Source organism: Chromobacterium sp. (assembly GCF_041912965.1).
Classification (GTDB): domain Bacteria; phylum Pseudomonadota; class Gammaproteobacteria; order Burkholderiales; family Chromobacteriaceae; genus Chromobacterium; species Chromobacterium aquaticum.
The window spans coordinates 57,672-113,015 of sequence record NZ_JAYSGF010000012.1 but is presented as its reverse complement, the minus strand read 5'-3'; the positions used below and the strand labels follow the sequence as shown (position 1 = coordinate 113,015).

The 55,344-nt window shown below is 65.1% G+C and carries 54 protein-coding genes and 2 tRNA genes (2 of these 56 running past the window's edge); 26 read left to right on the top strand and 30 right to left on the bottom strand.

The genetic code is table 11. From position 1 onward, the window contains the following. Both aspA and ACE3QM_RS08955 read right to left on the bottom strand, forming a co-directional pair. On the bottom strand, window positions 1-416 hold the start of the coding sequence (aspA, locus tag ACE3QM_RS08960; protein WP_231462520.1) for an aspartate ammonia-lyase. It extends 988 nt beyond the left edge of the window; only the first 416 of its 1,404 coding nucleotides appear in the window; its start codon is at window positions 414-416; its stop codon lies beyond the left edge, outside the window. A 186-nt stretch (window positions 417-602) separates the two neighbouring features. Next, window positions 603-1,514 (bottom strand): LysR family transcriptional regulator, encoded by a 912-nt coding sequence (locus tag ACE3QM_RS08955; RefSeq protein ID WP_231462521.1) that lies wholly within the window; start codon window positions 1,512-1,514, stop codon window positions 603-605. Between the two features lie 134 nt (window positions 1,515-1,648). On the opposite strand from ACE3QM_RS08955, the gene ACE3QM_RS08950 reads away from it, so the two are divergent. Then, window positions 1,649-2,800, top strand: a complete 1,152-nt coding sequence (locus ACE3QM_RS08950; protein WP_048408709.1) for a diguanylate cyclase — start codon at window positions 1,649-1,651, stop codon at window positions 2,798-2,800. A gap of 45 nt (window positions 2,801-2,845) precedes the next feature. Then, a complete protein-coding gene (locus ACE3QM_RS08945) occupies window positions 2,846-3,409 on the top strand; it encodes a hypothetical protein (protein WP_374421448.1) in 564 nt (187 codons plus the stop codon). Window positions 3,410-3,416: 7 nt separating this feature from the next. Here the strand turns inward: ACE3QM_RS08945 and ACE3QM_RS08940 are convergent, their stop codons facing one another. The 20 genes from ACE3QM_RS08940 to ACE3QM_RS08845 form a co-directional block, all read right to left on the bottom strand. After that, window positions 3,417-5,300: a polysaccharide biosynthesis protein gene (locus ACE3QM_RS08940; protein WP_374421447.1), complete on the bottom strand. Its 1,884-nt coding sequence runs from the start codon at window positions 5,298-5,300 to the stop codon at window positions 3,417-3,419. Window positions 5,301-5,302: 2 nt separating this feature from the next. Next, complete coding sequence (locus tag ACE3QM_RS08935; RefSeq protein WP_374421446.1) at window positions 5,303-5,770, bottom strand: N-acetyltransferase family protein; 468 nt, start codon at window positions 5,768-5,770, stop codon at window positions 5,303-5,305. Continuing rightward, window positions 5,767-6,435 (bottom strand): sugar transferase, encoded by a 669-nt coding sequence (locus ACE3QM_RS08930; protein ID WP_374421445.1) that lies wholly within the window; start codon window positions 6,433-6,435, stop codon window positions 5,767-5,769. Before ACE3QM_RS08930 ends, ACE3QM_RS08935 begins: the two co-directional genes overlap by 4 nt. Then, complete coding sequence (locus ACE3QM_RS08925) at window positions 6,432-7,595, bottom strand: DegT/DnrJ/EryC1/StrS family aminotransferase (protein ID WP_374421444.1); 1,164 nt, start codon at window positions 7,593-7,595, stop codon at window positions 6,432-6,434. The genes ACE3QM_RS08930 and ACE3QM_RS08925 overlap by 4 nt, the downstream gene beginning before the upstream one ends. 76 nt (window positions 7,596-7,671) lie before the next feature. Beyond that, the gene (locus tag ACE3QM_RS08920; RefSeq protein ID WP_374421443.1) at window positions 7,672-8,481 is read right to left on the bottom strand and encodes a lysozyme inhibitor LprI family protein; all 810 of its coding nucleotides are present in this window, start codon (window positions 8,479-8,481) and stop codon (window positions 7,672-7,674) included. Between the two features lie 70 nt (window positions 8,482-8,551). Next, window positions 8,552-9,781: a glycosyltransferase family 4 protein gene (locus ACE3QM_RS08915; protein ID WP_374421442.1), complete on the bottom strand. Its 1,230-nt coding sequence runs from the start codon at window positions 9,779-9,781 to the stop codon at window positions 8,552-8,554. A gap of 3 nt (window positions 9,782-9,784) precedes the next feature. After that, window positions 9,785-10,879 (bottom strand): glycosyltransferase family 4 protein, encoded by a 1,095-nt coding sequence (locus tag ACE3QM_RS08910; RefSeq protein WP_374421441.1) that lies wholly within the window; start codon window positions 10,877-10,879, stop codon window positions 9,785-9,787. A gap of 77 nt (window positions 10,880-10,956) precedes the next feature. After that, window positions 10,957-12,051 carry a glycosyltransferase family 4 protein gene (locus tag ACE3QM_RS08905; protein WP_374421440.1) on the bottom strand — a complete coding sequence of 365 codons (1,095 nt, stop codon included), beginning with the start codon at window positions 12,049-12,051 and terminating at the stop codon, window positions 10,957-10,959. Next, complete coding sequence (locus ACE3QM_RS08900) at window positions 12,044-12,625, bottom strand: acyltransferase (RefSeq protein WP_374421439.1); 582 nt, start codon at window positions 12,623-12,625, stop codon at window positions 12,044-12,046. Before ACE3QM_RS08900 ends, ACE3QM_RS08905 begins: the two co-directional genes overlap by 8 nt. After that, the gene (locus tag ACE3QM_RS08895; RefSeq protein WP_374421438.1) at window positions 12,622-13,890 is read right to left on the bottom strand and encodes a lipopolysaccharide biosynthesis protein; all 1,269 of its coding nucleotides are present in this window, start codon (window positions 13,888-13,890) and stop codon (window positions 12,622-12,624) included. Before ACE3QM_RS08895 ends, ACE3QM_RS08900 begins: the two co-directional genes overlap by 4 nt. A 4-nt stretch (window positions 13,891-13,894) precedes the next feature. Further along, window positions 13,895-14,992 carry a DegT/DnrJ/EryC1/StrS family aminotransferase gene (locus ACE3QM_RS08890; RefSeq protein WP_374421437.1) on the bottom strand — a complete coding sequence of 366 codons (1,098 nt, stop codon included), beginning with the start codon at window positions 14,990-14,992 and terminating at the stop codon, window positions 13,895-13,897. A 118-nt stretch (window positions 14,993-15,110) separates the two neighbouring features. Further along, on the bottom strand, window positions 15,111-15,689 hold the full coding sequence (locus tag ACE3QM_RS08885; RefSeq protein WP_048408659.1) for an acyltransferase: 579 nt from the start codon (window positions 15,687-15,689) through the stop codon (window positions 15,111-15,113). Further along, window positions 15,686-15,949, bottom strand: a complete 264-nt coding sequence (locus tag ACE3QM_RS08880) for a hypothetical protein (protein WP_374421436.1) — start codon at window positions 15,947-15,949, stop codon at window positions 15,686-15,688. Before ACE3QM_RS08880 ends, ACE3QM_RS08885 begins: the two co-directional genes overlap by 4 nt. Window positions 15,950-15,961: 12 nt before the next feature. Beyond that, a complete protein-coding gene (locus ACE3QM_RS08875; RefSeq protein WP_048408657.1) occupies window positions 15,962-17,020 on the bottom strand; it encodes a Gfo/Idh/MocA family protein in 1,059 nt (352 codons plus the stop codon). Beyond that, on the bottom strand, window positions 17,017-17,601 hold the full coding sequence (locus ACE3QM_RS08870; protein WP_231464250.1) for a YdcF family protein: 585 nt from the start codon (window positions 17,599-17,601) through the stop codon (window positions 17,017-17,019). Before ACE3QM_RS08870 ends, ACE3QM_RS08875 begins: the two co-directional genes overlap by 4 nt. 3 nt (window positions 17,602-17,604) lie before the next feature. Further along, window positions 17,605-18,909 carry a nucleotide sugar dehydrogenase gene (locus ACE3QM_RS08865; RefSeq protein WP_048408705.1) on the bottom strand — a complete coding sequence of 435 codons (1,305 nt, stop codon included), beginning with the start codon at window positions 18,907-18,909 and terminating at the stop codon, window positions 17,605-17,607. A 312-nt stretch (window positions 18,910-19,221) separates the two neighbouring features. Then, on the bottom strand, window positions 19,222-19,965 hold the full coding sequence (locus tag ACE3QM_RS08860) for a polyamine aminopropyltransferase (RefSeq protein ID WP_048408704.1): 744 nt from the start codon (window positions 19,963-19,965) through the stop codon (window positions 19,222-19,224). A 46-nt stretch (window positions 19,966-20,011) separates the two neighbouring features. Continuing rightward, the gene (gene ttcA, locus ACE3QM_RS08855; RefSeq protein ID WP_048408655.1) at window positions 20,012-20,989 is read right to left on the bottom strand and encodes a tRNA 2-thiocytidine(32) synthetase TtcA; all 978 of its coding nucleotides are present in this window, start codon (window positions 20,987-20,989) and stop codon (window positions 20,012-20,014) included. A gap of 101 nt (window positions 20,990-21,090) precedes the next feature. Next, the gene (locus tag ACE3QM_RS08850) at window positions 21,091-21,849 is read right to left on the bottom strand and encodes a pteridine reductase (protein WP_374421435.1); all 759 of its coding nucleotides are present in this window, start codon (window positions 21,847-21,849) and stop codon (window positions 21,091-21,093) included. An 81-nt stretch (window positions 21,850-21,930) separates the two neighbouring features. Next, window positions 21,931-22,482 carry a hypothetical protein gene (locus ACE3QM_RS08845; protein WP_374421434.1) on the bottom strand — a complete coding sequence of 184 codons (552 nt, stop codon included), beginning with the start codon at window positions 22,480-22,482 and terminating at the stop codon, window positions 21,931-21,933. Window positions 22,483-22,543: 61 nt separating this feature from the next. Between ACE3QM_RS08845 and ACE3QM_RS08840 the strand changes: the two genes are divergently transcribed. The 6 genes from ACE3QM_RS08840 to ACE3QM_RS08815 all read left to right on the top strand — a co-directional run bounded on the left by ACE3QM_RS08840 (window position 22,544) and on the right by ACE3QM_RS08815 (window position 26,072). Then, window positions 22,544-23,695, top strand: coding sequence for a class I SAM-dependent methyltransferase (locus tag ACE3QM_RS08840; protein WP_374421433.1), 1,152 nt, complete (start codon window positions 22,544-22,546; stop codon window positions 23,693-23,695). Between the two features lie 85 nt (window positions 23,696-23,780). Next, window positions 23,781-23,857, top strand: a tRNA-Met gene (locus ACE3QM_RS08835). 35 nt (window positions 23,858-23,892) lie between these two features. Then, window positions 23,893-23,969 (top strand) — tRNA-Met (locus tag ACE3QM_RS08830). Window positions 23,970-24,101: 132 nt separating this feature from the next. Further along, complete coding sequence (locus tag ACE3QM_RS08825; protein ID WP_048408651.1) at window positions 24,102-24,743, top strand: hypothetical protein; 642 nt, start codon at window positions 24,102-24,104, stop codon at window positions 24,741-24,743. A 60-nt stretch (window positions 24,744-24,803) separates the two neighbouring features. Continuing rightward, window positions 24,804-25,619 (top strand): substrate-binding periplasmic protein, encoded by an 816-nt coding sequence (locus ACE3QM_RS08820; RefSeq protein ID WP_374421432.1) that lies wholly within the window; start codon window positions 24,804-24,806, stop codon window positions 25,617-25,619. A gap of 108 nt (window positions 25,620-25,727) precedes the next feature. Continuing rightward, complete coding sequence (locus tag ACE3QM_RS08815; protein WP_374421431.1) at window positions 25,728-26,072, top strand: hypothetical protein; 345 nt, start codon at window positions 25,728-25,730, stop codon at window positions 26,070-26,072. Here ACE3QM_RS08815 and recC read toward each other — a convergent pair. Then, window positions 26,069-29,275: an exodeoxyribonuclease V subunit gamma gene (gene recC, locus ACE3QM_RS08810; protein WP_374421430.1), complete on the bottom strand. Its 3,207-nt coding sequence runs from the start codon at window positions 29,273-29,275 to the stop codon at window positions 26,069-26,071. The two genes, ACE3QM_RS08815 and recC, sit on opposite strands and share 4 nt — an antisense overlap. A gap of 212 nt (window positions 29,276-29,487) precedes the next feature. Here recC and ACE3QM_RS08805 point away from each other — a divergent pair, with 212 nt between their 5' ends. From ACE3QM_RS08805 to ACE3QM_RS08760, 10 genes are all read left to right on the top strand, one after another. Then, window positions 29,488-29,919 (top strand): type IV pilin protein, encoded by a 432-nt coding sequence (locus ACE3QM_RS08805; RefSeq protein WP_374421429.1) that lies wholly within the window; start codon window positions 29,488-29,490, stop codon window positions 29,917-29,919. After that, the gene (locus ACE3QM_RS08800) at window positions 29,901-30,416 is read left to right on the top strand and encodes a hypothetical protein (protein WP_156183745.1); all 516 of its coding nucleotides are present in this window, start codon (window positions 29,901-29,903) and stop codon (window positions 30,414-30,416) included. The genes ACE3QM_RS08805 and ACE3QM_RS08800 overlap by 19 nt, the downstream gene beginning before the upstream one ends. Further along, window positions 30,406-30,795 (top strand): hypothetical protein, encoded by a 390-nt coding sequence (locus ACE3QM_RS08795; RefSeq protein ID WP_374421428.1) that lies wholly within the window; start codon window positions 30,406-30,408, stop codon window positions 30,793-30,795. Before ACE3QM_RS08800 ends, ACE3QM_RS08795 begins: the two co-directional genes overlap by 11 nt. Continuing rightward, window positions 30,788-31,480, top strand: a complete 693-nt coding sequence (locus ACE3QM_RS08790) for a prepilin-type N-terminal cleavage/methylation domain-containing protein (protein ID WP_374421427.1) — start codon at window positions 30,788-30,790, stop codon at window positions 31,478-31,480. The genes ACE3QM_RS08795 and ACE3QM_RS08790 overlap by 8 nt, the downstream gene beginning before the upstream one ends. Further along, window positions 31,477-33,474, top strand: coding sequence for a hypothetical protein (locus tag ACE3QM_RS08785; RefSeq protein WP_374421426.1), 1,998 nt, complete (start codon window positions 31,477-31,479; stop codon window positions 33,472-33,474). Before ACE3QM_RS08790 ends, ACE3QM_RS08785 begins: the two co-directional genes overlap by 4 nt. 31 nt (window positions 33,475-33,505) lie before the next feature. Beyond that, window positions 33,506-33,892, top strand: a complete 387-nt coding sequence (locus ACE3QM_RS08780; protein WP_048408644.1) for a SirB2 family protein — start codon at window positions 33,506-33,508, stop codon at window positions 33,890-33,892. A gap of 149 nt (window positions 33,893-34,041) precedes the next feature. Then, window positions 34,042-35,058: a peptidase U32 family protein gene (locus tag ACE3QM_RS08775; protein ID WP_048408643.1), complete on the top strand. Its 1,017-nt coding sequence runs from the start codon at window positions 34,042-34,044 to the stop codon at window positions 35,056-35,058. A gap of 25 nt (window positions 35,059-35,083) precedes the next feature. Beyond that, window positions 35,084-36,013 (top strand): U32 family peptidase, encoded by a 930-nt coding sequence (locus tag ACE3QM_RS08770; RefSeq protein ID WP_374421425.1) that lies wholly within the window; start codon window positions 35,084-35,086, stop codon window positions 36,011-36,013. Next, window positions 36,000-36,434, top strand: a complete 435-nt coding sequence (locus tag ACE3QM_RS08765; protein ID WP_374421424.1) for an SCP2 domain-containing protein — start codon at window positions 36,000-36,002, stop codon at window positions 36,432-36,434. Before ACE3QM_RS08770 ends, ACE3QM_RS08765 begins: the two co-directional genes overlap by 14 nt. Before the next feature lie 117 nt (window positions 36,435-36,551). Then, a complete protein-coding gene (locus tag ACE3QM_RS08760; RefSeq protein WP_053074235.1) occupies window positions 36,552-37,310 on the top strand; it encodes a GGDEF domain-containing protein in 759 nt (252 codons plus the stop codon). Between the two features lies 1 nt (window position 37,311). Here ACE3QM_RS08760 and ACE3QM_RS08755 read toward each other — a convergent pair whose 3' ends face one another. Beyond that, a complete protein-coding gene (locus ACE3QM_RS08755; RefSeq protein ID WP_231461728.1) occupies window positions 37,312-38,604 on the bottom strand; it encodes an FAD-binding oxidoreductase in 1,293 nt (430 codons plus the stop codon). Between the two features lie 216 nt (window positions 38,605-38,820). Further along, a complete protein-coding gene (locus ACE3QM_RS08750) occupies window positions 38,821-39,786 on the bottom strand; it encodes a LysR family transcriptional regulator (protein WP_048408640.1) in 966 nt (321 codons plus the stop codon). A gap of 631 nt (window positions 39,787-40,417) precedes the next feature. Between ACE3QM_RS08750 and ACE3QM_RS08745 the strand changes: the two genes are divergently transcribed. The 4 genes from ACE3QM_RS08745 (at window position 40,418) to ACE3QM_RS08730 (ending at window position 44,096) form a co-directional block, all read left to right on the top strand. After that, window positions 40,418-42,130 (top strand): ribonucleoside triphosphate reductase, encoded by a 1,713-nt coding sequence (locus ACE3QM_RS08745; protein WP_374421423.1) that lies wholly within the window; start codon window positions 40,418-40,420, stop codon window positions 42,128-42,130. A 19-nt stretch (window positions 42,131-42,149) separates the two neighbouring features. Next, window positions 42,150-42,329, top strand: a complete 180-nt coding sequence (gene nrdD, locus ACE3QM_RS08740; protein WP_048408638.1) for an anaerobic ribonucleoside-triphosphate reductase — start codon at window positions 42,150-42,152, stop codon at window positions 42,327-42,329. After that, entirely contained in the window at window positions 42,310-43,017 is a 708-nt protein-coding gene (locus tag ACE3QM_RS08735; RefSeq protein ID WP_374421422.1) for an anaerobic ribonucleoside-triphosphate reductase activating protein, read from the top strand. Before nrdD ends, ACE3QM_RS08735 begins: the two co-directional genes overlap by 20 nt. A gap of 278 nt (window positions 43,018-43,295) precedes the next feature. Next, window positions 43,296-44,096: a LuxR family transcriptional regulator gene (locus tag ACE3QM_RS08730; RefSeq protein ID WP_082150892.1), complete on the top strand. Its 801-nt coding sequence runs from the start codon at window positions 43,296-43,298 to the stop codon at window positions 44,094-44,096. 157 nt (window positions 44,097-44,253) lie between these two features. Here the strand turns inward: ACE3QM_RS08730 and ACE3QM_RS08725 are convergent, their stop codons facing one another. After that, window positions 44,254-44,925 carry an acyl-homoserine-lactone synthase gene (locus ACE3QM_RS08725; protein ID WP_048408635.1) on the bottom strand — a complete coding sequence of 224 codons (672 nt, stop codon included), beginning with the start codon at window positions 44,923-44,925 and terminating at the stop codon, window positions 44,254-44,256. A gap of 412 nt (window positions 44,926-45,337) precedes the next feature. Between ACE3QM_RS08725 and ACE3QM_RS08720 the strand changes: the two genes are divergently transcribed. Then, window positions 45,338-46,519 (top strand): NAD(P)H-dependent flavin oxidoreductase, encoded by a 1,182-nt coding sequence (locus ACE3QM_RS08720; protein ID WP_374421421.1) that lies wholly within the window; start codon window positions 45,338-45,340, stop codon window positions 46,517-46,519. Between the two features lie 92 nt (window positions 46,520-46,611). On the opposite strand, the gene ACE3QM_RS08715 is transcribed toward ACE3QM_RS08720, so the two are convergent. From ACE3QM_RS08715 to ACE3QM_RS08705, 3 genes are all read right to left on the bottom strand, one after another. Beyond that, a complete protein-coding gene (locus tag ACE3QM_RS08715; RefSeq protein WP_231461734.1) occupies window positions 46,612-47,406 on the bottom strand; it encodes a MetQ/NlpA family ABC transporter substrate-binding protein in 795 nt (264 codons plus the stop codon). A gap of 232 nt (window positions 47,407-47,638) precedes the next feature. Next, window positions 47,639-48,316, bottom strand: a complete 678-nt coding sequence (locus ACE3QM_RS08710; protein ID WP_374421420.1) for a methionine ABC transporter permease — start codon at window positions 48,314-48,316, stop codon at window positions 47,639-47,641. Further along, window positions 48,316-49,326, bottom strand: coding sequence for a methionine ABC transporter ATP-binding protein (locus ACE3QM_RS08705; RefSeq protein ID WP_231461736.1), 1,011 nt, complete (start codon window positions 49,324-49,326; stop codon window positions 48,316-48,318). The genes ACE3QM_RS08710 and ACE3QM_RS08705 overlap by 1 nt, the downstream gene beginning before the upstream one ends. A gap of 217 nt (window positions 49,327-49,543) precedes the next feature. Between ACE3QM_RS08705 and ACE3QM_RS08700 the strand changes: the two genes are divergently transcribed. Both ACE3QM_RS08700 and ACE3QM_RS08695 read left to right on the top strand, forming a co-directional pair. Then, a complete protein-coding gene (locus ACE3QM_RS08700; RefSeq protein WP_374421419.1) occupies window positions 49,544-50,899 on the top strand; it encodes an aldehyde dehydrogenase family protein in 1,356 nt (451 codons plus the stop codon). Window positions 50,900-50,961: 62 nt separating this feature from the next. After that, window positions 50,962-51,840, top strand: coding sequence for a helix-turn-helix domain-containing protein (locus ACE3QM_RS08695; RefSeq protein WP_374421418.1), 879 nt, complete (start codon window positions 50,962-50,964; stop codon window positions 51,838-51,840). Between the two features lie 141 nt (window positions 51,841-51,981). Here ACE3QM_RS08695 and ACE3QM_RS08690 read toward each other — a convergent pair whose 3' ends face one another. Then, complete coding sequence (locus ACE3QM_RS08690; protein ID WP_374421417.1) at window positions 51,982-54,303, bottom strand: N-6 DNA methylase; 2,322 nt, start codon at window positions 54,301-54,303, stop codon at window positions 51,982-51,984. 180 nt (window positions 54,304-54,483) lie between these two features. On the opposite strand from ACE3QM_RS08690, the gene ACE3QM_RS08685 reads away from it, so the two are divergent. Continuing rightward, window positions 54,484-55,344 carry the 5' portion of a methyl-accepting chemotaxis protein gene (locus ACE3QM_RS08685; protein ID WP_374421416.1) on the top strand. The gene runs 780 nt beyond the window's last position, so 861 of the gene's 1,641 nt are visible here — the first part of the coding sequence; it begins with the start codon at window positions 54,484-54,486; its stop codon lies beyond the right edge, outside the window.

The window sequence follows — 55,344 nt, the reverse complement described above, 5'->3', positions numbered from 1 at the left end:
TGGCACAGATTGACATGTTCATTAGGGTGCAGGTACTGGTACTCGCCCTTGGCGTGCCCCATCAGTTCCAGCGCGCGGTTGGCGATGACCTCGTTGGCGTTCATATTGGTGGAGGTACCGGCTCCGCCCTGGATCGCATCCACCACGAACTGCTCATGCCAGCGCCCGGCGCGGATTTCCTCGCAGGCGGCGATGATGGCCTGGGCGATGGGCGCAGGCAGCAAGCCTAGGTCGCGGTTGGCCTGAGCCGCGGCCTGCTTGATACAGGCCAGCGCGCGGATCAAGTCGCCGTAGGCGGAGATGCGCTGGCCGGTGATGGGGAAGTTCTCGACTGCGCGCAAAGTGTGCACGCCCCAGTAAACGTCGGCGGGCACTTCACGATCGCCTAACAGATCATGTTCGATGCGGGTCGTCATGGATACGTCTCCTGATGCGGATGGCGCCACGCCGCGCGTGGCTTGAGGAGCGCACTCTATGCCAGCCCGCCGTGGCTGGCCAATTCGAAATGCCGATGGGGTCATGCAGGAAATGCATAACCTTGGCGCCCACGCGACTCAGGCCCCTCCCTGCCGCGCTCCAACACGCGGCAAGCCTGGAGCAGGCTAGCCCACGCGCGGATACTGCCGCGCCAGATAGTCCCAGAACGCCTTCAGCGCCGGCCGCCTGCGCTTCTGGTCCAGATAGAGGCGGATTTCCATTTCCACCTGCCAGCCCTCGTCGCCGGCGGCGGCCAGCAGCCCTTCGAGCAGTTCGCGCCGTACCGAGCTTTCCGGCAGAAACGCCAGGCCATGCCCTTCCAGCACCATATGCTTGAGGCCTTCGGCCATGTCGGTTTCGTAATTGAGCGCCAGCCTGGCCGGCTGCGGCGCCTGCTCCAGGATCACATCGCTCATCAGCCGGAAATAGGCATTGCTGGCATAGCCGAGGAAGGGCAGCGGCCGTTCCATGCTGCCGGGCAGTTGGTGACGCGGCCGGCCATTCTCCGCGATCGAAAACGGCCGCAAGCGTTCCACTCCCAGCCGCAGGCCCAGATAGCGCGGATCGGTCAACTCCACCGGCTGCTTGGGATGGTGGTAACACATCAATAGATCACTGCCACCCTCGACGAAGGCCAACAAGGCGTCGTGCACATTGCTGGCCTGCAGGCGGCAAGGCAGCGCGCCGTAGCCCTGCTGAACCTGGGACAGCCACTTGGGGAAGAAGGAGAAGGACAGCGTGTGCGGCACCGCGAACTCCAGCGTGCCCGCGGCCAAGGGCTGCAAGCCGCGCAGCAAGGCGCGGGTGGTGTTGAGCTGGGACAGCATGCCCACCGCCTGCTCGCGGAACAGAACGCCGGCCTCGGTCAGCCGGGTGGGATAGGTGGTACGGTCGATCAAGTCCGCGCCCAACCAGCTTTCCAACGATTTGATCCGTCGCGAGAACGCCGGCTGGGTCAGATGGCGCAATTCCGCCGCGCGGGTGAAGCTGCCGGTTTCCGCCAGCACCAGAAAGTCCTCAAGCCACCGCGTTTCCATCGCGCCGCTCCGCCAGGAAGATTCAAGAGCTGCGATAGTACCGCAAGCGCGGCCAAAGCCGTCGACCTTTGACCTGCTTCAAGCCCAAAGTCATAAACCGGGTTAGAATGAAGCAACTATCCGGCTCCACCTGCATGCATATCACACACTTTATCTGGCAGAGGCTGCTGGGCATGGCGCCCGGCGAAATTCAGAGCGGAGACACCCTCTGGCTGCTGAGCCCGCGCCAGCACATGCCGCTGCTGGCGCAGCGGCGCGCGCTGATGCTGCTCAATCGCTGCCGGCTGTTCGCCATCCTGTTTTCGGTGCTGACTCCGGCCTGGGCGGTGATAGACCTGCTGACCCTGCCCTACCCGCTGTCCTTGCAACTGACCGCGCTGCGCCTGCTGGTCACCGCCGCCTTCATCGCGCTGGCACTGTGGCAGCCGATGGATGGCCGCCTGCGCTCGGCCTATCGCGGCATCGCGCTATTGTTCGCCACGCCCACGCTGTTCTACATCGCCTCCCACCTGCTGCTGCGCCGCTACCATCTGGAGGGGCTGTCCGCCGCCATCGGCGCCGGCTACGCCTTCCTGCCCTTCGTGCTGCTGGCCGGGCTGGCCATCTTTCCGTTGACGCTGCTGGAGAGCCTGGCCTTTGCCAGCCCGGTGCTGCTGGGCTTCATCCTGGCCGGCCTGCTGGACCTGAGCGGCGCCAACCTGCCCAGCTTCGGCGGCGAGTTCTGGCTGCTGTCGCTGCTGGCCGGCGTGTCCGCCATCGCCGGCATCAGCCAGTTGGCCTTCATCATCGTGCTGGTTCACCAGGCGATACGCGACCCGCTGACCGGGGTATTCTCGCGCCGCAGCGGCGAGGAAATGCTGGGCTTGCTGCAGATGCAGGCCCAGCGCGCGCGGCAGCCGCTGAGCCTGGCCTTCATCGATCTGGATCATTTCAAGGCGATCAACGATCGCTACGGCCACTTGGCCGGCGACCAGGTTCTGCGCCATTTCGCCGCGCTGATGCTGGCGCGGCTGCGCCGCAGCGACATCCTGGTGCGCTGGGGCGGCGAGGAGTTCGTGCTCTTGATGCCCGGCGCCACCCGGGAGCAGGCGGCCCAGGTCATCGCCCGCTTGCGCGAACAAGGCCTGGGCGAGCGGCCGGACGGCAGCGGCCTGAGCGCCAGCGTCGGCGTGGCGGAACTATGGCGCGATGACTGCGCTGACTGGTGCGCGCTGGTGGACCGCGCCGATGCTCGCATGTACCAGGCCAAGCAAGCCGGCCGTGACCGGGTGGTGTCGACCGGCTGACGCCGGCTTTACCCCGCGGCCGAGTTTGCTTATCGTTGAGCCCTGATGATCCATTCCCTCCCCCTGCCCGCCGCTGGCCGCCGCCCGCTGGCCGTCGCCATCGCGCTCAGCCTGCTCGCCCATACCGCGTTGTTGCTGAGCCGTCCCGAAGCCGGATCCCCGCCACAGCCCGCGGACTCCGCGCTGCGCGTGCAATTGCGTGCCGCCGAGTCCGCTCCGCCGGCCCGGCAACAAGCCGCGCCGCGCCCAACGGAAGCCAAGCCGGCAAGCGCGCGTCCCGCCATCCAAGCGGCGCCCGCCACGCGCGCGCCTCGGGTCCAGCCGCAAACCGCGCCATCCGGCGCGCCCCTTGTACCTCCGCCAGCGGACGACACGACAAGGCCGGTGCTGACGCTGGACGGCCTGCGCCGGCAGGTGCGGGAACAAGCCGCCGCCGCGCCGGAACAAAAGGCCGCGCCGCTGCCGGCCGATCCCGCCAAAACGAAAATGGCCCGCTCGATTGAGCGGGCCGAAAAGCCTGACTGCAAAACCCGCTATGCCGGGCTCGGCCTGTTGGCGATCCCGGTGCTGGCGGTGCAAAGCGCGCGCGAGGACGGCTGCAACTGGTGAGCCGGCCTCAGTTCTGCAGCACCACCCAGTCCTGAGTGGCGTCGGCGGCGCGAAACTCGCGCACCGCCTGTTGCAGCAAGGCAAACGCCGCCGGCGCGTCCAACCGCCGGCAAGCCTCGTCCATGTTTGCCAGCAGATCACGCATCTCCGCCTCCGACAGGCAGTACTCCTGGGCGCGCATGATGCGTTCGTGATCGGTGGCCAACACGTTGTCGCCGATCAGCAACTCCTCGTACAGCTTTTCCCCCGGCCGCAGACCGGTGATGCGGATCTCGATGTCGCCGCCGGGCCGGGCCGCGTCCTTCAACTCCAGTCCGGACAAATGCACCATGCGCCGCGCCAGGTCGATGATGCGCACCGGCTGGCCCATGTCCAGCACGAACACATCGCCACCATCGCCCATCGCGCCGGCCTGGATCACCAGCTGCGCCGCTTCGGGGATGGTCATGAAGTAGCGGGTGATATCGGCATGGGTCAGCGTGATCGGCCCACCCGCCTTGATCTGCGCGCGGAACAGCGGCACCACCGAGCCGGAGCTGCCCAGCACATTGCCGAAGCGGACCATCACGAAACGGGTGGCGCTGCCGCGCGCGTGGCGGGTCTGCAGCGTCAGTTCCGCCATGCGCTTGGTGGCGCCCATCACATTGGTGGGGCGCACCGCCTTGTCGGTGGAGATCAGCACGAAGGTATCCACGCCGCAATCCTCGGCCGCGCGCGCGGTGGTGTCGGTGCCGAACACATTGTTGACGATGCCGGACACCGGATTGTGCTCCACCATGGGCACATGCTTGTAGGCGGCGGCGTGGTAGACGGTGTCCACCTTGAACGCGCGCATCACCTGAAGCAGCCGCTGGTAGTCGGTGACCGAGCCCAGTATCGGCGTGCGCGGCAGCCCGGCGGCGGCGCCGCGGGCCAGCTCCTGATCTATCGCGTACAAGGCGTATTCCGACTGCTCGAACAACACGATGCGCGCCGGCTGGTTCTTGGCGATCTGGCGCACCAGTTCCGAACCTATGGAACCGCCGGCGCCGGTCACCATCACCACCTTGCCACGGATATTGCGCGCCAGCAGCTCGGGCTTGGGCGGCACCGGGTCACGGCCCAGCAGGTCCTCGATTTCGACCTCTTTCAGTTCCTCCACCCGCGCCTCGCCGGACACCAGATCCGCCATGCCGGGCAGCCGCTTGATCGGCACCCGCAGCAGTTCCAGCGCTTCCAATATCTCGCGCTGGCGGCTGCGACTGACCGAAGGCATGGCCAGCAAAATGCTCTTGGCCTCCAGGTCCTTGACCAACTGCGGCAGCTCGCGCGGCGGATGCACCGCCACGCCGCGGTAGGTGCGGCGGTGCAGCTCGGGATTGTCGTCGATGAAGGCCATCGGCCGGTATTCGCGGCCGGCTTGCAGCGCCAACATCAATTGCACGCCGGCGCGGCCGGCGCCGTAGATGATCACGTGCTCGCGCGGCGCGTCCACCGCGTCGATGCGCCGCACCAGGCCGCGCAACAGGAAGCGGCTGCCGCCGATATAGGCCATGGCGAACACCCAAAAGATGATCACCGAGGTGCGCGGCATCGCCCAGATGTGCGCCATCTGTATCACCGCCTGCAACACCAGCACCGACAAGGTCACGCCGGAAAACACCGTCACGATGATCTTGTCGTCCAGGTATTTGAGCACCGCGCGGTACAGGCCCAGCTTGATGAAGATGGGAATCGCCCACAACGGTGGCACGATGAAGATCCACAGATGCGGATTGAGCTTGGGATCCCAGTAGCCGCCGAGGCGCAGGAAAACCGCGCTCCACAGGGCCAGCGGCAGCAGCAGCGCGTCCATCAGCGCCAGCATCGCCATCTTGTTGTGGCGGGAGAAGGCCAGCAATTTTTCAAACATGGTCATTCTTTCGCGTCCGGCGGCCGTTGATACAGCGCATCCGGACAACATTCCTCATTGTCTTGGCCATCGCCCAGGCTCAGCAGCGCAAAGCCGTGCGCCTCGTAGAAACGGCGCGCGCGCTGATTGGCCTGGAACACGAATAGCCGGCAGGCCGGCGCCGGCGGCGCCAGCACTTGCTCCAGCAAGGCCCGGCCGACTCCAGCGCCGCGATGCCCGACGCCGACATAAAGCTGGTCCAGCCATAACGCGTCGTCTTGCAGCGACGTGGCGGCGAAGCCGGCAATCTCGCCGTTCCGCTCCGCCAGCCATGCGCGGCCGGACGGCAGCAGCGCGCCGGCGAACCAGGCATGCACCTCAGCATCGGCATGCGCCAGCGGCGCGTAGCTCATCTCGCGGCGGCAGGCCAGATAAATGTCCGCCAGAGCGCCAGCGTCGGCGGCTCCGGCCAAGCGGATGGAAATCGTCATCGGTTGACGATCCGCGCCAGCGTGGCGACGATGATGCGCACATCCTCGAACAGGCTGTGGCTTTCGGCGTAGCGCACGTAGTACGCCAGCTTTGCCGGCAGCACCTGCTCGATGTAGGCGCGCTCCGGATCCTCGGCCCGGCCCAGGATTTCGTTCTCGTCTATCATCTTGATCGACGCCCAGTCGGTGATGCCGGGGCGCACCGACAATACGATGTCGCGGACTTCGTCCGGGTAGTGGGCGACATACTTGGGCACCTCGGGCCGCGGGCCGACCAGGCTCATATCGCCGCACAACACATCGATCAGCTGCGGCAGCTCGTCCAGCTTGGTCTTGCGCAGCAGGCGGCCGGCGCCGGTGACGCGGCTATCCGCGCCCACGGTCAACTGACCGTGGCGCTCGGTGTCCACTTGCATGGTGCGGAATTTGTGGATGCGGAACAGCGTGCCATTGCGCCCCACCCGCACCTGGCGGAAAAACACCGGGCCAGGGGAATCCAGCTTCACCCACAGCGCCACCGCCAATAACGGCAAGGCCAGCACCGCCAGGCCGAGGCCGGCGGCGGCGATGTCGAAGCCGCGCTTCAGCAGCCGCGAGCCGTGGCGGCTAGGCCGGCAGCAGGGTGGCAGCAGCTCGCCACCCTTTTTTTCCAACCGCTCGCTCATGCGCCCAGAATCTCGCGCACCGCGGCGATCACGCGGCTCTGGTCCGCGTCCGTCATCCGGGTATACAGCGGCAGCGTCACCTCGGCTTCAAACGCCGCATCGGCCACCGGGAATTGCTTGCGCGTCAGTTGGTAGCCGTCGCGCCACACCGGCTGGCGATGCAGCGGAATGAAGTGCACCGAGCAACCGATGCCTTTTTCCGCCATCCGGGCGATGAAGTCGTCGCGGCTGATGCCGGCCTCGGGCTTGATGCGCACCGGGTACAGATGCCAGGCGTGATTGCTGCCCGCATCCTTGGGACGCGCCGGCAGAATCAGCGGCAGATCAGCCAGTTCGCGGTCAAAACGCTGCGCCATCGTCTCGCGCAGTTCCTGGAAGCGGCGGATCTTCTTCAATTGGTGAATGCCCATCGCCGCGGCGGTGTCCGGCATATTGTATTTGAAGCCCGGAGCAACGACTTCGTAGAACCAGGCCGGGGTCTTGGACACATAGCGGTCGAAGGCGTCGCGGCTGATGCCGTGCAGACGCATCACCTTGCAGCGCGCAATGATGTCCTTGTTCTTGGACACCACCATGCCACCCTCGCCGGTGGTCATGGTCTTGTTGGCGTAGAAGCTGAACACGGTGACATCGGAGTCCAGCGTGCCCACCAGCTTGCCCTTGTAATAAGTGGGCAGAGAGTGGGCGGCGTCTTCGACGACCTTCAAGCCGTGCTCGCGGGCGATGGCGATGATCTCGTCCATCTCGCAGGCTAGGCCGGCGAAATGCACCGGCATGATCGCCTTGGTCTTGGCAGTGATCGCCGCGCGGATCGCGTCCGGGCGGATATTGAAGGTGGCCGCGTCCACATCCACGCACACCGGATCCGCGCCCAGGTAGCGCACCACTTCGGCAGTGGCGGTGAAGGTGTAGCTGGGCACGATGACCTCGTCGCCGGGGCCGATGCCTATCGCTTCCAGCGCCAGGTGCAGGCCGGCCGTCGCCGAGTTGACCGCGATCGCCTCGACGCCGTCGCCGATGAATTGCGCGAAGTCGGATTCGAACTGCTTGGTCTTGGGGCCGGTGGTGACCCAGCCGGAGCGCAGCGCGTCGACCACTTCGTTGATTTCGTCCTCGCCGATGTCCGGCAGGGCGAAGGGCAGGAATTTTGTTTCGCTCATATCATTCTTTCCGCTATCGTAAGCACGGCCGGCCTCGCCTGCCGTCATATGAAATCTTTTAGCCCCGCCCGGCACCTTAGCGTCGGCAATCTCCAGAATCGCCGTCATACGGCAACACTCGCGGAGCCCCCAAGCGCACGACTTTCAACAAGCGCGCCGTGTCGTTCACGTCGCTAGGCGTCAAGTCGGCGATATAACGATCCACCTGCACCGTCGCTTTGCCCTTCAGTTCGCAGGTCTGTTTCTGCTTCAGCAAGGGCAAGATATTGAACATGCGCTTTGCCTGGGCGGTATTCTCAAAACAGAACCAACGACTTCTATCATCGCCTCGCTCTCGCGGAATCCGCCTCGCGGACAATTTTGTCGGCGTGAAACAGAATTGATCACCCACCACGTCCATATCGCTTGCGCCACGGGCGTAAACATATTCCCCCTCCAGCAATACCGAGCCAGAATAGAAATATTGGCTACCTTCCACTTTCTGTTTCACCAAACCATCGGCGCAAGCCTGAGTCACGCATGCGGCTACCAGCAAGCCTAGATCCTTTTCCACTTTGCCAAAGTACTGCAGCCGCTTCTTGTAGGCATCGCGCACGCACAAGGCATCCTCGCACTTGTTGCGCACTTCCTTCAGCCAGCGCGCTTGCTCCTTGCCGTAGGGATCAAGCCGTTTGCCAGTATCACCGTCTATGCCTTTAGTCTCATCCTGAATCGCGGTGAAACGCTTGGCCAGCTCCGAATCCAGCGACGACAGCTCTGCGTCGGCACAGATCATTTTTTCCACCTCCAGCTTGGCGTAAGCGCAGTTGAAGCCGGCGGACTGGGCTGGCAGCGTAACCAAGCCTATGCAGACGGTCACCCCCGCCATCCAGACTTTCTTCATCATATTGTTCTCTTTCTTCTTATCGCCACATCAAGCAGAACGCCCGAAAACAGGCCTCCTACCTACAATTCGGTTACAGCGTCACCGCCGCCAGGAAACGCCGCGCCAGCACCGCGTAATCATGGTGCTCCAACACATAGGCCTGACCCGCCGCGCCCATGCGCGCGCGCTCCACGGCCGACGTCGCCGCCATTCGTCGCGCCGCCTCCGCGATGGCCTCCGGGTCCTCGGCGCCGATGCTGATGCCGGCGCCGGCGTCGTGCACCATATCGTTGCCGGCCTCCACCGAATGAATCACCGGCTTGGCAGCCATCAGGTAGTCGAACAGTTTATTGGGGTTGATGCCAAAGCGATAGATCGGCAGCTTGCGCCAGCCTATGTACAACGCGTCGCACTCGGCCAGGAAGGCCGGCACGCTGCGTTTGGCGATGGATGGCAGGAACATCACATTGTCCAGCCCCAGCTCGGCCGCGCGCGCCGCCAAGGCCTCCTTGTCCGGGCCGTCGCCGACCAGGACGAAAGTCACCGCCGCGTCCCGCATCAGCGCCGCCGCCTCCAGCAGGTAATCCAGCGCATTGGCCAGGCCGTGGCCGCCGGCGTAGCCGATCAGGAAACGCCCCTGCGCTTTCAGCTCCGCCAACCGCATCCGGTGTTCGGCCGGCAGGGCCTCGGCCTCGCCGCGCCATTCTGCGACATCGACGCCGTTGGGGATCACCGCGTACTTGGCCGGATCCATGCCGTGCGCCACCATATAGTCCTTGGCGCAGGGCAGCATGGACACCACGGTGTCGGCCTTGCGGTAGCCGAAATCCTCGGCCCATTGCAGCAGGCGGATGAAGGGATGCTTGGGCGACATGCCTCCCACCTCCACCGGGGTCAGCGGCCACAGATCATGCACCTCGTACACCAGCCGCGCGCCGGTCTTGGCGGCAATCCACGCCGCCGGCACCGTGTCCAGCGGATAGGTGGAGGAGGCGATCACCAGGTCCGGCTTCCACTGCCTCAGGTAGCGGCCGGACAGCCCCATCACCCGGGCCAGGAAACTGAAGATATTGAGCACGCGGCCAAGCCCGTTGCCCTCGTAAGGGCGGGTCTTGCACCAGGTGTAACGGATGCCGTCTATGTCTTCGTCGCGGTATTTGCCATCCACTTGCGGATGGGTCTGGCGCAGATGGGAGACATCGGCGGCCAGCATATTGACTTCGTGGCCGGCCTGCGCCCATTCCCGCGCCAGGTAATAGGGACGGAATTCCATGCCGTGCCGGGGGCTGCCGGCATAGTGGTTGATGTAGAGAATTTTCATGATTTACAAGGTCGCGTACAGCTTGACCAACTTGTCGGCCTCGGCCGCCCAACTGTATTTGTTCAATACCGCCTGCTTGCCGGACTCGCCCAGCGCACGCATGCGCGGCTCGTCGGCCATCAATTCGTTGACGGCGGCGGTGATGGCGGCCGGGTCCTGCGGGTCCACCAGCAGGCCGCAGCCGGCGTCGTCCACGATCTCGCGCCACACCGGAAAATCCGACGCGATCACCGGCATGCCGGCGGCCATGTATTCGAACAACTTGATCGGCAAGGCGTCGACGTAGTTCGGCGTCGGAAACAAGGTCACCAGGCCTATCTTGCTCTTGGACAACACCTCGGCCACGCCCTTGCGGTCCAGCACGCCCAGATCGTTGACTCGCGCCCAGCCCGGCCGCGCCGACACGCGGGCCTTCAGATCGCTCTCGCTCCACGGCCCGGCCAGGTTCAGCCGCGTCGCGGTGTCCGGCAAGGCCTCGACGATGGGTTCGATGCCGCGTATGCGCGAGATGCCGCCGATATAGCACAGCTCGTTGCGGCGCTGCTCCCACGGCGTGTCGCGCACCAGCTCTTCCAGGATGGGGAAATTGCACACGTCCAAGGCACGCGCGCCCAGCTTCTCGAAACGCTTGCGGATGTGCGGCGTCGAGGTCACCACCGCGTCGAAGCGGCGCGCCGCCCAGTCTTCCAGCGTCTCGAAGCCGCTGGACACCAGAGGGCGCACCGCGCCAGGTATCCAGTGCTTGGCCAGGATCTGGCGCGGCACATCCTCGTGCACGTCGTACACCACCTTGATGCCGGCCTGCTTCAAGCGCAGCGCGGCGGGGATCAGTTCCGGGTCGTGGAAGTGGACCACGTCCGGGCGCAGCTTCAGCGCCGCCTGGTACACGCGCTTGACGGTGCCGGTCATCCGCGCCAGCCGGCCGCCGGTTTTCGGGCCGACGTCGTGGAAGCGCACGCCGCGGTTAATCTCTTCGCCCTGGCCGTCGGCCACGATCAGCGTCACCTCATGCCCGGCGGCGGCCAGGCTCGCGCACTCCTTGACGAATATGCGGATGTCGTGGCGCGGATGAGCGGAAGTGAGATGGGCAATTTTCATATTTGAAGCTCTGTTTAACCGCCGCCGGCTCCGCGCGACGACATCGTTCAAGCGTCGCGGGTCCGCGGCAAAGTGTCCTAATGATCCGGGTTTAGCAATTCCCGGTACAACTGGGCGAAGCCGGCCATATTCACCTGGTGCAGGCCCTTGTCCGCCACCAGCCGGCGATTGAGCGCGGCGACCTCATCCAGCCGCGTGTTGTCGCCAGCCAGTTCCATCGCGCGCAGCAGTTCCTCGCCCAAGCGCCCGACATCCTCGGCGATCACGCCGTTGAGACCATCTATCACCCATTCGCCGTTGGCCGGCAGATTGGACAATAAGGGCAGGCAGCCATGGCCCATCGCCTCCAGCAGGCTGATGCTGGTGGCGTCCGAACGCGGCACGCTGACGAAGACCCGGGATTCGGCGTACATCCGCCCCAGGGTCGCGCTGTCGACAAAGCCGGCGAAATCCACGCGGCTCAATCCCAGCTCGGCGGCCAGGCGTTTCAGCGCCTCGGTTTCGCTGCCGCTGGCGGCCACGCTCAAACGCCAATCGCCAAAACGGCCGCTGCGCTCCACTCGCTGCCAGGCGCGCAGAATGGCGTCGATGCGGTAGAGCGGCTTGTGCAGCCGGCAGGACAACACCGTGCGGCCCTTGCCGGCGCTGGCCGCGGACGCCGGCAACGCGTCTATGCCGTAATTGAGCAGGCGGATGCGGCAGCCCTCGCCGGCCAGCTCGCGGATTTTCGCCGCCATGTGCAGCGAATCCGAGGTGATCGCGTCGGCGGCGAGTAGATTGGCGCGCACCATCGCCCGCATCAGCCGGTTGCGCTCCGGCAGCAGCAGCACGTCGGAGCCCCAGGCGGTCAGCACCGTGGGCAGGTCCAGGCTGGCCGCGGCGCGGCTGCCATGCCAGGCCACGCTATTGGCCTGGTGGATATGCAGCAGCCGCGGCCGCGTTTCGCGCAGCCAGGCGCGCAGCCGCGCCACCGTGCCCAGCGCCGCCAAGCGGAAATCCACGCGCAGGCTGCCGGCCAGCAGCGCGGCCACATCGGCCGGCGCTTCGCCGTTGCAGGCCAGGTACACTTTCTCCACATGCGGCGCGATGCCTCGCAGGAAGCGCCAGGTATGCACCGAGGCCGAGCCTATCACCGCGATGCTGGCGATCTTGTCTCTCTGCGGCTCAGTCATGCGCCCAGGCCTCGTACAAGGGCAGCAGCTCCGGATGCTCGTCCAGCCACTTGGCGTCCAGTTCGCGGGTATCGCCCACCACCCGCGCCGGGTTGCCGGACAGGATGGCGAAATCGGGATAGCTGCCGGCCGGCACATAGCTGTAAGCCGACACCATGCTGCCCTTGCCCAGCTCCACGCCCGGCATCAGCACCGAGTGTGGACCGACGAAGCTGTAGCGGCCCAGCTTGGTGGGCTTTTTCAGATAGCCGACGTGATTGTTGCTTTCCAGGTAGCGGTCGCCGTACAGGCGGATGGCCACATGGCTGGAGTGGGTCAACAGAGAAACGTAATTGGTGATCTGACAGCCTTCGCCGATATACAGGCCGCCGGAGGCGTCGATCAGATTGAAATGACCGATGTAGACGTTGTCGTCCACCATCAGCTTGTTCACATGTTCGATGCGGGTCATGTTGGACACCCGGGTGCGTTTGAGGAACACCCCGTCGCCGCGGGTGAATCCATACACCATTCTGGGCTGCACCCACGCCGACAGGCGGAAGCGGATGCGGCTGAATAGAGCGTGCCAATTCATCGGGCTGCCTTGTAAAGCCAAGAGAAATAAGCCAGGAAGTAAGCGGCCATCACCACCGACACCAGTTGGAAGGTGGCCACCGCGTCGTTCCATAGCGCGAAACCGGCCCACATCGTACCCAGAAACAGCATGGCTTGCAGCAAGGACCACAGGAAAGCCTGCCGCTGGCGGTTGATCACCGGCGGCACCATGCCCAGCGGCGAGGCGACGAAGTGGAACAGGATGTAGAGCGACATCGCCTCCGCGTAGCGGCCGGCGGTGGCCCAGTTATGGCCGAACACCAGCGAGAACAGCGGCTCGCCGGCCAGCTGTATCACCAGGAAGGGCAGCAAGGCCATGCCGCCCAGGGTCAGCATCATCTTGCGCAGAATCGGACGCAGCGGCAGCCGCTGATTGCGGGCGTCGGCCAGCTCGCGGTAGGCCACTTGCGCCACCGCCTGGCCGATCAAGGCCGCCGGCAGCTTCAACACCCGCATCATCAGGCCGTAAAAGCCCACCGAGGCGGTGCCGGCCAGCATGGTCAACGCCACCAGCGTCGCCGAATCCAGCAAGGCGGTGCTCAAGGCGTGCGGCGCGTTGATCTTGGGAAACTCGATATAGGCGCGCGCCACCTCGCGCATGCCGGCGCGGCTGAGTTCGTGACGCCAGGCGAAGCGGGCCTTGAGATCCTGCCAGGTCTGCGCCAGCAAAGAGCCGAACTGGCCGGCGAGCTGGCCCAGGATCAGACCGGCGGCGCCGGCGCCGGCCCAGCCCAAGCCGACCTGGGTGGTGGCCATGCTCAGCGACTGCAGCATGCGGCCGTTGGCATTGGCCTGGTAGCGACGGTGGCGGTTGTTCCAGTTGGTCCAGGCCTGCATCAGCCCGGCCAGGGCGATGGACAAGGGCAGCAACAGCAGCCACGGCTCCAGTTCCGGCGCGCCCAGATGGCGGGCGATATGCACATGGCCGTCGAAGGCCACCACCACGCCCACCAGCAAGGACAAGAGCAGCGCGCAGGCGATGGACAGGCCCATCAGATTGCTGGCCCGCTTCTCCTCAGCCGGCAGCACGATGGCCATCTCGTAACGGGCGGTGGCCAGCACCGCCAGCGCCGACATCCAGGAGACGTAGACCGCCTGCACTCCCACCTCGTGCGGGTTGTACAGGCGGGTGATCAAGGGCGACACCAGCAGCGGAATCACCTGCGCCACCGCCGCCCCGGTGATCAGGGTGATGATGTGGCGGATGAAGCCGCTCTTGGGCTGACGGGACAACAACACGCTCATGCGCTCAGGCCAGCGCCTGCTTGACCGCGGCGACGATGGCGTCTTGCGTCGCCTCGTCCAGGAAGGGATGCATCGGCAGGCTCATCACGCGGCGGCCGGCGGCCTCGGACAGCGGGAAGCTGCCCTCGGGCAGGTTCAGGTGGGCGAAGGCCGGCTGCAGATGCAGCGGAATCGGGTAATGCACCGCGGTGGGCACGCCCAGTTCCTTCAGCTTGGCCTGTACCGCCTCGCGATCGTCCACCTCGATGGTGTACTGCGCGTAGACATGGCTATTGCCCTCGGCGATCACCGGCACCCGCGCCACCTCGCGCAGCAGCGCGCTGTAGCGCGCGCCTATGCGCTCGCGCGCCGCCACTTCGTCGGCGAAGCTCGGCAGTTTGGCCAGCAGCACAGCGGCCTGTATGGTATCCAAGCGGCCGTTGAGGCCGATGATGGGGTGGTGATAGCGGCGGTCCTGGCCATGCACGCGGATCTCGCGCATTTTCTTGGCCAGCGCGTCGTCATTGGTGAAGCAGGCACCGCCGTCGCCGTAGCAGCCCAGGGGCTTGCTCGGGAAGAAGCTGGTGCAGCCTATGGTGGACAGATTGCCGGACTTCTTGCCGCGCTGGCCGGCGCCAAAGCTCTGCGCGCCGTCCTCGATCACCGCGATGCCGTGCTTGGCGGCGATGGCGTTGATGGCGTCGAAGTCGGCGCACTGGCCGTACAGGCTCACCGGCATGATGGCGTGGGTGCGCGGCGTGATCGCCGCTTCCAGCAGCGCCGGATCCAGGTTGTAGCTGATGGGATCGATGTCGACGAACACCGGCTTGGCGCCCAGCAAGGCGATCATCTCGCCGGTGGCGATGAAGGTGAACGGGGTGGTGATCACCTCGTCGCCGGGGCCGATGTCCAGAGCCATCATCGCGATCAACAACGCCTTGGTGCCGTCGCAGACGCCGATGGCGTGCTTGGCGCCGGTGTATTCCGCCAGCCCCTGCTCCACCTCCTTCACTTCCGGCCCCATGATGTACTGGCCGTGGTCCAGCACCGCGTGGATGCGGGCGTCGATATCGGCTTTCAGATGCTGGTATTGCGCTTTCAGATCAATGAACTGGATGGACATAAGAGGATCAACCCCAAATCAATTTTTGAAAGATATCGCCTATAGGGCGACACGCAGAACGACTGAGAAGCGCCCTGAGGCAAGGCCCGTCGGCGCAAGGCCGCATCAGGGATGCTTGTCAGTCGTGCTTGAGCGGCGAGCAATGATTGCCGCCCACCTCGTAATGCTTGGCGCAGGCCGGACAGCTATGGGTGCCGATGTCGTTGGCCAGCCGTTCGCCGCAGGAACACATCCAGCCGATGCGCTTGGCCGGCGTGCCCACCATCAGCGCATAAGCCGGCACATCGCGGGTCACCACCGCGCCGGCGCCGATAAACGCGTACTCGCCTATGGTGTGGCCGCACACCACGGTGGCATTGGCGCCGATGGACGCGCCCTGCTTCACCAGGGTGCGGCGGTACTCATTCTTGCGCGCGACATGACTGCGCGGATTGTTGACATTGGTGAACACCATGGACGGGCCGCAGAACACATCGTCCTCCAGCGTCACCGCGTCGTAGATGGACACATTGTTCTGCACCTTGACGTTGTCGCCGATCAGCACGTCGTTGCCGACGAACACGTTCTGGCCGAAGGAACAGCCGGCGCCGATCTGCGCGCCGCCGCAAATATGGACCCAGTGCCAGACGCGGGTGTTCTCGCCGATCTCTGCGCCTTCGTCGACGATGGCGCTGGGGTGGATGTGAACCTGGCTCATTTTTGCCGCTCCCATTTATCCAAAATTTTATCCAGGCGGCTTAGTTGTTGCTCGGAGCGCGCCATGGACCGCTCCTGGCGAGCCAATAATTTCTCGCTGCGCGACCATTGATCTTCCACGCGGCCGGATTGAGCCGCGCGGGCGTCGGACTCGCGCTCCACCTGCCGATGGCTGTTGAAAGCCGAAAACATCAGCATCAAGCCGCCACCGACCAGCCAGAACCCCAAGCCCCACAACGCGCCATCCAGAACCTTCCGCATCATGCCTTGGCCTCAATAATCCAAAGGCAGGCTGACACGGCGGCCATCGCGCGCGGACAGATACATCGCGATCAGCAGCTCCAGCGACTTCAGCCCTTCGCGACCATCGGTCTCCGGCGTGGCTTCGCCGCGCATGGTCTTGATCACATTGTCGTAGTACAAGGGATGGCCGAAGCCGTAAACGCTGGTGGTCGCGTAGCTGGCTTGCTTGATGTCTTCGTCCATCGCGTGCGGCTCGGAAAATTCCCAGTGCTGGATCTCGTTGACCGCCATGCCTCCCACGCGCACCGAGCCCTTCTCGCCCAGGATGGTGATGCTGCCTTCCAGGTTCTTCGGGTAGGTCAGCATGGTCACGTTCATGCTGCCCAGCGCGCCGCTGCGCCATTTGACGCTGACCGTGCCGGTGTCTTCCACCTCGATATTGCGGGCCAAGGTGGCGGTGTAGGCTTGCACGCTTTCCACCGGGCCGATCAGCCAGTCCAGCAGATCGACATAGTGGCTGGCCTGGTTCATGAAGGCGCCGCCGTCGAACTCCCAGGTGCCGCGCCAGCCGGCCGCGTCGTAATACTCCTGCGGCCGGGTCCAGAACACATTGACGTTGACCATGTAGACGCGACCGAAGCGCTTCTCCTGCATCGCCCGCTTCAAGAGCTGCAAGGTGGCGTTGCGACGGTTTTGCTTGACCACGAACAGATGCTTGTTGGCGCGGTCGGCGGCCTTCACCATCTCCAGGCCGTCTTCCCAGCGCGTGGCCATCGGTTTTTCCGTCATCACATGGAAACCCGCTTCCGAGCAGGCGATGCTCTGACTCGGGTGCAGGCCGGAAGGCGTGGTCAAAATCACGATATCGGCGTCGGTCTGCGCCAGCAGCTCGCCCAGGCTGGCATGGCCACGCGCGCCGGTGCGCTCCACCGCGGCTTGCAAGGCGGCCGGGTCGATGTCGCAGACGTCCACCAGTTCAGCGCGCTCGGCATGCTGCTCCAGCGCGCCGAAATGATTGTTGGCGATGCGGCCGCAGCCCACCAGCGCAAAGCGGATCTTGCGATCGGTAATCGGAGGGGTAACTATCATTTGAAAGTCCAGTAACGCACTGAATACACCAGTGTCTTCACATATTCGGACAGCACCGCGCCGGCTTCGTTGACGGCCAGCGTATGGTACAGATCATTGCCGGGATAGACGAAATGCATGCCCCAGTCCACTTCCGGCCACACCTGGCGGAAAGTGGTCAAGGCGCGCGCGGAATGGTACCAGGAGGTCACCAGCAGCGCCCGCTTGGGTTGGAACGCCTGCAGCGAGACCCGGGTCTGCTCGGCGTTCTGGAAGGTATTGCGCGACACGCATTCATAAGCGATGCGCGGCGCCGGCACGCCGGCCATCACCAGCCGGTTGACGATCAGCTTGCAATCGCCCTCGCCGCTGACGAAGACCCGCGGCGCCACGCCGCGATGATACAGTTCGGCGGCGCCGATCACGCGCTGGCCGCTCTCGCCGCCCAGCACCACGATCCAGTCCGCCTTGGCCAGCGGCGCGTCCACCGGCAGCCAGTTCTTGGAATAGCGCAGCAACGGCAACGCGACGACGCCGGCCAGCAGCGCGGCCAGCCCCAGCCAGGCCAGGGCCGCGCCCAAACGCGGATAGCGTCGCCACATGGATCAGGCCTTGACGATGTTGGCGGCCGGTTCCAGATACTTGCCGCGGCTGTCCACCACCAGCTGCGCATGCGCCTTGATCTGCGCATAGTCGAACTTGTCGTGGTCGGTGGCCAGCAACACGCAGTCGTAGCCGGCGATGGCTTCATTGCTCAGCGCCACGCTGGACAGCTCGAAACGATGCTCGCGCATCTTGGGGAACACCGGCACGTGCGGATCGCTGTAAGCCACTTCCGCGCCCAGATCGCGCAGCTTCTCCATCAGGAACACCGACGGGCTTTCGCGCATATCGTCCACGTTCTTCTTGTAAGCGATGCCCAGCACCAGCACGCGGCTGCCGTTGATCGCCTTCTTGCGCTGGTTCAACGCGGCCGCCACTTTGGACACCACGTAGTCCGGCATATTGCTGTTCACTTCGCCGGCCAGTTCGATGAAACGGGTGTTGACGCCGTATTCACGCGCTTTCCAGGTCAGGTAGAACGGGTCGATCGGAATGCAGTGGCCGCCCAGGCCCGGGCCCGGATAGTAGGGCACGAAGCCGAAAGGCTTGGTCGCCGCGGCGCGGATCACTTCATGGATGTCGATGCCCATCTTGTCGGCGACGATCTTCATCTCGTTGACCAGGCCGATATTCACCGCGCGGTGGATGTTTTCCAAAAGCTTGGTCATTTCCGCGGCGCGGGTGGAGGACACCGGCACCACCTTGTCGATCACCGCGCTATACAGCGCCACGCCGATTTCCTGGCAGGCCGGGGTCACGCCGCCGCAGACCTTGGGAATGGTGCGAGTGGTGAAGTTCGGATTACCCGGGTCCTCGCGCTCCGGCGAGAACACCAGGAAGGCATTGTCGCCCACCTTCAGGCCGCGCGATTCCATGCGCGGCAGCAGTTCTTCGTCGGTGGTGCCCGGATAGGTGGTGGACTCCAGCGACACCAGCTGGCCTTCGCGCAGATAGGGCACCAGGCTGTCCATGGTGTCCAGCACGAAGGACAGGTCCGGCTCGCGGTATTTGTTCAGCGGCGTCGGCACGCACAGGATCAGGGTATCGGCTTCCGGCACGCGGCTGAAGTCGGTGGTGGCCTCGAAGCCGCGCTCCAGCGCGGTGGCGATGCTGTCGGCGGAGATATGCTCGATATAGCTTTGACCGGCCATCAAGGCATCCACCTTGGACTGGTCGATATCGAAGCCCAGTACTTTGTAACCGACTTCGGCGAAGCGCAGCATCAGTGGCAGGCCCACATAGCCTAGGCCAACGATGCCGATGACGGCGGATTTATCTGCAATCCGATTGAGCAATTGCTGCTTGATCACGGTGTAAGTCCCAACAGTATGTAAATACGATAGCGGCGGACCCGACATTGACGACAAGCGGCGCGGAAGCGAAACCGCCCGCGCCGCGCCTGTCCTAAACTGTCCGGTCCACCGCCATAAAGTTCATGCAACGGCAAGCCAGCTTGCCGCCTTCCGTTTCTGTCCGTACTGATCTGCCTCAGAATCCGCTTATCCGGACTCGTTTCGCGCAGCGCGCCATCCGCCTCAAGCCGGCATGGCCACAATGCCGGCATTATACGCCTCTTCCCGCGCGTCATTGGGTAAGCAAATGTACGTTGACGCGCCGCTTCAGACCAGTAAATGCCCCGCAGTGTGCTGGTTGGTCATTTTCAAACGGCTGACGAAATCGACGAATTCCAGGCCAAAGCGGCCCTCCAGCTCATCGGCGCGTTTCTTCAAGGCCTCCCACTGCGTCAGCGTCGGGCTCTGACGGAAAGCCATCACCGCCACATTGCCGTGACTGGCCGCCGGCAGTTCCAGCACCCGGCCCTCGAACACGTTCAACAAACGCTCGATGAAGGACTGATAGCGTTTGTCCCCGCTCCACCAGTTGGTGACGAACACCCCCTTGGGGCTGAGCGCGCGCTTGCAGTCCTCGAAGAAATCCTCGGTGGTCAGCGCGTCGACGATCTGCAGGCCGTCGAAACCATCCACCAGGATGGCGTCGGTGGAGCCACGGAAAATCTTCACGTAATCGGCGCCGTCGGCTTCGACGATCTCGAAGAAATCGCCCTCCTCCGGCAGCTGGAAAAAGGCGCGCGCCACCGCGATCACCTGCGGATTGATGTCCACCGCGACGCTGACCGCGTCCGGCAGGTATTCATCGATGAAACGGGCGAAGGAGCCGCCGCCCAGGCCGATCTGCAGGATGTGCTGCGGCGCGTCGTTCCACAGCAGAAAGCCCATCATCGCCCGACTATAGCTGAGCACCAGATCGGCCGGCTCATCCAGGTCCATCGAGCTCTGTATCGTTTCCGAGCCCAGATGCAGCGAACGGATATTGCCCTCTTCCGAGATCTCCACCTCCGGCATTTCCTCCACCGCGGCACGCACGCGGCGGCGGAACGGATGCAAGGCCCTACGCGCCACAGCCCGAACCCTCGTCCGCCGGCTTGCGCGAATCCAGAATGCTGATGGTGCGCTTCTTCGGCGCGGCCTCGGTCTCGTCGTCCTGCGGCGGCGGCGGATCGCGGAATTCTTCCTTGTCGAAAGCGGTGTCGCCGCCCTCGAACGGCGCGTCGCCGGTCTTCAGACCGGCGAAATCGAACAGCCCGGTATCGGCCAGGTGGGACGGCACCACGTTCTGCAAGGCGCGGAACATGCTCTCCAGCCGGCCGGGGAAGCGGCGGTCCCAGTCGTTGACCATTTCCTTGACCACCTGACGCTGCAGATTGGGCTGCGAGCCGCACAGATTGCACGGGATGATGGGGAATTCGCGCAGCGCGGCGTAGCGTTCGATGTCCTTCTCGCGGCAATAGGCCAGCGGGCGGATCACCATGTGACGGCCGTCGTCGGACACCAGCTTGGGCGGCATCGATTTCAGCTTGCCGCCGTAGAACATATTCAGGAACAGGGTGTGCAGGATATCGTCGCGGTGGTGGCCCAGCGCGATCTTGGTCGCGCCCAGCTCATCGGCCACGCGATAAAGAATGCCGCGACGCAGCCGCGAACACAGACTGCAAGTGGTCTTGCCTTCCGGCACCAGCCGCTTGACGATGGAATAGGTGTCTTCCTCGACGATGCGGTACTCCACGCCGATGGAATCCAGGTATTCCGGCAACACATGCTCGGGAAAGCCCGGCTGCTTCTGGTCCAGATTGACCGCCACGATGGAGAAATCGATAGGCGCGGACTTCTGCAGGCCGCGCAGGATGTCCAGCAAGGTATAGCTGTCCTTGCCGCCGGACAGGCAGACCATCACGCGGTCGCCCTCTTCTATCATATTGAAGTCATTGATGGCGTCACCCACATGGTGGCGCAGGCGCTTGGCCAGTTTATTGCCTTCAAACACGGCCTTTTTGGCCTTGTCGTCGAGGACGCTGCTTGCTTCGGACATGGAGTACGGCTAAGAAATTGAAAAACAGGCGATTTTACTTTTTTTCCGCGACGAAATCCACGCCGGCGAACAAGAGCCGCGCGCAGCCGCCCCTTCCGTGTCTACAGCACCACGCTGCGGCCGCCGTCCACCGCCAGAATCTGGCCGGTCACATAGCCGGCGTCCAGCAGCAGGAAAGCCACCGCCTGGGCGATGTCCTCCGGCACCCCGGCGCGGCGCAAGGGAATGCTGGCCTCTATCGCCTGACGCGCCGCGGCGTCGAAGGAGAGTTCGTCTTCCGGCCACAGGTTCACGCCCGGCGCCACGCCGTTGACGCGCACCGCCGGTGCCAGCTCTATCGCCAGGCTGCGGATCAGCTGCGCGTGGCCGGCCTTGGCCAGGTTGTACACCACATGGCGCGCCATCGGCCTATCCACGTGGATGTCGGAAATGCCGACGATGGCGCCGCGCCGCCGGCTCAGCTCCGGCGCCAACGCCTGCGCCAGGAATAGCGGCGCCTTCAGATTGCTGCCCATCAAGTCATGCCAGGCCGCCTCGTCTATGCTGCCCAGCTCGGTGGGAAAGAAGCTGGACGCGTTGTTGACCAGGCCGTCCAGCCGGCCGAAAGCCGCCACCGCCTGCGCCGCCAGCGCCGGCAAGGCCGCCGTGTCCAGCAAATCCGCCTGCACCAGCCGCGCCGAATCCGGCCGCGCCGCGTTCAACTCCGCCGCCAAGGCCTCCGCCGCCGCGCGCGAACCGCGATAATGCAGCACCAGCCGGACCCCGCGCGCGTGCAAATGGCGAGCGATGCCCGCGCCTACCCGCCGCGCCGCGCCGCTGATCAATACCACTCGCTGCTCGCCGCTTATCTCCCGCTCCACCATTTCCGCTCCTCTGACTCTCCGCCCGCCGCCGCAGGCTCCCACACACGCGTTGCGTCGCGATGACGCCAGCCGCAATCTCTATTTCTTGCCCATGCACGGCTGGGCCACCGCCAAGGCCGCCTGGTTGGACGGCGGCAAGGCGAAACGCGCCACCAGCTTGCCGTGCTTGCGGCTGGCGCCGTCTATCGTCACCAGCAGTTCCTTGTGCGTGGCGGACTGCCAGGCGAAGAATTCGCCCCGCGACGACCACTCGAACACGAAGCGGCCGCTCGCCTCGTACCAGCCGGCGAAATGGCTGTCCACGCCGCGGCGCAAGCCCGTCATGTTCAGCTTGAGCTTGCGACGCTCGCCCAGGCCGCCCGGCCCCTCGAACGGGCGCACGTCCCAACCGCCCAGTTGATCGGACAGACGCAGCGACAGCCGCAAGGGCGGACTGTCCGCCCGGCAGGCCAGCTCCAGCCGCGCCGGGAAACGGCTGCGCCCCACCGACGCCTCGCCGTCCAGGCTGGCCACTTGCAAAGGATTGTCCGGAAACGGTTTCGACACCACCCACTGCGGCGCCGCCGCCAAAGCCTGGGCGACCAACAAGCCGCCCGCACAGCCCGTCATCCAACGATAAAATGGACCCACCCTCTTCTCCTGTCCGCCAGTTTCCACCACAATCGCGCCACATTGTAGCAGGATGACCGCCATGACCACCTTACCCGCCGCCAGCGCCGACGCGCTGGCCACCAGCCAAAGCCTAGTCCACGCCATCCAGGCGGAAGTCCGCCAACAAGGCGGCTGGATTCCGTTTTCCCGCTACATGGAACTGGCGCTGTACGCGCCCGGCCTCGGCTACTACGCCGCCGGCAGCCACAAGCTGGGCGCGGCCGGCGACTTCACCACCGCGCCGGAAATGAGCGCGCTGTTCGGCCGCGCGCTGGCGCGCCAGTTGGCGGAGCTGCTGCCGCAAACCGCCAATGTGATCTATGAATTCGGCGCCGGCACCGGCAAGCTGGCGATCGACATCCTCGGCGAATTGCAAACGCTGGACGCGCTGCCGGAACGCTATTGCATCGTCGATCTGTCGCCGGACCTGATCGAGCGCCAGCAACACAATATCCGCCAGGCGCTGCCGCAGCTGGCCGATCGCGTGCAGTGGCTGAGCCAGCTGCCGGAGCGGCTGGACGGCGTGATCATCGGCAATGAAGTGCTGGACGCCATGCCCTGCGAGCTGATCCGCTGGAGCCCCGAGGCGCAACAGCGCGGCGTGGCGCTGGACGGCGAGCGCTTCGTCTGGGAAGACCGTCCCATCCAGGATCCGCAGCTGCTGCAACTGGCCCGGGCCATCCAGCCGCGGCACGACGACTATGTTTCCGAAATCAGCCCGGCCAATATCGGCTTCCTTCATACCCTGGCGCAAAAGCTGGAGCGCGGCGCCATCCTGCTGCTGGACTACGGCTTCCCCGCCGCCGAGTACTATCACCCGCAGCGCCATATGGGCACGCTGATCGGTCATTACCGCCACCACACCGTGGACGATCCCTTCTTCCTGCCCGGCCTGATGGACCTGACCTGCCACGTCGATTTCAGCGCGGCGGCCCAGGCCGGCATAGACGCCGGCCTGGACTTGATCGGCTACACCACCCAGGCCCAGTTCCTGATCAACGCCGGCATCACCCAATTGCTGGAGCAACTGGACCCGGCGGATGCCGCCGGTTATCTGCCGCACGCCGCCGCGGTGCAGAAGCTTCTGTCGCCGTCGGAAATGGGCGAGTTATTCAAGGCCATAGGCTTTGGCAAAAACGTTAGCATAGACTGGAGCGGTTTCCTGCGCGGCGATCGCTGCTATACCTTGTAAGCTAAGCACCGCGAGAATCTTGTTGACAGCCGGCTTTCGGCTGCGTATATTTCGCGTCTCGGTGCACTCGTGCATCGAAAAACGTGGCGAATTAGCTCAGTCGGTTAGAGCGACGGAATCATAATCCGCAGGTCCGGGGTTCGAGTCCCTGATTCGCCACCACAGTTTGCGAAGAATTGTTTTCGACAAGTCTTCACGGCGAATTAGCTCAGTCGGTTAGAGCGACGGAATCATAATCCGCAGGTCCGGGGTTCGAGTCCCTGATTCGCCACCAATATGAAAAAAGGTCAGAGCAATCTGACCTTTTTTCGTTTCCGCGCCGCCCGGCGTCTTCATCCCGTTTCAGACTCCCGCATCCTCGATGGCATAATCGCGCTCATTCTCTATGACCCGCCGGATTGCATCCATGCCATTGACCCGCCCCCTGTTCGCCGCCTTGTTGGGCAGCGTCTTGCTCAGCGCCTGCCAGACCGCCCCCGTCCAACCCGACCCCAAGAAATTGAGCGCCGCCTATCTGGACGCCGAATTGGCACAGCTCAAAGCCGATATGCTGGATTGGGTGCCGCTGAATGACAAAGGAGAAATCCACACCTGGCAGATCGAGCAGACCCGCTTGCTGGAGTGCTCACCGTGGAAACCCGGCAAGAGTGCCCTCGGGCGCGGCCTGTGCATGGCGCGCAAGGAAGACCTCAACGCGGCCGAGCTGCAAGCGCTGGGCGAACAGCTCAAGGTGCTGTCGGCCCTGGCCGACGATTACGGCCTGCTGGCGCAACAATATCGCAGCGGCGCGCTGGACCGCGCCGCCTATATCGCCGCCGCGCAGCGCAGCACCCGGCTCTGGCGACCGCAATTGCTGCGCCATTGCATCGCCAAGCAGCGCAGCGTGCTGGACAGCCGCGGCGACGACAATATGTGCAACCCCAATCCCAAGTACGGCCTGTCGGTCGACGCCGCCGGCGCCGTCGTCGCCGGTCAGCGCGGCAGCGGCGCCAGTTATGAGAAAACGCCGCTGGTCGTCGGCTATCTGCCCGGCCTGTTCAAACGCTGAAGCCGCCCGGGGCGAGCTCCTGCCCGCCTATAGTGAAGCATCGCGACCCGGGAGCCCTTCATGCGCAGCTTGCCTCCAGCACTTGCCCGCGCCCTCCGGCTCCTGGCCTGCAGCGCCGCGCTCTGCTTCGCCACGCCCGCCTTGGCCGCCGAGCCTTGCGCCCGAGCGCTCAGCGTCGGCTGGGACAACTGGCCTCCCTATCATTACCTGTCCGCGCGCCAGCAACTGGAGGGGTATTCGGTGGCGGTGCTGAACGAAGCCGCGCGCCGCGCCGGCTGCCAGCTGCACTATCAGCAAATGCCATGGCCGCGCACCTTGCTGCGCTTGAGAACCGGCCTGGTCGATGTGGCGATGGGAGCGCTGAAGACACCGGAACGCGAGCGATACGCGCTATTCGTTCCGGCCTACAACCCGGCCACGGTGCGGCTGTGGGCGCTGCGCGAACAACAGGCGCGCTGGCCGGTGCACCGACCCGAGGACCTGGCCAAGCTCGGCGCGCTCACGCTGGGCATCAATCGCGGCGACAGCTTCGGCGGCGAGCTCGACGCCTGGCTGCAACATCCGCCGGCCACGGTGACGCTGGATCAGGCTCCCACGCTGAGCACGAATATTCAGAAACTGCGCGCCAAGCGCATCGACCTGCTGCTGGCCAATTCCACGGCGATGCGAGCCGCCCTGCTCGCCCAGCCCGGCGAACCCGCCATCCTGCCGCTGCCGCCGGTCTGGCGCGTCGGCGAAGCCTATTTCGCCTTCAGCAAGGCCGGCGTACCGGCATCAGTGGTAACGGCTTTCGAGCAGGCGCTGCGCGGCATGAAGCAGGACGGCACCATCGCCGAACTCTACCAGCGGCACTTCGACGCGCCGTTTCCGGAGTAGCGCGCTCTCATTGCCTGCGTCCGCTTCCTCATGGCATAGTGGCGCGCACAAAAACATGCATTCATCCCTTTCGTTCAGCCGCACCCTCATTTCGACAAAGGATTCCCCATGCAAAACCGCCTGATCGGCGCGCTGCTGGCCGCCTTGTGCGGCGGCGCCGTCGCCGCCAATGTGCCCAGCCAGATGCTGGCAGCCAACACCCAAGCCTGCGTGCAACTGGCCGGCATGATGTCGCAAAAAGGAATGGACCCTTACGCGCCCAAGGACAAGAGCAAGCAGCCGGCGTATTGCGGCTGCGTCAGCAAGAAATACTGGGATCAGGTGCCGCAAGCCGATTACGACGGCATGATGGCCGAGATGACGCGCGGCGAACAACACGGCCCGCGCGGCAAGGCCATAGACAAGGCCTTGGACCAGCGCATGGAGAACGCCAAGAAGTCCTGCCGCGGCTAGCCGTCGGCGTCGAGCAGCCGTTCCGCCAGCGGCAGCAGCAGGGTTTCGGCCAATTGCGCGAACAGCGGGTCTTGCAGCGGCGCTTGATTGCGAAAGGCCAGCGCGATCGCCGCCTCGTCCTTCTGCGCGACGCTGCCCTCGCGGACAAAGCCCGGCTCCCATTTTTCCAGCGCTTTCAGCATCGCCTTGTCGCGCCGCTCCGGCTCCGCCGCCAGCGCCTCGGCATAGGCCCAGCCGGTACGGCCGAACCAGGGCAGCGGCTGATCCTGGCCCTGGCGCCAGCGCGCCAGCCACGGCTCCAGCAAGGCCAGCGCGCCCGGCTCGTCTTCCAGTTGCAAGCCGCCGGCGTCGTCATAGCAGGCGGTACGGCAGGCCACGCCCGCCGGCCGCGCCGCGCACAGCAGCAGGTGGCTGAGCCACAGCGCCACGCGCTGGGCGGCATTGATCTTGCCGACGACGAAGCTGAGCTGCCCCTCCGGCCGCAAGCCGGTCAACTCGCCCACCACGGTGCAGCCGCCTATGCTCAGATGCAGCGGCTGCGGCGGCAGCGTGTCCTCGGTCAACGCGGCCGGCAGCCGCGCCGCCAGCCTGACGCTGGAGCGCGCCTCCTCCACCAGCCAGGCCTGGCCCAGCGCCGCCGGCGGCAGCAGGCCGGCGGCGGCGACGCGCTCGCGCACCGGCGCTTGCGGACGACGGTGCAGCATCGCTTCCACCAATTGCGCGCGCACCGCGCGGCTGGCGTCGCCATCCAGCGCGAACGGCTCGCGCACCGGCAATTCATCTTCGCCGCCAAACAGCCGTATCGCCAGCCGGTCCGCCAGCCAGGCGCGCACCGGGTTGCGCCAGAAGCGGATGAAATCATGCAGATTGACCACCCCGCTGAACGCCGCCGACGGCAGCTCACCGGCGAAGGGGCGCGGCGCGGTCAAGGGCTGAGCCAGCGCGGCGGCGAAAGTGGGCTCGAAACTGGCCAGCCGCGGGTCCACGCCATCGTAAGCGGCGGGCGAGAACGGCTGCAGCGGATGGCGCACCGTCAGTTCCCGCGCCAGATCCTGCCCGCACATGGAGGAGAAACAATCCAGCAGTTCGGCGATCAGCGGCGACGGCGGCAGCGGCTCGCCGCTGCGGGCGGACTGGCCGACATAGGACAGATACAGTTTTTCCCGCGCCGACAGAATCGCTTCCAGGAATAGATAACGGTCGTCGAAACGGCGCGAACGATCGCCGCGGCGCGGATGGCGCGCCACCAGGTCGAAGCTGACCGGGCGCTCGTCGCGCGGATAGGCCCCGTCGTTCATGCCGATCAGGCACAGCACCCGGAAAGGGATGGAACGCATCGGCACCATCGCGCAGAAGGTAACGCCGCCGGAGAGAAAGCCCAACGGCGAGGACTGGGTCAGCTTGCGCTTCAGCCAATCGCGCACCACCGGCAGGCCCAGCGCCTGTTCAAAACCGGCCAGCTCAGTGTCCGTCGCCAGTTCCGCCAAGGCCGCGCGCAGCGTCTCCAACGCGTTCTCCTCGTCGGCGTCGGCGTCGAACAGGCGCTCGCAAGCTTGCTGCAAACGCTCAGCCCACTGCGCCGGGCTCGCCGGCCGCGCCCATTCCTCGGCCACGCGCTCCAGCTCGCGATAGCAGGCGGAGAAGCGTCCCAGCGCCTCCGCCAACTGGCCCTGGGCGCTGCCATGCGGCAGCAAGCCGGCGAACAGGCCGCTGTCGTCGCCGGCCAGCGCCGGCGGCAGCACCGCGCCCAGCAATAGTCGGTCCAGGCCCCAGCGCCAAGTAAACAACGGATCGGCCGGCAGGCCCAGCGCCGCCTTGTGCGCGGCGTCGCGACCCCAGCGGATGCCGGATTCCCGCACCCATTGCTGGATGAAGGGCACGTCGGCGTCGCCCAGGCCGAAACGGCGCAGCAAGGCCGGCGCGTCCAACAGCGCCAGCACCTGGTCGGCGGCGAAGCGGGAGTCCGCCAGATCCAGCAGCGCGGCATAACTGGCCAGCAACGGTTCCTCGCGCACGATGCGGCGGTCGGCGATGCTGTAGGGGATGTCCGGCGCGGCGTCCTCATGCGCGCGGGCGCCGAACACGGCATCGATATAGGGCGCGTAGCTATTGATATCCGGGGTCAGCACCGCCACGTCGGCGGGGCTCAGGCCCGGCTCGTCGCGGAACATCGCCAGCAACCGGTCCTTCAGTATCTCAAGCTCGCGCATCGGACCGTGAGCGGCGTGGATCTGCACCGAGTCGTCGCCGGGCGCCAGCGGCCGCGGCGCGTCCTTGGGATCGTTCAACTGCAGGATGTCGCGCTGCAGCCGCGCCAGCAGGCTGTCTCCGTTCGGCGCGGCGAACAGCGGCCGCGCGTCCAGTTCGCTGTCCTCCGCGATCAGTTCGAAGAAGTCGCGGCCCTGCTTGCCCAGCGAGGCCAGCAAGGGATGGCCCTCGGTGGCGAACAGATCCCCCTTCTGCTGCAGCTTGAGCTTGCGACGCGCATCGACGATGTCACCCCAGTACGCTTCGCAGGGGTTGAGGGTGAACAGGCAGACATCGGTGAGCTGGGCCAGGCGCTTGACCAGGGCCAGATACATCGGCGCCAGGCTGGCGATGCCGAACAGCGTCACCCGTTCCGGCAGATGCTCGGATTTGAGCTCGGCGAAGAACTCGTCCAGCATGCGCACGCGGTGGCGGCTGGGATCGCTGGCCGCCAAACGGCGCCACAGCGCGGCCTGCCAGGCTTCGTCGTCGCCCAGGCCCAGCAGCTGGCCCGCCTCCCAGGCGCGGATCCAGTCCGGCCGGAACACCAGGTATTGGTCAAAGATGTCCGCCACCTTGCCGGCCAGCTCGAAGCAGGCCGCCTCGCCGCCCTCCAGATAGCGCAACAAGGCGAGAAAAGGCTCGCCCTGCAAGGTCGGCAGCAGTTCCATCAGCCGCCAGCTCAGCACTTCCGGCGCGAACGAGGATTTGCGCGGCAATTCCGGCATTACCCGCTGCATCAGCCGCCAGGCGAAAGCGGCCGGCAGCACAAAGTCCAGATTGGCGGCGACGCCATTGCTGCGCGCCAGATCCAACGTGATCCAACGCCCCATGCCGCGACTTTGCACGATCACGGTTTCCGGCGCGAACGGGTCCGACAGCGGCAGGCTCTGGCTCATGCCGCAAAACAACTGACCCAGTTGCTCCAAGCGGTTGGACTGGTAAAGAAGCAGCATGCGAAAAATCGGTGGTGGTGAAATCAGCCCAAGTGTAGCATCCGTGGCCGGCCGGCGGCGGCCAACGCCGCGCGGCAGATCCTGCCGCGTCAAGCCGATGGCCGCGCCGCTTTGTTTCTTCGCCAGGAATACTAATGGCATATTGATGCCAATCAATACCAATATAAATCCAATAACGCTAAAATATGACATTTACCTGTCAAGGCTTTGTCGTGAGCTCACCCGCCCGGCCGCAACGCCAATCCGGCTTCACCCTGATCGAGATGATGGTGGTGGCCGCCATCGTCGGCATCCTGCTCTTGGTGGCGGTGCCCTCCTACCAACGCCATGTGCAGGCGGCCAAGGCCAATACCGCCAAAAGCGACCTGATGGCGCTGAGCCTGGCGCTGGAAAACCACAAACTGCTGCATCTGAGCTATCCCGCGGCCAGCGCCGACAACGCCAGCGCCATCCGCTCCGCGCTGGGCAATGCCAGCTGGCAGCCGGCGCAAGCGGAATTCAGCTACCGCTACCAGCCGCAGGGCGCGTCCTTCCTGCTCACCGCCAGCGGCGTCAGCGCCCAGCTGTCCGGTTGCGTGCTGCAGCTCAATGGCGCCGACCACAGCGCCAATACCAGCAGTAGCGCATGTCAAACCCAATGGTGAGTCCGCCGCGCCGCCAAAGCGGGCTGACGCTGATGGAACTGTGCGCGGCCCTGGCCCTGATCGCCCTGCTGGCCCTGCTCAGCGTGCCGCTGGCCCAGGGCTGGAGCGACGCGCACAAGCTGGCGCTGGGCCGCAGCCAACTGGCCCGCGCCTATGCCCAGACCCAGGCCGCGGCGCTGAGCAATCCGCAAGCGGCCCCGCCGGAACAAGCCGCCGCGGTGCTGATGGCCAGCGCGGAAGGCCAGCTGTGCGTGTTCGCCGGCACACCGGCCAGCGGCACTCAGGGCGCGCACTGCCAGGGCGCCGCCATCTGGCGCGGCGTCACGCCGCGGCCGGTGACGCTGGCCAAGCACTGCCAGGCCGCGCCCGCCGCGCAATGCCTGGCGCTGGACAACCGGGGCCAGCCGCTGCCGATCCAGGCGGCCGGTGTCGATTGCGGCACGCGGCTCGCGTATTGCATTCGCGGCACCCAACAGGAGCTCAGCGGTGACTTATAAGGCTCAAACCGGCGTCAGCCTGCTGGAAAGCCTGATCGCCATGCTGCTGCTGATGCTGACCGGCCTCGGCATCGTCTTCGTCAACGCGCGCAGCCTGGGCAGCCAACAACAGCTGCAACAACATGCGCTGGCCTTGAGCAAGGCGCGGGAGCAGTTGCAGCAAGGCACGCTGCCCTGCGACAGCGCCGGCGACTGGCAACTGGCCAGCGGCGTCGCCGCCACTGCCCGTCTGAACTGCAACACCGTGCCAGCGGTGACGCTGCGCGGGCAGCCGCAGAACGGCGGCGCCGAGATCGCCGCCAACGCCAGGCTGCGCGGCCAGACCCTGAGCGTGCACGATGCGGCCTCCGCCCCTCTCTCCCTGAGCAATCATGAATAAGCGCGCCGCCGGTTTCACTCTGCTGGAGCTGCTGATCGGCATGCTGCTGGCCTTGATCACCACGCTGGCGATGCTGACGCTGTATCGCCAGACCGCGCGCAGTCTGTTCCATCCGGAGCAAGGCAGCGCCAGCCTGGCGCAGCAGGACGGCCAACTGATGGCGGCCTTGCTCAGCGTGCAGCAGCAGGCGCAGGAAGCCGGCTTCGGCGCCGCCGGCGGTCGTGGACAAAACCTGCAGCTGCTGTCGCTCAGCGATTTGCGCGTGGACGCCGACGGCACGGTCACCGCGCTCAGCATCGCGCCAGCCGCCTCCGGCACCGCCAATGCGGCGGCATGGCGCTACCGTCCCAGCCTGGACGCCAATGCTTACGCCTGCCGCGGCGTGGCCAGCCTGGGCGCGGCCGGCCAGGCCAGCACGCTCTACCTGCTGCAGGCCGACGCCTGCGCCAATCTGGACGACACGCTGGCGCAAGCGTCGCAGTGGCGCGCGCGCGCCTTGAGCGGTCCGCTGCCGGCGCGGCGCCGGCTCAGCCTGGAACTGCGGCTGACCCAGTCCTGCTGGCCCTACGCCGCCGCCACGGCCAGCCAGACCTATCCCCTGCTGCTGCTCAATTACCGCGACACGCAACGGGACGAAATCCGCAGCTTCGCCAGTTGCCTGACCAATCTGGCGGACCCGACATGAAGCCTACCTCCCTCCCGCGCCGCCAGCGCGGCGTCGCCGCGGTGCTGATGGTGCTGCTCACCGGCATGGCCCTGACCGCGCTGGCGCTGGGCGGCATGCACCATCTGCGCGGCCAGCAGGAACTGACCCGCTCGCTGCGCGGCAATAGCGAGGCGCAGTGGCGCGCCTGGACCGGCGTGGAGCTGGTGCGGCAATACTTGTCGGCGCTGACGCCACAGCAGATCGACGCGCTGGAGCACGACGGCGCCGAGCTCAACCTGGACCGCGCCAGCTTGCCGGTGGCAAGCCGCGCGCTGGCCGACGCGCTCCGGATCAAACTGCTGCCGGCCCCGCGCGCCGCCGGCGCCGTGGTCAAAGACGATAAGGTTTCCGCGTGGATCACCGCGCGCAGCGACGACGCCAGTGTCACGCTGGAAGTGGTCTATCAACTGGGCGGCGCGCCCGTACCCCCCAGCGCCAACGCGGCGGCGCAGATCCGCGGCGGCCTGTCCACCAGCGGCAATATCCGCGTCACCGGCGCCAAGGACGCGTTATTGCAAGTGGAAGGCGCGGTGGACACCAGCGGCAGCCTGATCGGCGTCAGCGCGATCCAGGCCACCGGCGACATCCTGTTCCAGGGCAACCCGGCGCGCGAAGACGGTCAGGCCCCGCTCAGCCTGTGGAGCAATGGCGACATCCGCGTCAACAGCGGTCAGTTCCTGACGTTGAAAGCGCGCGGCAACATCACCATGGGCAGCGGCAGCGATGTGGAAACCGCCGCCGCCAATGGCGCGGTCAGCAGCAGCGGTGAGCGGGTGGGCCGGTTGGCCGCCATCGGCGATGTAACCCTGGCCGCCAACGTCGCCATTTCCGCGCAATTACTGAGCCAGGGCGATGTGCGCACCAGCAGCAGCAACCGCCTGAACGCGCTGCGCGCCCAGGGCCAGCTCGACAGCCGCGGCAACGCCAATATCGACGACGGTATCATCGGCGGCGCCTTCAGCCACAACGGCGCGCAGATTTTCGACGCCACCGGCCAGCCGCGCCAACCGCCGCCGGACACGGTGCGGGTGCGCCACCAGGCCGGGCTGAAAGTGCCGCTGGAGCCGGTGCCGGAATTCCGCCTCGGCGCCACCCGCATCAACGCCAACGATTACCGAGACGCGGCCAATCTCATCATTTACTGGGACCCGGCCGACCGCTCCGCCGACGCGCTGCAGCGCATCCGGATCAGGCTGCAGCATATGGCCGGCGTGCCGGACGGCGCGGTCTACCGGCTGGGCCGGCAGCGCGCCGATGACTGGCAGCGCAACGATCTGTGTCCGGCGCTGCAGCCGGATGGCAAGCGCTGCGCGCCGGTCTCCGGCCAGCCGGTCTTGCGCCTGTGCGAAAGCGACGCGGAAAGCTGTCTGGGTGGCAGCAATGCGCAACAGTGGCTGCTGAAACTCAAGCCGCCGCAGGGCATGCTGCCCGGCGTGGTGCTGTTCGAAGGCAATCTGTCCCTGTACGGCAGGCTGGACAACGCCATCCTCGCCACCGGCCATATCGAAACCAGCAGCAATGTCGAACTGTGGAGCCTGCGCCAGGCCGGCGCGGCGCGTGTGTGCCGCAGTCCGGACTTTCCGGACGCCTACCCGCTGAACCACTGCAGCGTGGACCGCAATGCGTTGCGCGAATCGCCGCTGCTGGGGATCGCGCTGCTGGCCGGCGGCTACGACGCGGCCCAGGCCTTCAGCGGCGGCAAGATCAAGCTGGGCGCCAGCAATCGCATCCATGGCGCGGTGCTGGCCGGCGACACCCTGGACACCGCCGGCAGCACCCATATCTTCGGACCGGTCAGCGCCGCGCTGCAAAGCCGGCCGCCCGGCAGTCCACCACCCTCTCGGCCGCTGAACAGCCTGGGCGCGGAAACCGTGATCGACATCAGCGGTCAGAACGGTTTGCCGGGCGAAGGCGGCGGCACGCCGAACCCGCAAGCGGGCGCGGCGCGGGTATTATGGGCACGCTACCGTTAAGCGCCGTCCAACCAATTAACTTGGGATACCCATGTACCCTTATCTGATCGTCAAACACGCCCATATGGGTTTCGCCTATCTGTCGATTCTGCTGTTCGCCGCGCGCGGCGGCCTGATGCTGAGCGGCAAACAGCACATCCTGGCGCTGAAGCCGCTGCGCATCCTGCCGCACGTGATCGACACCCTGCTGCTGGGCTGTGCCATCGCGCTGGTGGTGATGGGCGGCTGGCCGGTTCTGCAAAGTCCCTGGCTGCTGGCCAAGCTCGCCGGCCTGGTGCTGTACATCGTGCTCGGCACCATCGCGCTGCGCCGCGGCAAAACCAAGCAGACCCGCTTGATCGCCTTCATCTGCGCGCTGGCGACGGTGCTCTACATCCTGCTGGTGGCCAAGACCAAGATGGTGGTGCCGTTCTTCTAGCAAGCCGGCTACGATCAAGCGCGTGTCGCGAGGCGCAACGCCCCAGCTCGCAAACAAACGCCGAGCCCTCCGCCCGCGCTTGACCCAGAACAAGGCCCCGCGACGCGGGGCTTGTTATTGTCGGCGAGTTTTGAACCGGACCGACCAAGATGGCTCTGCATACATCCCTGCCCGAGCTGGTCTGCCCCGCAGGCAGCCTGCCGGCGCTGAAGGCCGCGGTGGATAACGGTGCCGACACCGTTTATCTGGGCCTGAAAAACCAGACCAACGCCCGCAATTTCGCCGGGCTGAACTTCGACGACGCCAGCGCGCGCGAAGGCATCGCCTATGCGCATCGCCACAACCGCAAAGTGCTGCTGGCGATCAACACCTTCGCCCAGGGCGGCGACTCCAGCCGCTGGCGCGCGGCGGTGGACCAGGGCGCGGCGCTGGGCGCCGACGCGCTGATCCTGGCCGATCTGGGCCTGATGGCCTACGCCGCCGAACGCCATCCGCAGCTGCGCCTGCACATGTCGGTGCAAAGCTCGGCCACCAATTACGAAGCCATCAATCTGGCGCGCGACATGTTCGGCATCCGCCGCGCGGTGTTGCCGCGGGTGCTGACGCTGGACCAGGTTCGCCATGTGATCGAGCACACCGATGTCGAGATCGAAGTATTCGGCTTCGGCAGCCTGTGCGTGATGGTGGAAGGCCGCTGCCAGCTGTCCAGCTACGCCACCGGCGAATCGCCGAATACCCACGGCGTATGCTCGCCTGCCAAATTCGTGCGCTGGGAGCCCGGCGAGCGGCGCATGAACGCCCGCCTCAACGACATCCTGATCGATAGCTACCGCGACGACGAGCCCGCCGGCTATCCGACGCTGTGCAAGGGCCGTTTCGAAGTGCGCGACGAAACCTATTACGCGCTGGAAGAACCCACCAGCCTCAATGTGCTGGACATGCTGCCGCAGATCATCGCCAGCGGCGTGGCCGCGATCAAGGTGGAAGGCCGCCAGCGCAGCCCGGCCTATGTGGCCCAGGTGACGCGCGCGCTGCGCGAAGCGCTGGACGCCGCCGGCCGCGACGGCGCGCGCTTCCAGTCGCGCCCGGCCTGGCACCAGGCGCTGGACAAGGTGTCGGAAGGGCAACAGCAAACGCTGGGCGCCTACAACCGGCCATGGAAATGAACGCCGCCCGCGCAGAAAGCCGCCTATGACTACCATCAATCTGCAACTGACGCTGGGGCCGGTGCTGTTCTTCTGGCCGCGCGACACCCTGCTGGACTTCTACGCCGCCGCCGCCGACTGGCCGCTGGACCGCATCTACCTGGGCGAAGTGGTGTGCTCGCGCCGCCAGCAGATGCGGCCGCAGGACTGGATCTCGCTGGCGCGCGATCTGAGCGCCGCCGGCAAACAAGTCACCCTCAGCTGCCAGGCGCTGCTGGAAAGCGAATCCGACCTTCGCCGCGCGCGCCAATTGGCCGCCAACGGCGACATCGCGCTGGAGGCCAACGACCTGGGCGCGATCAAGCTGGCGCGCGAACACGGCCTGCCCTTCGTCGCCGGCCCGCATCTGAACATCTACAACGCCGACACCCTGAAGCTGATCCGCGGCTGGGGCGCCGAACGCTGGGTGCCGCCGGTGGAAATGGACCGCGCCACGCTGGCCGAGCTGCTCGCCCGCTACGCCGAAATCGGCGCGCCCATCGCCACCGAAGTCTTCGCCTGGGGCAAGCTGCCGCTGGCGCTGTCGGCGCGCTGCTTCACCGCCCGCCATTACAATCTGAGCAAGGACGATTGCCAATTCCGCTGCCTGGACCACCCGGACGGCCTGGCCATGCGCACCCAGGACCAGCAGGACTTCCTCACCCTCAACGGCATTCAAACCCTGTCCGCCGGCTGTCATAGCCTGCTGCCGCACCTGGCCGAACTCGCCGCCGCCGGCGCCGACGCGGTGCGCATCAGCCCGCAGTCCCGCGCCACCGGCGACATCGTCGCGCTGTTCCGCCAGGCGCTGGACGGCGCCGATCCGGCCGCCCAGCACGCGGCCAGCAGCCCGTTCGCCGACGGGGCGCTGGTGGACGGCTACTGGCGTGGCCAGGCCGGCAATCAAGCCATAGGAGCATCGCATGCGCATTCCTGATCTCGCCCTGCCCTCCGCCGCGGCCACGCTGCTGTCCCGGCTGCCGGCCACGCCGCCAGCCTGGCTGCTGGCGGCCAGCCTCAACCAATTGGCGCGCCGCGGCGTGCTGCCAGCGGAAATGGAACTGCTGGCCGGCCGCCGCTTCGCCATCCGCGTGCTGGACGCCGGCCTGACGCTGCGCTTCCGCGCCGACGCTCAAGGCTTCCGCGCCGACTCCGCCGATGGCGACGCCGATCTGCGCTTGTCGGCGACGCTGGCAGACTTCGCCCGCATGATGCTGCGCGAGGAAGACCCGGACACATTGTTCTTCCACCGCAAACTGCAGATCGAGGGCGATACCGAGCTCGGACTCATCGTCAAAAACCTGCTGGACAGCGTGGACTGGAGCGCCACGCCGCTGGCGCGCTTCATGGCCGCCTGAGCGCCGAGCGCGCGCGCGGCTTGTGGCCGGGCCAAGTTTGGGCTAATCCGAAAAGAATAAACACAAAGCAAAGCCGCCTCCCGGCGGCTTGCCATCATCGGAAACGGCCCAAGCCCCATGAAGCCACGCCTGTTCAGCCCACGGCTGATCCTACTAGACCTGGTCATCCTGCTGCTGGCCAATCTGCTGATTTTCTGGCTGGCCGACCGCTTTCAGCTGACTTCCGCGCCGGCTGACCATAGTCACCTCATGGGCCTGGCGCTGGTGCTGTGCGTCAATCTGGTGCTGTCGCTGGCGCTATTCGCTTATCGCCGCGCGCGCGAATCCCACGCCATGCTGCAGGAACTGAACACCATCGCCGGCCAGGACGCGGTCACCGGCCTGGCCAACCGCCGCCAGGCCAACACCATCCTCGACCGCGAAACCGAGCGCTCCTACCGCACCCGGCGGCCGTTCTCGGTGCTGCTGCTGGACATCGACCATTTCAAGGACGTCAACGACAACTACGGCCACTTGGCCGGCGACCAGGTGCTGGCCGCTTTCGGACAACTGCTGCAGAAACGCGCGCGCCAGCTGGACACCGTGGTGCGCTGGGGCGGCGACGAATTCCTGGTGATCTGTCCGGAAACGGATCAAACCGGCGCGCTGGCGCTGGCGGACGATATCCGTCAGCGGCTGGCGCAAACCGAGCTGCCGGCGGTGAAGCATCTGAGCACCAGCATAGGCGTGGCCACCCAGACTCTGGACGATATGCCGGAAACCCTGCTGCACCGCGCCGACATGTATCTGTACGCGGCCAAGAACGCCGGCCGCAACCGCGTGGTGGGCGAGGCCGGCAGCGCCAGCCGCGAGCGCCGCCTCGCTCCGGAGGAATGACTCACCACCCCAGGCGGTCCCTCAAGCCATACCACCAGGCGCCCAGCGTCAGCATCGGCACCCTCAGCGCCCGCCCTCCAGGGAAGGGGTAATGCGGCAGGCCGGCGAAATGGTCGAAGCGCGCGCTGTCGCCGTCTATCGCCTCCGCCAGCAAGCGCCCGGCCAGATGGGTATAGGTGACGCCATGGCCGCTGCAGCCTTGCGAATAATAGATATTGTCGCCTATGCGCCCGGCCTGCGGCAGCCGCGACAGCGTCAGCGAGAAATTGCCGGTCCAGCCGAACTCGATCTTGTAATCGGCCAGCTGCGGGAAAGTCTTCAACATCTTGGGACGGATCAAGCGCTCCACCTCGCCCGGATCGCGCGCGCCATAGACGGTGCCGCCGCCGTACAACAGCCGGTTGTCGGCGGTCAGCCGGTAGTAGTCCAGCAGGAAGTTGCAATCCTCCACGCAGTGATCGCCCGGCAGCAGGCTCTTGGCCAACGCCTCCGGCAGGCGCTCGGTGGTGATCACCTGGGTGCCGCAGGGCAAGCTCTTTTCCGCCAGCGCCGGCACCAGTTCTCCCAGATAGGCATTGCCGGCCACCACCAGGAAACGGCTGCTGATCTCGCCGCAGGCGGTCTCTACCCGCACCCGGCCGCCGGGATGAATCTTCAGCGCCGCCGATTGCTCGAAAATCCGCCCGCCCAGCGATTCCAGCGCCGCCGCCTCGCCCAGCGCCAGGTTCAAGGGATGGAGATGGCCGCCCCAGTTGTCGAGCAAGGCGCCGGCATATTGCTGCGAGGCCACGATGCCGCGCATGCCCTCGCGGTCGATCAACTGCAGGCCGGTATGGCCATGGCTCTCCCACAGCCGCTTCTTGGCCGCCAGCTCGTCCAGCTGCTTCTGAGTGAAGGCGGCGAACACATTGCCGGTTTTCAGATCGCACTGGATGCCGTAGCGCTCGATGCGCTCGCGAATGATGCGACCGCCCTCGAAAGCCATCGCGCCCAGCGCCGTGGCCGCCGCCTTGCCGTGGCGGCGTTCGATCACGTCCATGTCGCGGCTGTAGCTGTTGACGATCTGGCCGCCGTTGCGTCCGGACGCGCCCCAGCCCACCCGCGCCGCCTCCAGCACCGCCACCTGATAGCCGCGCTCGGCCAAGTGCAGCGCGGTGGAGAGGCCGGTATAACCGGCGCCTATCACGCAGACATCCACTTGCTGCACGCCCTGCAGCGGCGGGCGCATCGGCGCGGGATGGGCGGATGCGGCGTAATAAGAGCTCGTGTGTTCCAGTCGGGCCGGCGCGTTCATGGCAGTCTCCTTGGCGAGCCGGACGCGGCGGGGCTTGTTGGGCGCGCGGCGGCTTCGTTCATGATTTGTATAAAAATACAATACACTCGCTCATTATAATTAACAACAGCTAGCCGAAAGGAGGATGCCGCCAGCGCTCGCCCAGCTATCCGCGTTGGAAAACGGCAACAAAAAAGCCAGCGCGAGCGCTGGCTTTTTTGTTGCCGAATCCGAAGTTCAGACGGCGTTCTTCTGCGCCGCCTTGCGTTTGGCGCTGAGATCCAGCCCCGGCAGGTCCGCCATGATGTCCGGATGGTCCGCCAGCTTCTCCACCACGAAATCCACGAACACCCGGGTACGCGGCGCGATATGGTCGCGATGCGGGAAACAGATGTAAATGGAACGCTCCAGCGACACCATATCGGTCAGCACCGGCTCGAGTTCACCGGAACGGATCAGGTGCACCACCTCGTGGCCCGGCAGTTGGGCCACGCCCATGCCCAGGCGCGCCAGTTCGGCCACCGCCTCCATCTCGTTCAAGGTATAAGTGCCGTTGACCTCCAGCGGAATGCGTTCGCCCTTGCGGTCGAACTCCCATTTGAACAAGCGTCCGGACGTGGGGAACTGGAAGTTGATGCAATCGTGGTTGCTCAATTCTTCCGGCGCGCTGGGACGGCCATGCAAGTCCCAGTACCCCGGCGAAGCCACCACGTAGAGCGGCATCTGCGCCAGATTGCGCGCCACCATGCGGCTGTCCGGCATCATGCCGGAACGCACGCCCACATCGTAGCCGTCCTCGATCAGGTCGCTGAAATGATCGTCCAGGCCGAAGAACACGCGCACCTTGGGATAACGTTCGCAAAACTCGCCCATGATGGGCAGGATGAAACGCCGCCCAAAGGAATTGGGCATGCTGACCCGTAGATGGCCTGCTGGTTCGTCGCGGCTGGCCTTGAGCTGGTTGATCGCCGAATCCAGATTGTTCACCGGACCGCGGCACTGGGCGTAAAAACGGCGTCCGTCCTCGGTCAGCGTCAATTGGCGCGTGGTGCGGTTGAACAGGCGGACCTCCAACTCCTGCTCCAAGCGGGCGATACTCTGGCTGATGGCGGCCGGCGACACGCCGAGCTTGCGCGCGGCGTCGGAGAAACTGCCGTTTTCCGCCGTGGTCATGAAGACCATCAATGCTTTTAAGGTGTCCATATCAGGGATGTTCCAGGCTCGGCATTGCTCACCCTTTTTATGCCAGTCAGCCTGGGGGGATTTGACAATGCTGATAACATTATTAAGTAGTATCTCTTTAAAAAGGGTACACCAAACCCTTAGGCGATTAAAGGAGAACTTGCAAATTGTTCTGAATGCATCTTCGCGACAAACTCACGCCTGAAACAGGCCTACCACGCAGCTTCCCCGCTGCACCGCCCGCGTAGCGCGTTTTGTCATATTATTTTTACTACATAGTTGAAAATACATTGCACTATTTTCTATGCAATCCAAGTATGCACCCGATTCAGTCCGAATGCCATGAGTTTGTTGCAACAGACTCAATGAAACCGCATCAAGTTGGCAACAATATGCCGATGACGCGTCACAGAGCTTTCCTGCGCGCTTGAACGCCAGCCCCCAGATCGCCTCCCGCCGCCAGCCACGCCTCCCGGCCAAGCACCAGCATCTCCAGCCGAAAAAACACAATATCTATGCAAGACAAAATACCCAACCACTATTACTAGTTGCCCGACGCTTGATCCGCATCAAGTTATCGCCATCTGCGCGACACAAGCGATAAAACACTATTTATAGTGGAGCCCATTCGGAACCATCACTATATATAGCAATGAATACTGCTTCCGCGCCTACTGCTCCGGTCGATGCCATCGCCGCGATCGATGAATATCTGGACCGCGCCGATTGGCGAGTCAATGCCAACGCCAATCAGGGCTATAGCCTGGGCGGCCTGATCCTGAACATCGCTGGCAAGCTCACCGCCAATTACTGGCTGGAGCGGGTGCTGGCGCCGGAAGTCGCGCTCGCCCACCGCCAGGGCGATCTGCACATCCACGACCTGGACATGCTGTCCGGTTACTGCGCCGGCTGGTCGTTGCGCACCCTGTTGCAAAACGGCTTCAACGGCATTCCCGGCAAGGTGGAATCCGCCGCGCCGCGCCACCTGTCCTCGGCCTGCGGCCAGATCGTCAACTTCCTCGGCACCCTGCAAAACGAATGGGCCGGCGCGCAGGCCTTCAGCTCCTTCGACACCTATCTGGCCCCCTTCGTCAAAAAAGACGGTCTGAGCTATGAGGCGGTGCGCCAGTGCGTCCAGGAACTGATCTACAACCTCAATGTGCCCAGCCGCTGGGGCACCCAGACGCCGTTCACCAATCTGACCTTCGACTGGACCTGCCCGGACGATGTCGCCGAGCAGATCCCGGTGATAGGCGGCGAGGAAATGCCGTTCCGCTACGGCGATTGCGCGCGCGAAATGGCGATGATCAACCGCGCCTACATCGAAGTGATGCTGGCCGGCGACGCCAAGGGCCGCGCCTTCACCTTCCCGATTCCCACTTACAACATCACCCGCGATTTCGACTGGCACGGCGAGAACACCGATCTCTTGTTCGAAATGACCGCCAAATACGGCCTGCCCTATTTCCAGAACTTCGTGAATTCGGACCTGGAGCCGCAAATGGTGCGCAGTATGTGCTGCCGGCTGCAGCTGGACTTGCGCGAATTGCTCAAGCGCGGCAACGGCTTGTTCGGCAGCGCCGAGCAGACCGGCTCGGTCGGCGTCATCACCCTCAATTGCGCGCGCCTGGGCCATCGCTTCGCCGGTGACTACCCAGCGCTGATCGCCGAAACCGACCGCCTGCTGGAACTGTCGCGCGACGCGCTGGAGAAAAAACGCGCCGAAGTGCAGGCGCGCATCGACGATGGCCTCTATCCCTATACCCGCAATTTCCTCGGCTCGCTGCGCAATCACTTCAGCACCATAGGCGTCAACGGCATCAATGAAATGATCCGCAACTTCAGCGCCGACCGCATCGACATCGCCAGCGACGAAGGCCACCAACTGGCCTGCGACTACCTGGACCACATCCGCCAGCGCATGGTCGAATTCCAGGAAAGCACCGGCCACCTGTACAACCTGGAAGCCACCCCGGCGGAGGGCACCACCTACCGCTTCGCCAAGGAAGACCGCAAGCGCTATCCCGGCATTCTGCAGGCTGGCAGCGACGCCCATCCGTATTACACCAACTCCAGCCAATTGCCGGTGGGCTTCACCGACGATCCGTTCGAAGCGCTGCAACGCCAGGAGAAGCTGCAGCGCAAATACACCGGCGGCACCGTGCTGCATCTCTATATGACCGAGGCGATCAGCAGCGCCCAGGCCTGCCGCGAGCTGGTGCGGCGCGCGCTGTCCAATTTCCGCCTGCCCTATATCACGGTGACGCCGACCTTCTCGATCTGCCCCAAGCACGGCTATCTATCCGGCCATCACGAATTCTGCCCGCGCTGCGACGCCGAACAACTGGCTCGCCAGCAAGCCTGACCTCAAGAAAGGAAACCGCATGACGCCTCCCCTCCGCATCCCCGGCCAAGACGCCGCCCCGCTCCGCGACGAACAACGCACCCGCTGCGAAGTGTGGACCCGGGTCATGGGCTATCACCGCCCGGTGCAATCCTTCAATATCGGCAAGCGCGGCGAGTTCGATGAGCGGGTCTGCTTCAGTGAAACCGCCGGCAACTGACGCCGCCTCGGCCCGCATCGGCGGGCTGACGCCGTTCTCCAGCTGCGACTGGCCCGGCAAGCTGTGCGCGGTGGTATTCCTGTCCGGCTGCCCATGGCGCTGCGGCTATTGCCACAACCCGCACCTGCTGCGGCGCGGCAACGGCGAAACGCGCTGGCCGGACATTCTGCGCTGGCTGCAAAGCCGGGTCGGCCTGCTCGATGGCGTGGTGTTCTCCGGCGGCGAGCCGCTGCAGGAGCCGGCGCTGCCGGCGCTGCTGGAGCAAACGCGGGCACTGGGCTTCGCCACCGGCCTGCACACCGGCGGCGCCTATCCGCAACGCTTGCAACAGGCGCTGCCGCTGCTGGACTGGGTTGGGCTGGACATCAAGACCGGCTTCGACGCCTACCCGGCGCTGACCGGCCTGCCGCGCAGCGGCGAGCAAGCGCGGCAATCGCTGCAGCTGCTGTTGCAAAACAACAGTCAATTCGAGTGCCGCAGCACCATACATCCGCGCTGGCACGACGAGGCGCAGCTCGCCGAACTGGCGCGCCGACTGGCGGCGCAGGGCGTGCGCGACTACCACTGGCAACAACTGCGTCCGCCGCCGTCCTCGGCGCTGACCGCCACGCCTCCCGGCTGGCCGGCGCCGGCCCTGTTAGAAGAAATCGCGCCGTTGTTCCAGCATTTCAGCTACCGGGAACACTGACAGAAGGTTCAGTACCCCAGCCCTCATCACGCGCCGCCCGCGCGGCGCCCCGCTCCTCCCTCCCGATTCGACTGGGCCGAATAGCATCAAATAAGCCATTGATCAATATAATTATTTCCACTTACGGATTTTTGGACAGGCAATTTGTTATAATGTCGGCGACGAATGCAACAGCCGCTGTTCTTAGCACCAGAACAAGGAGTTAGCGCTTCCCATGCCTTTTGCATGTGGGCTACTATCCAGCAGCGTAAAACCACAAGATCAAGAAAGATTTGCTCATGGTCATCTCAAATTCCGCGATAGCACGGCCGCTGCCCAGCGGTTTGTCTGCGAGTCAGCAATGGACATTGCTGGAATGGATTCACCTTGCCGGACAAATCGAAACCGAAGCCGAGCTCAGGGCTTTCCTTGACCTCATCATCAGCCATGCGCCTTCCGAGCACATCGTCCTGGCCTTGGGACGTGTCAATCAGCAACAGCAGATCCAGCGCCTGGAACGCGTGCTGAACGTCAGCTATCCGGTCGAATGGACCGAGCAGTACATGAAGGAAAACTACTCGCAATGCGATCCGATTCTGCGCATCCACCTGGGGCAGGGTCCGGTGGCGTGGAATGAGCGCTTCAGCCGCGCCAAGGGCAAGGACGAGAAGAAATTCATCGCGGAAGCTTCGTCGGTGGGCCTGGGCGACGGCCTGAGCTTCAGCGCGGTGTCGCAACGCAACAATCTGGGCTGCATCTTCTCGCTCAGCGGCAGCGAAACCGCCCATGACAGCAATCTGGTGGCCATGCTGGATTGTCTGACGCCCCATCTGCACCAAGCCGCGGTGCGCGTGGCCAATCTGCCGCCGGCCACTCCCAGCTCCATGCCGCTGTCGCAGCGCGAATACGACATTTTCCACTGGATGAGCCGCGGCAAGACCAATTGGGAAATCGCCACCATTCTGGACATCAGCGAGCGCACGGTGAAATTCCACGTCGCCAATGTCATCCGCAAGCTGAACGCCAATAACCGCACTCACGCCATCGTGCTTGGCATGCATTTGCTGCCGCCACCCGGCCTGGTCGTCACCGGCCCTTAGCCCCCGTTCCAACTTTGGATTTACAGGCTAAAGCCTGTTCAAAGGCTGCCATGCGCCATGGAATGTTGCTTGCTGAGCACAGGAACGCGCATTGCCACCGGCCTTGCCTCGCCCTTGATTCGCTGGGCTTTGAACAGGCTGTCGCCTTGTTTTTCAATCAGAACGGCATCGAGGCCGCGGCATGCCGCGTTTCAAACTCGTACCAGGCGCGGGAGCGCTCCGGCGGCGCCTTGATGCCCTTGCGCAAGCCCAGAATGAACTCCGGCTCCGCCTGCGGCCAATCGACATAGCCCGCCATCGACAGCACTCCGCCATCCAGATGCATGGGCACGCCCACCGGCACCACCGGGAAGCCCATGCGCACGATATGCCGGTAGAACACCGGCTCCACCACGAAGTACATCCGCTTGACCCCGCGCAGCAGCGACCACTCCAACAGGCTCAAATACAACAGCCGTCCGGCCTCCCGCATCCGTTGCGGCGAAGCGCGCTTGTCGACGGCGAAGCGGGTGATTTCTGCCGCGCTCTCGCCCTTGCTGATGCTCTCGCCGGGAGCCAGCAAACGAGAAAACTCTCTCTCTATCATGAAAGGCCGCGTGCCATGAGTCAGCCGCACCGAGCCCAACACGCCCTGGGTATCCCTTACCGCCAAGTTGTCGGAAAAACCGTCATACTCGTCGCGGTCCAGGCCATCCACGCTAGGCGCCACCCAGTTCAGTTGCTCACGGAAAACAAGATGGCGAAATTTCAATAAATCGATCTCCCAGTTGGTTCCATTCACTCGATCGACCAACATATCGCCTAGTCCGATGGGGAAAAAATGCGCCATTACTCTCTCCTAGTCCGTTTTTCTTGCGGTGGGAGCACTGTAAGTGCTGGTTTCCACAGCGAAATCTGACAAAATGGACAGGAAATGGAGTTCTATGCCGTGCTAGTGCCTTGGCAAAAAAACCTTTTGGCCGCGCACACAAAAAAGCCACTGCAACCCTTTTTCAATCAAAAATACATGCAATTGTCATTTATTGATTTCTGAAATTTCTTACTGTGAGAATATCCTTACTGAAATCAAAAGCTTGCACTACCTCATATCATTCTCATGGCAAAACAAGTCCTTGAGTGGATGATCTTTTTTCGTGAATAGAAAGAATCCAGTCCTTATTTATTGCTCTAGAGCAAAGACTCTTAAGCCGCCGGCGCTTAGCATCGTGCTGTTTTTTCACCCATCGCGACAACGTTGCTAAATGACCACAAATATCTCCCGCTATTCCCCGCTCCAGATAGGCGGCCGCGCGCTGCTCCCCATCGTGCAAGGCGGCATGGGCATAGGCGTCTCCGCCAAGAGCCTGGCCGGCCATGTCGCCCGCGCTGGCGCGCTGGGCACGGTGGCCAGCGTTGATCTGCGCCATCTGCACGCCGACCTGGTCGAGCAATCGCAATACGCCGCCGGCCAAGCGGAACTGGACCGGCTCAATCTGATCGCGCTGGATCGAGAGATCCGCGGCGCGCTGGTCAATGCCCAGGGCCAGGGCATGGTGGCGGTCAATGTGATGAAGGCGGTGGCCTCCTACCCGGACTATGTGCGCCAGGCTTGCGCATCCGGCGCCGATGCGGTGGTGATGGGTGCTGGCCTGCCGCTGGATTTGCCCGAACTGACCGCCGACTTCCCCCGGGTGGCGCTGATCCCCATCCTGTCCGAGGCACGCGGCATCGGCATCGTGCTCAAGCGCTGGATGAAAAAAGGCCGGCTGCCGGACGCCATCGTCATCGAGCATCCCAAGCACGCCGGCGGCCACCTGGGCGCGGCCAGCATAGGCGAGCTCGACGCCGAGCGCTTCAGCTTCCAGAAGGTGCTGGACGAAACCCGCCAGCTGTTCAAGAGCCTGCAGCTGGAGAGCGAGTGCATCCCGCTGATCGTCGCCGGCGGCATCAACAGTTTCGAGAAGATGAAGACCTGCATCCAGGACTTCGGCGCGTCGGCGGTACAGATCGGCACCGCCTTCGCCGTCACCCGCGAGGGCGACGCCCACGATAATTTCAAGCGCACGCTGGCCGAGGCCAAGCCGCAGGACATCGCCGAATTCATGAGCGTGGCCGGCCTGCCGGCGCGCGGCGTGCTGACCCCCTTCCTGAAGAGCTATCTGAAACGCGAAGCCAAGCTGCAGGCCAACGCCAAGGCCGACCCGGCGCGCTGCACCCAGAGCCTGAACTGTCTGAGCGCTTGCGGCCTACGCGACGGCGTGGCCAAGATGGGCCAGTTCTGCATCGACCTCAAGCTGGCCGCCGCCTTCCGCGGCGAAGTGAGCAAGGGCCTGTTCTTCCGCGGCGCCGATCCGCTGCCCTTCGGCGACGCGATGCGCAGCGTCAGCGAAACCATCCGCTATTTCCTGACCGGCGAAAAACCGGCCGATCTCGCGGCAAGCTGAGCCCGCGCTGAACACGCCAACATGAAAAAGCCCCGCATAGCGGGGCTTTTTCGTTCCAACCCGGGCAGCCGGGCGGATCTTCATCCTGGCGCTCAGAACGCCGGGATCACCGCGCCCTGGTACTTGCTCTCGATGAACTTGCGCGCTTCCGGGCTGGCCAGCGCGGCGGCCAGTTTCTTCACGCCGGCGCTGTCCTTGTTGTCGGCGCGCGCCACCAGCAGATTGGCGTACGGCGAGGTGGTTTCGATGAACAACGCGTCGCGCTTGGGATTGAGCTTGGCTTCCAGCGCGTAGTTGGCGTTGATCAGCGCCAGATCCACCTGCGGCAGCACGCGCGGCAGCGTTGCGGCTTCCAGTTCCTTGATCTTCACCTGCTTGGCGTTGGCCGCGATGTCCTTCACCGTCGGATACAGATTTGTGCGGTCCTTCAGCTTGATCACGCCGCCCTGATCCAACAGCAGCAAGGCGCGGCCGGCATTGGTCGGATCGTTGGGAATGGCCACGGTCGCGCCCTTGGGCAGGTCCGCCACTTTCTTGAACTTGCTGGAGTAGGCGCCGAACGGCTCGATGTGCACCGGCTTGCTGGCTACCACCAGCTTGGTGCCGCGGTCCTTGTTGAACTTGTCCAGGTAGGGAATGTGCTGGAAGAAATTGGCGTCCAGGCGCTTCTCGGACACTTGCAGATTGGGCTGGACGTAGTCGTTGAACACCTTCACCTCCAGCTTGACCCCTTGCTTGGCCAGGGTAGGCTTCAAGGCTTCCAGGATTTCCGCGTGCGGCACCGGCGATGCGGCCACGGTGACGGTCACCGGCTCGGCGGCCAGCGCTTGCGCGCCCCACAGCGCGGTCACGGCGGTAAAGGCGAAGCGAGCGATATTCTTTTTCATGATGCGATTTCCTCTATTCAACACAATGTTGGGGTTCAAATCTCTTGGATTTCCAATACGGCCGCAGCGCCGGGCGCTCAGAGCCAACTCACGATCTCGCGAGCTAAGGCGAGACAAGGCGAGACAAGGCGTTGCGGCTGAGAAAGCGGAATGTACAAGTGGTACATGAGCATTTCGAAGCGGCACTCACCGTGTGACGTCTCACGACGCGCAGCAGATCGTGAACAGGTTCTCAGCCGCGTTGACAGCGCAGCACCAGCCTGTCGCCAAAGCTCTGGATCACTTGCACCAGCACCAGCAGCAACAGCACCGTCACCACCATCACCTCGGTCTGGAAGCGCTGGTAGCCGTAGCGCACCGCCAGGTCGCCCAGCCCGCCGCCGCCGATGACGCCGGACATCGCGGTATAAGACACCAGCGCCACCGTGGTCACCGTCGCCGCGCCCACCAGGCCGGGCAAGGCCTCCGGCAGCAGCACATGACGCACCACCTGCCACAGGCTGGCGCCCATGGACTGGCTGGCCTCGATCACGCCGCGGTCCACCTCGCGCAGCACGTTTTCCACCAGCCGCGCGAAGAAGGGCGAGGCGCCGGCGACCAGCGGCGGAATCGCGCCGGCCACGCCTATCGAGGTGCCCACCAGCTTCACCGTCAGCGGGATCATCACGATCAGCAGAATCACGAAAGGCAGGGAGCGGAACACATTGATCAGAAAGGACAGCACCGCATACAAGCGCGGCCGCGCCCGCAACTGACCCGGCGACGTCACGTACAGCAGCACGCCCAGCGGCAGGCCGAACACCACGGTGAACAATAGCGACGCGCCCAGCATGGTCAGGGTGTCCAGCGTGGCCAGGCCTATCTCCGGCCAGTCCATGCTCAATAATTGCGCCCAATCGAAACCATCCATCACAGCACCTCGCAACGCACGCCCTGGCGGGCGAATAATTCCGGCAAGCTCTCCAGCGGAGCTTGCGACTCGATCACGCCGGCCACCAATTGGCCGAACGGCGTGCCCTTGATCTCGGACAGCGTGCCGCTGACCAGATTGAAGCGGGCGCCCGCCTGCTTGCCCACCACGTCCAGCACCGGCTGCAGGGTGGGCGCGCCGACGAAGGTCAGCTTGATCAGCGGCGCGCCCACGCGCTGCTGCCAAGTCTGACGCGCCTCCTCTTGGTACAGCCCGGTTTCCGCCAGCAGGCCGCGGGTCACTTCATGCCGTGGATGCAGGAATACCTCCAGCACCGGCCCCTGCTCCACCACGCGGCCGTGATCCAGCACCGCCACCTGATCGCACAGCTGGCGGATCACCCGCATCTCATGGGTGATCAGCACAATGGTCAGCCCCAGCTGGCGATTGATGTCGGCCAGCAGGGTCAGGATGGAATCCGTGGTTTCCGGGTCCAGCGCCGAGGTCGCCTCATCGCACAGCAACAGTTCGGGATGATTGGCCAGCGCGCGGGCGATGCCTACGCGCTGCTTCTGGCCGCCGGACAGCTGCGCCGGGTATTTGTCGCGATGGCCGGCCAGGCCCACCAGCGCCAACAGTTCTTCCACTCGGGCATCCATCTGGGCCGCGCTGACGCCGCCGGCCAATTCCAGCGGGAAGCGCACATTGGCGGCCACGGTGCGCGACTTCAACAGATTGAAATGCTGGAACACCATGCCGATGCGCTGGCGGCGCAGCTGCAGCTGCCGGCTGTCCAGCGCGGTCAGCTCGGTATCGCCCAAGCGCACCGCGCCGCGGTCCGGCCGCTCCAGCAGGTTAAGGCAGCGCACCAGGGTGCTCTTGCCGGCGCCGGAACGGCCGATGATGCCGAACACCTCGCCCTTGGCCACTTTCAGGCTGACATCGTCCAGGGCCAGCACTTCGCGTCCATCCACGCGGTAATGTTTGTATAAGTTTTCTATCGCAATCATGTCTTGCCTCTGATCTCGCCGTCCGTCCACGCCACTGCCTGGCGATTGCGATCCAGTCTATAAGCAAGCCACATAAAACCTAAAGAACTATGAATTTACCCATTTATTCAAATTAGAAATATAACGAGCAAATCGCCGCGGATTTGACCCTATCCATCCCAGCCGCCGGTGATTTTTGCTACATTGCTGTTTTGCCCGAATACCGATACAGCACGTCATGACCGCCTTTACCAGCTGCAATCCCGCCACAGGAGAAGTCGTCTACACCCGCGCCGCCTGGCCGGAATCCCAATTGCCCGTCGCGCTCGCGCAGTTGCGCGCGGCCCAGCGCCGCTGGCGCGCGCAAAGCGTGGCCGAACGCGCCGCGCAATTGCTGCGCGTCGCCGATCAATTGCAGGCCCACCGCGAGGAACTGGCCGGCCTAGTCACGCTGGAAGTGGGCAAGCGCACCGCGGAATGCCTGGCCGAGATCGACAAATCCGCGCAATTGATCCGCTATTACGCGCAGCTGGCGCCGGAACTGCTGGCCTCGCTGGAGATTCCCACCCAGGCCAGCCGCAGCGGCGTGGCCTTCGAAGCCCTGGGCACGGTGCTGGCGGTGATGCCGTGGAACTACCCGATCTGGCAGGTGCTGCGTTTCGCGGTGCCGGCGCTGATGGCCGGCAATGCCTGCCTGGTCAAACCGGCGCCGTCGGTGCCGCAATCCACCCAGCGTCTGCTGGAACTGGCGCGCGCCGCCGGCCTGGAAACGCTGGAGGTGGCCTGGATAGACCATGACCAGGTGGAAGAAGCCATCCGCCAGTGCGACGCTGTTGCCTTCACCGGCTCCACCCAGACCGGGCGCGCCATCGCGGCGCTGGCCGGCCGCCATCTGAAGAAAACCGTGCTGGAACTGGGCGGCAGCAATCCCTTCATCGTGCTGGCCGACGCCGATGTCGCCGCCGCCGCGCAGGACGCCGCCAACTCCCGTTTCCGCGACGCCGGCCAAAGCTGCAACGCCGCCAAGCGCATGATTCTGGTGCCGGAGATCGCCGACGCCTTCATCGCCGCCTTCTGCGCCGAGGCCGCCAAGCTGCGCGCCGGCGACCCGCGCCACCCGGCCACCACCTTGTCGCCGCTGACCCGCGCCGATCTGCGCGAGGCCTTGCACGCCCAGGTTCTGGACGCCGTCGCCCACGGCGCCGAGCTGCGCCTGGGCGGCCAGATGCCGGTCACGCCCGGCTTCTTCTACCCGGCCACGGTGCTGGACCGGGTCAATCCGGACTGCCGCGTCTACCACGAGGAAGTGTTCGGCCCGGTGGCCAGCATCTTGCGCGCGCGCGACGAGGCCGACGCGCTGCGCCTGGCCAACGACACCCCATTCGGCCTGGGCGCCAGCATTTACAGCGCGGACAAGGAACGCGCTTGGGCGCTGGCGCGCCAGATCGAGGCCGGCAGCGTGTTCATCAATCGCCACACCAGCTCGGACCTGCGCCTGCCTTTCGGCGGCGTCAAATCCTCGGGCTATGGCCGCGAGCTGTCCGAGTTCGGCTTGTACGAGTTCGTCAACGTCAAGACCTACTGGCAGAAGTAGTCCCGCGCGCAGCGCACGCGGAATGTTCAGTCGTCCGCCATGTCTTTATCATGACGGACATGATGAACCGCTTGCTTTTGCCTCCTCCGCCGGCGCTGGCCCCCTTGCTGCGCTATCTGCACCTGCAGCTGGACAGCGCAGGCGAAATCCAACTGCCGGCCACGCCGTGGCCGCATATCGGCGTGCTGCTGGCCGGCCGCAGTCAGACCGTGATCGACGGCCTGATGGTGGCCACTTCGCCGCGCGCCTTCGTCAGCGGCCCCATCACCCGGCCGATCACCCTGCGCGTCACGCCGGGCACTCGCTTCATCAGCGCGCTGCTGCGGGTGGGACAACTGCCGCGGCTGCTGCCGCTGGACTGTTGGCGCTTGAGTGATCAGGTCTGGCCGCTGGAAGAATTGATAGGCGGAGATGAGGAGGCCAAGCTGTGCGACAGCCTGCAAGCCTGCGCCCAGCCGCAGGACTTGGCCGATGTCTTCGGCCGCTGGCTGCTCAAGCTGGCGGCGGAGCGGGAATTGCGCCAGCCGCGCGCGCTGCGGCTGCCGGTGGCGCGCCTGTTCGAACAGGACGCCGCCACGCTGGCCGCCGACTGCGGCCTGAGCCTGCGCCAGTTCGAGCGCCGCTTCCTGGCCAGCTACGGCCTGCCGCTGCGCGACGCTCGCCGCCTGCTGCGCTTCGTCAATATGCTGGGGCTACTGATTTGCCGGCCGCAGGCCGGCGGCAAGCTGGCGGCGCTGGCGCAGGACTGCGGCTACTTCGACCAGGCGCACATGGCGCGCGATTTCCGCGCGCTGTCCGGCTTCACGCCGAGCGAGATGCTGCGCCGGGTGCACGGCGCCGACGACGCCGCGCTCAGCCTGCTGCAATACAGCCCGGCCGAACGCAGCCTGGTGCTGGGGCCGGACAATAGCGATGTGCAATTGCTGGACCTGCTGCCCTGAGCGCCTGCGCAAAGTCTCGAGCTAGAGCGAGACAAGGCGAAAACAGCTGAGGAAGCGGAATGTACCCGCGGTACATGGGCATTTCGACGCGGTACTCATCGTGTAATGCTCCACGACGCGCAGCGGATCGTGAACAGGTGCTTACTCCCGCTCCGGCAGCCGCGCGCGCAGTGTCTCGCAATGCGCCTGCCAGTCCAGCAGCCGGCGCTGCAACAGCGCCAGCGCCTGATCCTGGCTCTCCCACTCGGTCACCAGCTTGCGCTGCTCGCTGAGCGGCGGCAACGGCACCCAGGCCTCGGCCAGCGCGGAGAAATCCAGACACGCCTCCTCCACCGCCGCGCCCAGACGCTCCAGGCAGAAACGCCACCATTCGGATTGACGATAACAATCGAAGAAGGCCGGCAACAACAGTGTCTCGTCCAGCACAAAGCCTTGTTGACCATCGGCGGCGAGCAAGGTCAGCTCCTTCTCGTTGCGCGCCAGCCCACCCTGGTACAAGCGCGCCGGATCAAAGGCGAAAGCCTGCGGCGGCACGCTCAGCCCCTGGCCGCTGCCGGCCTGGCGCCAGCCGTCGGCGACGGGCTGGCACAACTCGCCCGATGCCGTCTCCGCCAGCGGCGTCGCCAGCTCGCCGAGTTTGCGCAGCTCCCAATTGCCGGGAATCACGCCCAGCGGGCTGGGCTTGAACGACTGGTGCGGGCTCCATTTGCCCATGCGCCGCGTGCCATAGCCGCGGTTGAGCAAGGCCTGGATCCGGCTAGGCCGCAGCTTGCGGCTGGCCGCGTACTGGCTGGACAGCAGTTCCAGCTTCTCCTCGGCCAGGCTCAGGCAGCCTTCCAGCTCGCCCGGCTCCAGCTGCCAGCCCTGCTCGGTCAAGAACGCGCCCAGGCGCAGGTCCAGCGCCTGCTCCTGCTCTTGCAGCCCGGTCAGCTCGGTGGCCAGCGCCTCGGCATCCACCACCTCGGCGGTTTCGTCCGGCGCGAAATAACGCTGCAGATTGAGATTGCCGCGATGCCCCTGTTTGACCTCGCGCAAGCCCACCACCCGCAGATAATCCGGCTCCTCCCGCTCATCCTCCACCGCCGCGCGGTAGGCGCGGAGAATGTGCTCCACATCCTCGGGCCGCAGCGCGTTCTGCGCGCGTCCGCGCGCGAAGGCCTTGCTGGCGTCGATCAATATCACCTTGTTGCGCAGCGGCGCCGGCTTGTTCTTGTTCAACACCACCACGCAGGTGGGCATGCCGGAGCCGTAGAACAGCGCCGGCGGCAGGCCTATCACCGCCTCGATGCGGTCGCCGGACTGGCCGTGGCTGCCGAACAGCAGGGCATTGCGGATGCGGCCCTCGTCGCCGTCGCGGAACAGCACGTCGTGCGGCATCACCAGCGCGGCGCGGCCATCCTCCTTCAGCGTGGCCAGCACATGCTGGACAAAGGCGTAATCGCCGAAGCTGCGCGGCGGAATGCCGTAGCCGAAGCGCTTGTGCTCATCGACCAGCTTCTTGTAATTGGGCTCGGCCGGTCGTTTGCGGTGGCGCTTCTTGCCATCGGCCGGCGGCGCTTCCGCCACCTCGGCTTCCAGCGGCGTCCACCAGTTCTTCACCGTGAACGGCAGTTGCGCCACGGCGCGGTCGAAACGCGGCAGCAGGCCCTCCGGCGACAAATGCCCGGGCGCCACCAGGGTGTCGCCCAGTTCCAGCTTCATTTCCACGCCGTGGAAATACGCGCACAGCTTGGCCATGGCCCAGGTGGCCGGCAGTTTTTCCTGGCCGAAGATTTCCAGGTCCACCGTGCCGTCCGCCCGCTTTCCGCCGGGCCGGCCGGCCATCATCCGCCATGCGTCGAACAGCGTGCCGGCCGCGCCGCAGCTGGGGTCGTACAGGCTGTGTCCCGCTTGCAGCTCCACCAATTCCAGCAGCAGCCGGCTCACCGGCGCCGGCGTGGAAAACGCGCCGCCGCGCTTGCCGGACTCCACCGCGTAGCGGCGCACCAGCCCCTCGCAGACCTCGCCCAAGCGGGACGGGTCTTCCAGGTCGGCATTGCCCAGCTTCAAGGCGCCGATATGGTTCATCAGCGGATGCAGCACCTCGTCGCTCAAGCGCTTGTGTCCCTGGTATTGCACCACGCTGAGCACGCCGGCCAGCGCCGGCCGGTGTTCCTCCAGCGCTACCACCGCCTTGTCCAGCGCCTCGCCTATGCCCTTCTTGCGCTCCTGCAGGCCGGGCCAGCGCGCCGTCTGCGGATAGATTCCGTATTGTTCCTGCACCACGCCGTCGGCGCGCTTGCGGCTCATGCCCTCGGCCGCCACCAATGCCTGCACCCGCTCCACGAACACATCGTGGCAGCGCTTGAGCACAAACAGGCCGAACACATGATTCTTGTAGTCGTAGAGATCCACCTGCTCGCGCAGCAGCTCCGTGGACGCCCACAAGTCTTGTTCCAACTGGTCCGGGGATAGCAAAGTCATAAGGCAACAACCAAGAAAAATGACAAACCCGGCTATTTTAGCCGCATCGTCGCCGGGCGTCGGCAGAGAATGGTCGCGCGGCAATGCTTCATGACAGGACAATTCATATTCATGTCATTCTTTCGTCATTAGGCGCGCCTAGACTGCGGCTCTCCCGCATCACACACGCACGACATCATCATGACTTTGGCCAAACGCCTGTGGCTGACCATACTCTTCACCCTCGCCAGCCTGGCGTTGGCCCTGGTCCTCACCGGGCAGCAACTGCTGGACCTGACCCAGGCGGTGGAACGCCATAGCGCGCGCCAGCAACTGAGCGCCAATCTATACCAGCTGAAAGCCAGCGTGCTGCAGCTATCGCGGCTGGACCCGCTGCTGCCGGACAGCCCGGCGTTGCTGCGGCAGACCAGCCAGACCGTGGCGCAGCTGAGCCAGGACATCGCCGCCGGCCTGCCGGCCGCCGAGGCGCAAGCCTTCCGACTATCGGTCACCCCGCTGTGGAGCGCTTACCAGCGCAATCTGAACAGCGCGCTGACCATAGCCGAAACCGCGCCGCAAGACGCGCTGGCCATCCCGGAACAAGCCTGGCAGCAGCACCTGCAGCCGCTGGCGGCGCAGCTGGACCGCCTGCAGCGGCAGGAGCAGCAGCGGCTGCGCCAGGAAAGCGCGCAACTGCGGGACACGCTGGGCCGGCTGGCCTGGCTGACGCTGGGACCGCTGGGCCTGGCCAGCCTGGTGGTGGTGGCGATGCAGCTGGCGCTGGCACGCCGGCTGAAACGACAGCTGCAAGCGATGGCCGCCGCCGCCGACGCGCTGGGGGAAGGCAATCTGGCGATGCGGCTGCCGGCCCAGGGCCGCGACGAGCTGGCCGCCACCGCCAGCCGGCTGAACCTGTTCCTGGACAAGCTGAGCGAGCTGCTGCGGCGCGTGGAGGGCGATGCCCGCCGCAGCGGTGGCGATTGCCAGCGCCTGCAGTTGCTGACCCTGCAAGTAGCCGACGCCAGCCGCCTGCAAAGCGCCAAGGCCAAGCTCAGCAATGAA

Excerpts from the sequence above, each read along its gene's own strand:
- ACE3QM_RS08955 (WP_231462521.1), bottom strand. The coding sequence starts at position 1,514 with ATGGAAACGCGGTGGCTTGAGGACTTTCTGGTGCTGGCGGAAACCGGC.
- ACE3QM_RS08950 (WP_048408709.1), top strand. The coding sequence starts at position 1,649 with ATGCATATCACACACTTTATCTGGCAGAGGCTGCTGGGCATGGCGCCC.
- ACE3QM_RS08945 (WP_374421448.1), top strand. The coding sequence starts at position 2,846 with ATGATCCATTCCCTCCCCCTGCCCGCCGCTGGCCGCCGCCCGCTGGCC.
- ACE3QM_RS08940 (WP_374421447.1), bottom strand. The coding sequence starts at position 5,300 with ATGTTTGAAAAATTGCTGGCCTTCTCCCGCCACAACAAGATGGCGATG.
- ACE3QM_RS08935 (WP_374421446.1), bottom strand. The coding sequence starts at position 5,770 with ATGACGATTTCCATCCGCTTGGCCGGAGCCGCCGACGCTGGCGCTCTG.
- ACE3QM_RS08930 (WP_374421445.1), bottom strand. The coding sequence starts at position 6,435 with ATGAGCGAGCGGTTGGAAAAAAAGGGTGGCGAGCTGCTGCCACCCTGC.
- ACE3QM_RS08925 (WP_374421444.1), bottom strand. The coding sequence starts at position 7,595 with ATGAGCGAAACAAAATTCCTGCCCTTCGCCCTGCCGGACATCGGCGAG.
- ACE3QM_RS08920 (WP_374421443.1), bottom strand. The coding sequence starts at position 8,481 with ATGATGAAGAAAGTCTGGATGGCGGGGGTGACCGTCTGCATAGGCTTG.
- ACE3QM_RS08915 (WP_374421442.1), bottom strand. The coding sequence starts at position 9,781 with ATGAAAATTCTCTACATCAACCACTATGCCGGCAGCCCCCGGCACGGC.
- ACE3QM_RS08910 (WP_374421441.1), bottom strand. The coding sequence starts at position 10,879 with ATGAAAATTGCCCATCTCACTTCCGCTCATCCGCGCCACGACATCCGC.
- ACE3QM_RS08905 (WP_374421440.1), bottom strand. The coding sequence starts at position 12,051 with ATGACTGAGCCGCAGAGAGACAAGATCGCCAGCATCGCGGTGATAGGC.
- ACE3QM_RS08900 (WP_374421439.1), bottom strand. The coding sequence starts at position 12,625 with ATGAATTGGCACGCTCTATTCAGCCGCATCCGCTTCCGCCTGTCGGCG.
- ACE3QM_RS08895 (WP_374421438.1), bottom strand. The coding sequence starts at position 13,890 with ATGAGCGTGTTGTTGTCCCGTCAGCCCAAGAGCGGCTTCATCCGCCAC.
- ACE3QM_RS08890 (WP_374421437.1), bottom strand. The coding sequence starts at position 14,992 with ATGTCCATCCAGTTCATTGATCTGAAAGCGCAATACCAGCATCTGAAA.
- ACE3QM_RS08885 (WP_048408659.1), bottom strand. The coding sequence starts at position 15,689 with ATGAGCCAGGTTCACATCCACCCCAGCGCCATCGTCGACGAAGGCGCA.
- ACE3QM_RS08880 (WP_374421436.1), bottom strand. The coding sequence starts at position 15,949 with ATGCGGAAGGTTCTGGATGGCGCGTTGTGGGGCTTGGGGTTCTGGCTG.
- ACE3QM_RS08875 (WP_048408657.1), bottom strand. The coding sequence starts at position 17,020 with ATGATAGTTACCCCTCCGATTACCGATCGCAAGATCCGCTTTGCGCTG.
- ACE3QM_RS08870 (WP_231464250.1), bottom strand. The coding sequence starts at position 17,601 with ATGTGGCGACGCTATCCGCGTTTGGGCGCGGCCCTGGCCTGGCTGGGG.
- ACE3QM_RS08860 (WP_048408704.1), bottom strand. The coding sequence starts at position 19,965 with ATGCCGGAGGTGGAGATCTCGGAAGAGGGCAATATCCGTTCGCTGCAT.
- ttcA (WP_048408655.1), bottom strand. The coding sequence starts at position 20,989 with ATGTCCGAAGCAAGCAGCGTCCTCGACGACAAGGCCAAAAAGGCCGTG.
- ACE3QM_RS08840 (WP_374421433.1), top strand. The coding sequence starts at position 22,544 with ATGACCACCTTACCCGCCGCCAGCGCCGACGCGCTGGCCACCAGCCAA.
- ACE3QM_RS08825 (WP_048408651.1), top strand. The coding sequence starts at position 24,102 with ATGCCATTGACCCGCCCCCTGTTCGCCGCCTTGTTGGGCAGCGTCTTG.
- ACE3QM_RS08820 (WP_374421432.1), top strand. The coding sequence starts at position 24,804 with ATGCGCAGCTTGCCTCCAGCACTTGCCCGCGCCCTCCGGCTCCTGGCC.
- ACE3QM_RS08815 (WP_374421431.1), top strand. The coding sequence starts at position 25,728 with ATGCAAAACCGCCTGATCGGCGCGCTGCTGGCCGCCTTGTGCGGCGGC.
- recC (WP_374421430.1), bottom strand. The coding sequence starts at position 29,275 with ATGCTGCTTCTTTACCAGTCCAACCGCTTGGAGCAACTGGGTCAGTTG.
- ACE3QM_RS08800 (WP_156183745.1), top strand. The coding sequence starts at position 29,901 with ATGTCAAACCCAATGGTGAGTCCGCCGCGCCGCCAAAGCGGGCTGACG.
- ACE3QM_RS08790 (WP_374421427.1), top strand. The coding sequence starts at position 30,788 with ATGAATAAGCGCGCCGCCGGTTTCACTCTGCTGGAGCTGCTGATCGGC.
- ACE3QM_RS08785 (WP_374421426.1), top strand. The coding sequence starts at position 31,477 with ATGAAGCCTACCTCCCTCCCGCGCCGCCAGCGCGGCGTCGCCGCGGTG.
- ACE3QM_RS08780 (WP_048408644.1), top strand. The coding sequence starts at position 33,506 with ATGTACCCTTATCTGATCGTCAAACACGCCCATATGGGTTTCGCCTAT.
- ACE3QM_RS08775 (WP_048408643.1), top strand. The coding sequence starts at position 34,042 with ATGGCTCTGCATACATCCCTGCCCGAGCTGGTCTGCCCCGCAGGCAGC.
- ACE3QM_RS08770 (WP_374421425.1), top strand. The coding sequence starts at position 35,084 with ATGACTACCATCAATCTGCAACTGACGCTGGGGCCGGTGCTGTTCTTC.
- ACE3QM_RS08765 (WP_374421424.1), top strand. The coding sequence starts at position 36,000 with ATGCGCATTCCTGATCTCGCCCTGCCCTCCGCCGCGGCCACGCTGCTG.
- ACE3QM_RS08760 (WP_053074235.1), top strand. The coding sequence starts at position 36,552 with ATGAAGCCACGCCTGTTCAGCCCACGGCTGATCCTACTAGACCTGGTC.
- ACE3QM_RS08755 (WP_231461728.1), bottom strand. The coding sequence starts at position 38,604 with ATGAACGCGCCGGCCCGACTGGAACACACGAGCTCTTATTACGCCGCA.
- ACE3QM_RS08750 (WP_048408640.1), bottom strand. The coding sequence starts at position 39,786 with ATGGACACCTTAAAAGCATTGATGGTCTTCATGACCACGGCGGAAAAC.
- ACE3QM_RS08745 (WP_374421423.1), top strand. The coding sequence starts at position 40,418 with ATGAATACTGCTTCCGCGCCTACTGCTCCGGTCGATGCCATCGCCGCG.
- nrdD (WP_048408638.1), top strand. The coding sequence starts at position 42,150 with ATGACGCCTCCCCTCCGCATCCCCGGCCAAGACGCCGCCCCGCTCCGC.
- ACE3QM_RS08730 (WP_082150892.1), top strand. The coding sequence starts at position 43,296 with ATGGTCATCTCAAATTCCGCGATAGCACGGCCGCTGCCCAGCGGTTTG.
- ACE3QM_RS08725 (WP_048408635.1), bottom strand. The coding sequence starts at position 44,925 with ATGGCGCATTTTTTCCCCATCGGACTAGGCGATATGTTGGTCGATCGA.
- ACE3QM_RS08720 (WP_374421421.1), top strand. The coding sequence starts at position 45,338 with ATGACCACAAATATCTCCCGCTATTCCCCGCTCCAGATAGGCGGCCGC.
- ACE3QM_RS08715 (WP_231461734.1), bottom strand. The coding sequence starts at position 47,406 with ATGAAAAAGAATATCGCTCGCTTCGCCTTTACCGCCGTGACCGCGCTG.
- ACE3QM_RS08710 (WP_374421420.1), bottom strand. The coding sequence starts at position 48,316 with ATGGATGGTTTCGATTGGGCGCAATTATTGAGCATGGACTGGCCGGAG.
- ACE3QM_RS08705 (WP_231461736.1), bottom strand. The coding sequence starts at position 49,326 with ATGATTGCGATAGAAAACTTATACAAACATTACCGCGTGGATGGACGC.
- ACE3QM_RS08700 (WP_374421419.1), top strand. The coding sequence starts at position 49,544 with ATGACCGCCTTTACCAGCTGCAATCCCGCCACAGGAGAAGTCGTCTAC.
- ACE3QM_RS08695 (WP_374421418.1), top strand. The coding sequence starts at position 50,962 with ATGAACCGCTTGCTTTTGCCTCCTCCGCCGGCGCTGGCCCCCTTGCTG.
- ACE3QM_RS08690 (WP_374421417.1), bottom strand. The coding sequence starts at position 54,303 with ATGACTTTGCTATCCCCGGACCAGTTGGAACAAGACTTGTGGGCGTCC.